Annotated in this window: 45 protein-coding genes, 1 tRNA gene, 3 rRNA genes and 2 pseudogenes (2 of these 51 cut by a window edge); 18 read left to right on the top strand and 33 right to left on the bottom strand. The window is 67.5% G+C overall.

Features of this window, described 5'->3' with window-relative positions:
• Positions 1-1148, bottom strand: the 5' end (the start) of a protein-coding gene (locus PWF70_RS09210; RefSeq protein WP_035750847.1) for a type I polyketide synthase. 8095 nt of this gene lie to the left of the window's left edge; only the first 1148 of its 9243 coding nucleotides appear in the window; the start codon lies at positions 1146-1148; its stop codon lies beyond the left edge, outside the window.
• A gap of 566 nt (positions 1149-1714) precedes the next feature.
• Here PWF70_RS09210 and PWF70_RS09205 point away from each other — a divergent pair.
• Together PWF70_RS09205 and PWF70_RS09200 are read left to right on the top strand one after the other, a co-directional pair.
• Positions 1715-2140, top strand: a complete 426-nt coding sequence (locus PWF70_RS09205) for an HIT family protein (RefSeq protein ID WP_006357344.1) — start codon at positions 1715-1717, stop codon at positions 2138-2140.
• Positions 2137-2913, top strand: coding sequence for an SIR2 family NAD-dependent protein deacylase (locus tag PWF70_RS09200; protein ID WP_006357343.1), 777 nt, complete (start codon positions 2137-2139; stop codon positions 2911-2913). The genes PWF70_RS09205 and PWF70_RS09200 overlap by 4 nt, the downstream gene beginning before the upstream one ends.
• A 26-nt stretch (positions 2914-2939) precedes the next feature.
• Here the strand turns inward: PWF70_RS09200 and PWF70_RS09195 are convergent, their stop codons facing one another.
• From PWF70_RS09195 to PWF70_RS09185, 3 genes are all read right to left on the bottom strand, one after another.
• Complete coding sequence (locus tag PWF70_RS09195) at positions 2940-7094, bottom strand: PDDEXK-like endonuclease domain-containing protein (RefSeq protein ID WP_042377734.1); 4155 nt, start codon at positions 7092-7094, stop codon at positions 2940-2942.
• 128 nt (positions 7095-7222) lie between these two features.
• Positions 7223-7573 carry a rhodanese-like domain-containing protein gene (locus PWF70_RS09190; protein WP_075863112.1) on the bottom strand — a complete coding sequence of 117 codons (351 nt, stop codon included), beginning with the start codon at positions 7571-7573 and terminating at the stop codon, positions 7223-7225.
• 188 nt (positions 7574-7761) lie between these two features.
• Positions 7762-9549 (bottom strand): DEAD/DEAH box helicase, encoded by a 1788-nt coding sequence (locus tag PWF70_RS09185; protein ID WP_006357340.1) that lies wholly within the window; start codon positions 9547-9549, stop codon positions 7762-7764.
• 234 nt (positions 9550-9783) lie between these two features.
• On the opposite strand from PWF70_RS09185, the gene PWF70_RS09180 reads away from it, so the two are divergent.
• The 4 genes from PWF70_RS09180 (at position 9784) to PWF70_RS09165 (ending at position 14947) form a co-directional block, all read left to right on the top strand.
• Complete coding sequence (locus PWF70_RS09180; RefSeq protein WP_006357339.1) at positions 9784-11571, top strand: AMP-dependent synthetase/ligase; 1788 nt, start codon at positions 9784-9786, stop codon at positions 11569-11571.
• Between the two features lie 171 nt (positions 11572-11742).
• Positions 11743-12891, top strand: a complete 1149-nt coding sequence (opgC, locus tag PWF70_RS09175) for an OpgC domain-containing protein (protein ID WP_006357338.1) — start codon at positions 11743-11745, stop codon at positions 12889-12891.
• Positions 12888-14078 (top strand): trans-sulfuration enzyme family protein, encoded by a 1191-nt coding sequence (locus PWF70_RS09170; RefSeq protein WP_006357337.1) that lies wholly within the window; start codon positions 12888-12890, stop codon positions 14076-14078. Before opgC ends, PWF70_RS09170 begins: the two co-directional genes overlap by 4 nt.
• A gap of 53 nt (positions 14079-14131) precedes the next feature.
• Positions 14132-14947: a DUF1206 domain-containing protein gene (locus tag PWF70_RS09165; RefSeq protein WP_006357336.1), complete on the top strand. Its 816-nt coding sequence runs from the start codon at positions 14132-14134 to the stop codon at positions 14945-14947.
• 10 nt (positions 14948-14957) lie between these two features.
• Here the strand turns inward: PWF70_RS09165 and PWF70_RS09160 are convergent.
• Positions 14958-16495, bottom strand: a pseudogene (locus PWF70_RS09160) (DUF7782 domain-containing protein).
• A 50-nt stretch (positions 16496-16545) separates the two neighbouring features.
• Positions 16546-17262, bottom strand: coding sequence for an HNH endonuclease family protein (locus PWF70_RS09155; RefSeq protein WP_035750841.1), 717 nt, complete (start codon positions 17260-17262; stop codon positions 16546-16548).
• A gap of 343 nt (positions 17263-17605) precedes the next feature.
• On the opposite strand from PWF70_RS09155, the gene PWF70_RS09150 reads away from it, so the two are divergent.
• Positions 17606-18193, top strand: a complete 588-nt coding sequence (locus PWF70_RS09150; RefSeq protein ID WP_127963305.1) for a hypothetical protein — start codon at positions 17606-17608, stop codon at positions 18191-18193.
• A gap of 43 nt (positions 18194-18236) precedes the next feature.
• Here PWF70_RS09150 and PWF70_RS09145 read toward each other — a convergent pair.
• A tRNA-Leu gene (locus tag PWF70_RS09145) sits at positions 18237-18318 on the bottom strand.
• 97 nt (positions 18319-18415) lie between these two features.
• On the opposite strand from PWF70_RS09145, the gene PWF70_RS09140 reads away from it, so the two are divergent.
• The gene (locus tag PWF70_RS09140; protein ID WP_035750838.1) at positions 18416-18844 is read left to right on the top strand and encodes a glucitol operon activator; all 429 of its coding nucleotides are present in this window, start codon (positions 18416-18418) and stop codon (positions 18842-18844) included.
• The gene (locus tag PWF70_RS09135) at positions 18841-19191 is read left to right on the top strand and encodes a DUF3817 domain-containing protein (protein ID WP_006357331.1); all 351 of its coding nucleotides are present in this window, start codon (positions 18841-18843) and stop codon (positions 19189-19191) included. Before PWF70_RS09140 ends, PWF70_RS09135 begins: the two co-directional genes overlap by 4 nt.
• Here the strand turns inward: PWF70_RS09135 and rdgB are convergent.
• The 11 genes from rdgB to clpS form a co-directional block, all read right to left on the bottom strand.
• Positions 19181-19801, bottom strand: a complete 621-nt coding sequence (gene rdgB / locus PWF70_RS09130) for an RdgB/HAM1 family non-canonical purine NTP pyrophosphatase (RefSeq protein ID WP_006357330.1) — start codon at positions 19799-19801, stop codon at positions 19181-19183. The two genes, PWF70_RS09135 and rdgB, sit on opposite strands and share 11 nt — an antisense overlap.
• Entirely contained in the window at positions 19801-20556 is a 756-nt protein-coding gene (gene rph / locus PWF70_RS09125; protein WP_006357329.1) for a ribonuclease PH, read from the bottom strand. The genes rdgB and rph overlap by 1 nt, the downstream gene beginning before the upstream one ends.
• 57 nt (positions 20557-20613) lie before the next feature.
• Complete coding sequence (locus PWF70_RS09120; RefSeq protein ID WP_035750833.1) at positions 20614-21378, bottom strand: cyclic nucleotide-degrading phosphodiesterase; 765 nt, start codon at positions 21376-21378, stop codon at positions 20614-20616.
• A gap of 80 nt (positions 21379-21458) precedes the next feature.
• Positions 21459-22271: a glutamate racemase gene (murI, locus tag PWF70_RS09115; RefSeq protein ID WP_035750830.1), complete on the bottom strand. Its 813-nt coding sequence runs from the start codon at positions 22269-22271 to the stop codon at positions 21459-21461.
• A gap of 14 nt (positions 22272-22285) precedes the next feature.
• Positions 22286-22918: a rhomboid family intramembrane serine protease gene (locus tag PWF70_RS09110; RefSeq protein WP_006359574.1), complete on the bottom strand. Its 633-nt coding sequence runs from the start codon at positions 22916-22918 to the stop codon at positions 22286-22288.
• A 55-nt stretch (positions 22919-22973) separates the two neighbouring features.
• Positions 22974-23945 (bottom strand): PLP-dependent cysteine synthase family protein, encoded by a 972-nt coding sequence (locus tag PWF70_RS09105; protein ID WP_035750825.1) that lies wholly within the window; start codon positions 23943-23945, stop codon positions 22974-22976.
• Positions 23946-23947: 2 nt separating this feature from the next.
• The gene (locus tag PWF70_RS09100; protein ID WP_035750822.1) at positions 23948-24238 is read right to left on the bottom strand and encodes a MoaD/ThiS family protein; all 291 of its coding nucleotides are present in this window, start codon (positions 24236-24238) and stop codon (positions 23948-23950) included.
• A 2-nt stretch (positions 24239-24240) separates the two neighbouring features.
• Positions 24241-24648, bottom strand: coding sequence for a M67 family metallopeptidase (locus PWF70_RS09095; protein ID WP_035750819.1), 408 nt, complete (start codon positions 24646-24648; stop codon positions 24241-24243).
• A 157-nt stretch (positions 24649-24805) separates the two neighbouring features.
• The gene (locus tag PWF70_RS09090; protein WP_286352926.1) at positions 24806-25915 is read right to left on the bottom strand and encodes a P1 family peptidase; all 1110 of its coding nucleotides are present in this window, start codon (positions 25913-25915) and stop codon (positions 24806-24808) included.
• Positions 25916-26002: 87 nt separating this feature from the next.
• Positions 26003-26578, bottom strand: coding sequence for an oxidative stress transcriptional regulator AosR (aosR, locus tag PWF70_RS09085; RefSeq protein ID WP_006359579.1), 576 nt, complete (start codon positions 26576-26578; stop codon positions 26003-26005).
• 62 nt (positions 26579-26640) lie between these two features.
• A complete protein-coding gene (gene clpS / locus PWF70_RS09080) occupies positions 26641-26964 on the bottom strand; it encodes an ATP-dependent Clp protease adapter ClpS (RefSeq protein WP_006359580.1) in 324 nt (107 codons plus the stop codon).
• 21 nt (positions 26965-26985) lie between these two features.
• On the opposite strand from clpS, the gene PWF70_RS09075 reads away from it, so the two are divergent.
• The 5 genes from PWF70_RS09075 (at position 26986) to glgB (ending at position 35516) form a co-directional block, all read left to right on the top strand.
• Positions 26986-28293, top strand: a complete 1308-nt coding sequence (locus PWF70_RS09075; protein WP_035750816.1) for a nicotinate phosphoribosyltransferase — start codon at positions 26986-26988, stop codon at positions 28291-28293.
• Between the two features lie 34 nt (positions 28294-28327).
• On the top strand, positions 28328-28939 hold the full coding sequence (locus tag PWF70_RS09070) for an isochorismatase family protein (protein WP_006359582.1): 612 nt from the start codon (positions 28328-28330) through the stop codon (positions 28937-28939).
• 89 nt (positions 28940-29028) lie between these two features.
• Entirely contained in the window at positions 29029-31140 is a 2112-nt protein-coding gene (locus PWF70_RS09065; RefSeq protein ID WP_006359583.1) for an ATP-dependent DNA helicase, read from the top strand.
• 151 nt (positions 31141-31291) lie between these two features.
• Positions 31292-33292 carry a maltotransferase domain-containing protein gene (locus PWF70_RS09060; RefSeq protein ID WP_035750812.1) on the top strand — a complete coding sequence of 667 codons (2001 nt, stop codon included), beginning with the start codon at positions 31292-31294 and terminating at the stop codon, positions 33290-33292.
• A 1-nt stretch (position 33293) separates the two neighbouring features.
• Positions 33294-35516: a 1,4-alpha-glucan branching protein GlgB gene (glgB, locus tag PWF70_RS09055; protein WP_035750809.1), complete on the top strand. Its 2223-nt coding sequence runs from the start codon at positions 33294-33296 to the stop codon at positions 35514-35516.
• A gap of 68 nt (positions 35517-35584) precedes the next feature.
• Here the strand turns inward: glgB and PWF70_RS09050 are convergent, their stop codons facing one another.
• The 5 genes and pseudogenes from PWF70_RS09050 to PWF70_RS09030 all read right to left on the bottom strand — a co-directional run bounded on the left by PWF70_RS09050 (position 35585) and on the right by PWF70_RS09030 (position 39849).
• A complete protein-coding gene (locus PWF70_RS09050; RefSeq protein ID WP_081724776.1) occupies positions 35585-36538 on the bottom strand; it encodes a tetratricopeptide repeat protein in 954 nt (317 codons plus the stop codon).
• Between the two features lie 59 nt (positions 36539-36597).
• Positions 36598-37765, bottom strand: a pseudogene (locus tag PWF70_RS09045) (MFS transporter).
• An 84-nt stretch (positions 37766-37849) separates the two neighbouring features.
• Positions 37850-38164 (bottom strand): thiamine-binding protein, encoded by a 315-nt coding sequence (locus tag PWF70_RS09040; protein ID WP_040004226.1) that lies wholly within the window; start codon positions 38162-38164, stop codon positions 37850-37852.
• Positions 38165-38180: 16 nt separating this feature from the next.
• Entirely contained in the window at positions 38181-38576 is a 396-nt protein-coding gene (locus PWF70_RS09035) for a DUF3817 domain-containing protein (RefSeq protein WP_006359589.1), read from the bottom strand.
• A gap of 70 nt (positions 38577-38646) precedes the next feature.
• A complete protein-coding gene (locus PWF70_RS09030; protein ID WP_006359590.1) occupies positions 38647-39849 on the bottom strand; it encodes an acetyl-CoA C-acetyltransferase in 1203 nt (400 codons plus the stop codon).
• 86 nt (positions 39850-39935) lie between these two features.
• Between PWF70_RS09030 and mce the strand changes: the two genes are divergently transcribed.
• Positions 39936-40418 (top strand): methylmalonyl-CoA epimerase, encoded by a 483-nt coding sequence (mce, locus tag PWF70_RS09025; RefSeq protein ID WP_006359591.1) that lies wholly within the window; start codon positions 39936-39938, stop codon positions 40416-40418.
• A 227-nt stretch (positions 40419-40645) separates the two neighbouring features.
• Entirely contained in the window at positions 40646-41599 is a 954-nt protein-coding gene (locus PWF70_RS09020) for a coiled-coil domain-containing protein (RefSeq protein ID WP_155225205.1), read from the top strand.
• A gap of 34 nt (positions 41600-41633) precedes the next feature.
• Here PWF70_RS09020 and nucS read toward each other — a convergent pair whose 3' ends face one another.
• Positions 41634-42317 (bottom strand): endonuclease NucS, encoded by a 684-nt coding sequence (gene nucS / locus PWF70_RS09015; RefSeq protein WP_006359593.1) that lies wholly within the window; start codon positions 42315-42317, stop codon positions 41634-41636.
• An 80-nt stretch (positions 42318-42397) separates the two neighbouring features.
• Positions 42398-43831, bottom strand: coding sequence for a glutaminase A (gene glsA / locus PWF70_RS09010; protein WP_155225204.1), 1434 nt, complete (start codon positions 43829-43831; stop codon positions 42398-42400).
• Between the two features lie 146 nt (positions 43832-43977).
• Here glsA and PWF70_RS09005 point away from each other — a divergent pair, with 146 nt between their 5' ends.
• A complete protein-coding gene (locus PWF70_RS09005; RefSeq protein WP_006359595.1) occupies positions 43978-44844 on the top strand; it encodes a universal stress protein in 867 nt (288 codons plus the stop codon).
• A 139-nt stretch (positions 44845-44983) separates the two neighbouring features.
• On the opposite strand, the gene rrf is transcribed toward PWF70_RS09005, so the two are convergent.
• The 3 genes from rrf to PWF70_RS08990 form a co-directional block, all read right to left on the bottom strand.
• Positions 44984-45100: ribosomal RNA gene (gene rrf, locus PWF70_RS09000) — 5S ribosomal RNA — on the bottom strand.
• A 111-nt stretch (positions 45101-45211) separates the two neighbouring features.
• A 23S ribosomal RNA gene (locus PWF70_RS08995) occupies positions 45212-48344 on the bottom strand.
• 442 nt (positions 48345-48786) lie between these two features.
• A 16S ribosomal RNA gene (locus tag PWF70_RS08990) occupies positions 48787-50309 on the bottom strand.
• Together the 16S, 23S and 5S rRNA genes form the textbook arrangement of a ribosomal RNA operon.
• A gap of 732 nt (positions 50310-51041) precedes the next feature.
• Between PWF70_RS08990 and mftM the strand changes: the two genes are divergently transcribed.
• Entirely contained in the window at positions 51042-51899 is an 858-nt protein-coding gene (gene mftM, locus PWF70_RS08985; protein ID WP_075862884.1) for a mycofactocin oligosaccharide methyltransferase MftM, read from the top strand.
• A gap of 10 nt (positions 51900-51909) precedes the next feature.
• Here the strand turns inward: mftM and PWF70_RS08980 are convergent, their stop codons facing one another.
• The 5 genes from PWF70_RS08980 to PWF70_RS08960 form a co-directional block, all read right to left on the bottom strand.
• Positions 51910-52596 carry a MadR family response regulator transcription factor gene (locus PWF70_RS08980; protein ID WP_006360537.1) on the bottom strand — a complete coding sequence of 229 codons (687 nt, stop codon included), beginning with the start codon at positions 52594-52596 and terminating at the stop codon, positions 51910-51912.
• Positions 52593-53975, bottom strand: coding sequence for a MadS family sensor histidine kinase (locus PWF70_RS08975; RefSeq protein ID WP_006360536.1), 1383 nt, complete (start codon positions 53973-53975; stop codon positions 52593-52595). The genes PWF70_RS08980 and PWF70_RS08975 overlap by 4 nt, the downstream gene beginning before the upstream one ends.
• The gene (locus tag PWF70_RS08970; RefSeq protein ID WP_006360535.1) at positions 53975-55150 is read right to left on the bottom strand and encodes an iron-containing alcohol dehydrogenase; all 1176 of its coding nucleotides are present in this window, start codon (positions 55148-55150) and stop codon (positions 53975-53977) included. Before PWF70_RS08970 ends, PWF70_RS08975 begins: the two co-directional genes overlap by 1 nt.
• A 70-nt stretch (positions 55151-55220) precedes the next feature.
• Positions 55221-56765 (bottom strand): MadC family VWA domain-containing protein, encoded by a 1545-nt coding sequence (gene madC, locus PWF70_RS08965; protein WP_006360534.1) that lies wholly within the window; start codon positions 56763-56765, stop codon positions 55221-55223.
• On the bottom strand, positions 56762-57671 hold the 3' portion of the coding sequence (locus tag PWF70_RS08960; RefSeq protein ID WP_006360533.1) for a MadB family AAA-type ATPase. The gene runs 194 nt beyond the window's last position; the window shows 910 of its 1104 coding nt (coding positions 195-1104); the start codon falls outside the window, past its right edge; it ends in the stop codon at positions 56762-56764. Before PWF70_RS08960 ends, madC begins: the two co-directional genes overlap by 4 nt.

Genomic DNA, 57671 nt, shown 5'->3' with positions numbered 1-57671 from the left:
AGGTTGCGCTGTCCGACGCGCAGGGCGGCGGGGACGAGGCCGACACCCTGGCCGCGGACGAGCGATGAGGTGAGACGGGTGGCGATGTCGCCCGGACCGAAGTCGAGGATCCACTTGGCACCGCCGGCGACGACCTCGTCGACCGAGGAGACCCAGTCGACGTGTGCGACGAGGATGTCGTGGGCGTGACGGGTGGCGAGCTCACGGTCGATGCCGCAGCGGTCGGCCCAAGCGCCGACGAGTTCGACGGCCTCGGCCATGTTCGGGTGGTGGAAGGCGACCGACACCTGCAGGTGGTCGAACTTCGGGGCGAACGGTGCGCCGCCGGTCAGCTTGCGCTTGCGCTCGTCGGCTTCGGCGGCGGCGATCCGCTCGCAGAGCGCGACGAAACCGGCGAGGTGACGCGGGGCGCCGGAGAGCACGAGTGCGTTGCGGCTGTTCTTGATCGAGACGACGGGCGCGGTGGCCAGGTCGCTCTCTGGCAGGGTCGCGCGGTACTGGGCGAGGACCTCGTCGACGCGTGCCGGGGTGACGTTGTTGACCGCCAGCATCGGCGTGCCGTCGGTGGTGACCCCGAGGCCGCGGCGACGCGCGATGAGCGAACCAGCGGCACCGATGAGGTGGGCGACGGCGAGCAGCAGGCCCTCTCCGGCTTCCGCGGCGTTCCCCTCGGCTCCGACCGCGTCGGTGGCCAGCGAGCCCTGCGAGTGTCCGATGACGGCGCTGGGCGGGATGCTCGCGGTGTCGAGACCCTGCTTGCGTAACGCCTCGATGGCGGCCAGCTGGGTCAGCAGGACCCCGGGACCCGAGAGGGTGAAGTCGGCGAGAGCGGCCTCGGTGGGCACCTCTTCGCCCGCGTCGTGCGCGTGGACCCACGCGAGGGGGTGGAAGCCGTCGGCGCGCGCGACGACGAGGTCGTCGGCGACGGGTGCGACGAGCCGTTCTGCGGCCTCTACGATCCCGCCGATGCGGTGTTCGAGGTCGGCGTCGACGACCAGTTCGGCCAGCGTCGGCAGCCACGCGCCACCCTGACCGCCGAAACTGATCGCGTAGGGCTCGCCCTGGGCGAGCCGGTCAATGAGTGTGGTGGTGGGGCGCTCTGCGTTGGCGGCGCCCTGCGAGCCGGTGCGGAACTGGTCGACGGTCACGAGTACTCCTCTGTGGTGGTCGGTCTCGGTGGTCGGCGGAGTGTCTTGGTGCCGGCGCGCGCGCCGGCGGGTGTCTTGGGTGCAGGCGGGAGCGCCGGCGATTCCTCGTCGGTGAGAACGGGGGGTCGCCCACGACACCGGGGCATCGCAGGCGGAAACGAGAGCGGCAGCCCTGCCTGATTCGAACTACTTGGTACAACTGATGAACACGCCTGCCACACAAGGACATCGGCGCTCCCCGGCTCATGGAGGAGTCGCTTACGACGTGAACGTGACACCCATGATGACACACGAAAGTGAGGGATTCCTCATGTTTCCGGGTGACCTGCCGGTATACCCATCAGTAACCCCGCGGGTAACTTGAAAGACCATGTCAACAACCATCCGAAGGGTTGCAAAACATGCTGGCCAGACAACGTACCCGAGGGTATGTCGGCCGCCGAACGCGCGCTCGGTCAACCGTTATGAAACCGTGATGTGATGCGGACCACTTTCCGGTCCGACGGCGGGTCCGCGGCGTTCGCACGGTGCCCGGACGCGCTCCGCCCGTGCCCTAGAGTCGCCCCATGAGCAGTTGCATCTTCTGCGCCATCATCGCGGGCACGGCTCCGGGCCGGATCGTCTATTCCGACGACGACGTCGTCGGCTTCCTCGACATCCGACCGGTCACCCGCGGGCACACCTTGCTCGTCCCCCGAGTCCACTCATCCGGGCTCGACGACCTCGACCCGACACTCGGGGCGGCCCTCTTCGCCGCCGGACAACGCGTCGGATCGGCGCTGAAGGCCGGGCCGATGTCCGCGGACGGGGTCAACCTCGCCCTCAACGACGGCCGCGCCGCGTTCCAGACCGTCTTCCACACCCATCTGCACGTCGTGCCCCGCCACGCAGGCGACAAGCTCAGTTTCGCCAAGGGTCTGGTCGTGCGTCGCGATCCGGACCCCGACGAGACCGCCGACCTGGTGCGCGCCTCCCTCGAGGCCGCGGGATGACCGGGCCGACCATCCCCGAGGCCGTGATCGACCTCGTCCGAGACGCGGACTGGATCACCGTCTTCAGCGGGGCCGGCGTGTCGGCCGAGAGCGGGATCGCGACCTTCCGCGACGTGCAGACCGGACTGTGGGAGACATTCGATCCCGCCGAACTCGCCACCCCGGAGGCATGGGAACGCGACCCCGCACTGGTCTGGGGCTGGTACCGGTGGCGAGCCCGCGAGGTGCTCGCCGCCGAACCGAACACCGGACACCGAGCACTGGCCGAGCTCGGCGCCTCGCGCACCGTCATGGTCGTCACCCAGAACGTCGACGACCTGCACGAGCGTGCCGGAAGCGACGTGGTCAGCCACCTCCACGGCAGTCTCTTCGCGCCGCGCTGCTCGGTGTGCCACACCCCGTACGACGGTCCGGATGCGCGGCCGTCGGCAACCGATCCGGACACCGAGCACGTGGAGCCCCGGGTCACTCCGCCGACCTGTCCGAGGTGCGGCGGCGACGTCCGCCCCGGCGTCGTCTGGTTCGGGGAGTCGCTGCCGACCGACGACTGGCAGCGGGCCGATCAGGCGTTCCGCGCGAGCGAGGTGGTCATCGTCGTCGGCACCAGCGGAATCGTGTACCCGGCCGCATCACTCCCCGAACGCGCTGTCCGCGAGGGCATTCCGGTGATCGAGTTCAACCCTGCCGAGTCGTCGGTGACCGACTTCGCCACGCACAGCCTGCGGGTGTCGGCCGCCGAGGGCCTACCGGCTCTGCTCCGCGCGCTGGGCTGACGGTCCACTCGCCACTCCCCCGCGCGTCACTCCCCGGCGGTCAGGTCGATCGGCGTCCACGTCGGGGCGACCTCTGCGGCCGGACGTGCCGTGAGCGATCCGGGCTTGCAGCCACGCGCCTCGAGGGCCGCGGCGACCGCATCGATCACCCGATCCGGGTCGAGTTCGAACTCCGACTCCCGGACCCGGGCGAATTCCCAACCGCAGCGCCGCAATTCACGCTCGCGCTCGAGATCCGAGCGGGCCTGGCGTCCGGTCCCGGGGAACGCGTCGGGATCGCATTCGACGGCCATCCGGGCGTCGGCACCGAGGACCACCAGGTCGATGATCCGGTTGTTGACGGTGACCTTCGGGGTCACGTGGTAGCCCAGTGCCGCGAGACGGTTGAACACCCGCTGTTCGAGTAGGTTGTCGAACGGCTCGACGCGGAGGTCGTCGGGCACGTCGGTCGGCATCGGACTGATCGCGAGACCCTCGTTGGCGGTGAAGTAGGACAGCAGCGAGTACCGGATGTCGTTGTGCCGCAAGTCTTCTGGTCCGATCGAATGGAACAGCCAGACCTGGTCCATCGCGCGGGTGGCCGCGACGTTGATCCGTCGCTGCGATTCTGCGCGCGTCAGTGCCGAGATGGCCGTCGGATCGGAGACGACCATGGACAGGAAGATGACGCGGCGCTCGTCGCCCTGGAAGTCCGGCGGGGTGCCCACCCGGATACGACGGGTGCGCCACGCCTCGGCATCGAGCCCGTTGCGTAGGGCCCGTTCCAAGGCCTCCGCCTGTTTGGTGCCCTGCAGCGCGATCACGCCGAAGTCCCGGCCGTCGTAGGCCGGATCGGCCAGACAGTCGCGCAGCGCCCCGAGGATCGCCTCCACCTCGCCGTCGTTCACGAGGCCCGACCCGCTGCCGGTGGCCTCGCCGTCGACCGCAACCGTGCGCAACGGCTCGAGTCGGTCGGAGCCGTACTGCCGCACCGGGATCAGCGGCGCCTTGCCGTAGAACTGCCGCGACGAGAACTCGATGATCTCCGGCATCGACCGGAAGTGCTCGCGCAACCCGACGACGTTGCCGAACCTGCTGCGGAGCAGCGAGAACAGACTCGACCGCGGGGTGAGTCCGTCGCGGAGGTAGGTCGGTAGGTCCGGGAGCGCGGCGTCGAGTTCGGCGAAGGCGTCGTCGAGCGTGGTACCCGCCAGCCCCACTGGCGCACACTGCTTGTCGTCGCCCACGACGATGATCCGGGGCGCGAGCCACAGCAGGAAGGAACTGGTGATGTCCGCCTGTGACGCCTCGTCGACGATGACGACATCGAAGGAGTGCCGGCGCGGCGGGAGCGTCTCGGCGACCTGGTTGATCGACATGATCCAGGCCGGGATCGCGTTCTGCGCCACGGCCATCGCCTCACGCGCGGCACGCCGGAACCGGTTGGCGTGCTTGCCCGACCCCTTGCCGAGGTTGATCATGTGGTCGCGGTAGGACTGCAGCGCCTGGATCTCGCCGGTCGTGGTGCGCCCGAGCAACTCCCGCCAGGCACGCGCCGAGGCGAGACGGGTGGTCAGCTGCGCGACGTCGACCTCGATGGCATCGAGGTCGGCCGAGATCCGGGTTTCGGAATGCACGTCGCTGCGTTCGGACACCCACGTGTGGGCGTACCGCCACGCCCAGGCGGCAGCCATCTCCCGCGCGCGTTCGGACCAGATCGGATCGCGCGGCGTCGCCCAGATCGTCCGGACCAGTTCCGGAGCGCGGCTCTTGAGTCGCAGTTCGAGGAGATCGAGCGCGTTCTCCGCATTCGCCTGCTCCTGGGCCTTGAGGAAGGCTCGGCGGGCCGTGCGGATCCCGGCGGCGTCGGCGGTGCCGAGCGCGGCGAGTAGTGCATCACCTTCGGATGACGGGCCCTTGTCGAGTTCGGCGGCCAGCCCGTAGGTGCAGTCGGCCAGTTCCCGTTCGGCCAGGGCCGCGTCGTTGGCGGCGGCGATCGAACCCGCCTGCCCGGCCACCTCGGCGATCTCCGCGACGCTGCGGGGGCGCGGGCCACCGGGGCTGATCGCCTCGAGTTCGTGGACGAGATGATCGCGCCCGGTGACCAGACGCGAGATCCACGCGAGCTGCGCGTCCAGCCTGACGAGCCGATCGACCTGTGCGGACCGGGATCCGGAGGCATCGATCGGCACGTGGAGGTCGGCCAGGATGCGATGGACCTGGTGGACGGCGTCGACGACCGTCAGGTGGTCGGCCACCCTTCGCAACGACACCTCGTCCGTCGGGACCCGACCGTCGACGGTCGCCCGTACTTGCGACTCCTCGACCGCGCGCTGCTGCGGGGAGCGGCGCAGCCGGCCGCGCCATTGGCCACCCTCCGCCAGATGTTCGGCGGCTGCGTCGAACAGCGCCGCATCGCCCGGGCGGTCCCCCTCGACGAGAACCGTGTGGGCGCCCAGGTCGCGGTCGCGCCGGGCGGCCTCGGCGATCACCGGGGACAGGGTCGTCACGCGGGACCACAGGTGGGACGCGTTGCCGGCCAGCAGCCGATCGGCCATGTCGACCATCGGCGCCGGAAAGGACGCCACCTCGCCCGCGGCCACGCCCAGCTGTTCGCAGATCTCCTTGATGGTGAGAAGTCGTTCGCTGTCGACGCCGTCGAGAGACGGGAGCAGCGCTCCCGTGCCGCCGTGGGTTTCCTTTGGTCGGGCGGCGATCCGCGCGCAGATCGTGTCCATGTCGCCGGGCTCCGGCAGATGATCGGCGAGCTCGGGGAACCGCTGGGTGAGACGGCCGCGGTCGCCGCCGGTCACCTGGAGGAGTTCGACGAGCCGGGCGAACTCCGAGGAATCCAGGGGCGGGACCGCACCCTCGAGTCCCGGCGGCATCCAGTCGAAGCGCTCGGCGTCGCGCTTGACCTGCCGCACGATGTCCGCCGGGGTACCCCGATAGTCCCCCGCCACCCACTCGTGGACCTCGGTCTCGCCGGCGCGCAGATCCCACAGCTCGCGCATGAGCTGGTCGCGCTGGGTCAGGGCGTGGTCGCGGCGGGCCTCGAGGTCGGCGATCTCGGCGTCGGCGACGGACACCGAGAACGCGGCCTTGCGCGCGGCGAGGTTCTCGACCACCGACACGATCGTCTCGGCATGGTCCTGGGAGATGTCGGCGATGGACACCGTGAGTTCGCGCAGCGCGGGCGGGAGCATGTCGCGCAGCACGTGGAGCGCATGCGCCTTCTCGCTGACGACCAGCACGCGCTGCCCCTTGGCGAGCAGCGCGGACGTCACGTTCGCGATGGTGTGCGTCTTGCCCGTACCGGGCGGCCCCTCGACCACGACGCCGCTGTCGTGGCCCAGCCGCACGAGCACGTCGCGTTGCTCGACGTTCGAGGGCAGCGGGAAGAGCGCGTCGGCGATGAGACGTTCGGGTGAGAGCACGGCCGGCGCGTCGAGCGCGCCCAGCCGATCCTCGGCGTCGATCGGTTTGACCAGCTGGGCCAGGCCGACGGGCACGCTCGCATCCTCGTCGCGCAGGTCGTCGATGATCGCGTCGTAGAAGGCGAGCGAGTTCTCGACACCGCGGCGTCGCAGGACGATCGCCGGTCGCATGTCGAGCGAGAGGGTGGCGCGGTCGGCGTCGATCTCGATTTCCCCCAGCCACTCGCCCACGAGATCGGTGACCTTGCCGGCGACGACCGACGGCTGCTCGGCGAGTCGGGTCCGGGTCTTCATCGCGCCGGCGAGTTCGAGTCCGTCGACCGCGGCGAGCAGATGGGTGTCGTGCATGGTCGGCGCGGAGCCCGCGCCGAGGGACACGCGGATGGCGCCCGACTCGTCGCGGTCGGCGACCACTGCCTGTGTGAGGAGATGCTCGCGGACGAGAGGTTCGGAGCCGGCGTCGTCGTGGACGGTGACGAGGGCGTTGGCCAGGACGAGTTCGAGGGTCTCGGGGCTCTCGGTCAGCTCGTCGACGAGGCGGGCGACATCGGCGTGTGCGGTGTCGGCGGGATCGATCTCGACGACGACCTGCCCCGGCGCGGCCGACGCCCGCACCGAGATGGGCGTCGAGGCGCCCACCCAGACGTGGCCTGCGTGTTCGTCGATGTCCCGGACATCACCGGAGCGCGAGCGGACGACGTCCCTCAGGAACGCCATCAGCCGGGTGACCTGGTCTCGCAGTGTCTCGCGAGTGTCATCCTGCATCCGATGGGTTCCTCTCGTCGCCGGCGTTCCTACGCTATCAAGCCGCTGGTCAGGAAAGCGGAACTGCCGCACCGTATGTCAAGGAGACCACGTCGGCCGGTGAGCGGCGTCGCGCTCACGTGATGCGCTCAGGTGGAGGAACGCAGTGCTCGGTAACCACCGTCGACGTAGCGGACGTTGGTGTAGCCGAGGCCCGCGATCTGCTCGGCGATCCGCGGTGCCTCCGAACTCACCGACACCACGGCGATCTCGGTGTCGCGCGCGATCTTCCTGGGCTGCTCGGCGTCGCGGATGACGGGGAAGGTGCCGGTCGGGGTGGGACTCAGGAGGTTCGGTAGCTCACTGGGTTCGACCACGTAGGCGCCCGGAAGGCTGCCCTGGTGGCGCACCACCTGCGGGCGGGCATCCACCATGACCGCGTTTCCGGCGCGGCTGTGGTCGATTGCTTCTGCTGCTGAAATCGCACTCACCAAGGACACTGGTGACTCACCAATCCTGTGCTCACTCGTAATTTTCGTGCCCCTCGGTCGGCGGATACCCGCACGCACGAAATGGACACCTTGAAGACCCCCGTCTCCAAGGTTACGGAATGATCTCGGTTTGACAAGTTCCGTCACCACATTGCGGCACGCACGGCGAGCGAAACCGACTCAGGTCGATACGGCGATCAGGACCGGCGACCGCGTCCGGCGACCCGCGGCGAAGGCCGCTTGCCGCCGAAGTTGTCGCGACGACCGTCGCGGCCACCCTGCGGCCCGCCACGCTTGCCCCCGCGACCCCGCGGCGCACCCATGTCCTTGCGGATGTCGATCGGGTTCTTCCCGATCTTGGTGTGGCGGAGCTGGGACAGCGTCTCGTTGTCGAGATCGTCGGGCAACTCGACGAGGCTGAAGTCGTCGCGGATGCTGATGTTGCCGAAGTCCGCGCGGGTGAGACCGCCCTCGTTGGCGATCGCACCGACGATCGCTCCCGGGGAGACCTTGTGCTTGCGGCCGACCGCGATGCGATAGGTGGCGAAGCTCGCGCCGGGACGACGCGGGGTGCGCTCCCGCTGTTCACGGTTCGCCCGCTTCTCCGACTCCGGCGGATCCGGGGTCAGCAGGAACCCGCCGTCGCGCGTCTCGAGGGCCAGCGCGGCGGCGATGTCGGCCATGGCCACATCGTTGTCGCGGGCGTAGTTCTCGATGAGTCCGCGGAACAGGTCCAGGTTGTCCGAGGACAGGTTCTGGGTGATCGACTCGCCGAACTTCGCGACACGCTGCGCGTTCACGTCGTCGACGCTGGGCAGCCCGATCTCGGTGAGCTCCTGGCGCGTCGCCCGCTCGATCGCCCGTAGCAGGTGGCGCTCACGCGGCGAGACGAACAGCAGCGCGTTGCCCGAACGGCCGGCGCGGCCGGTGCGTCCGATCCGGTGCACGTACGACTCGGTGTCGTGCGGGATGTCGTAGTTGACGACATGCGAGATGCGGTCGACGTCGAGGCCGCGGGCGGCCACGTCGGTTGCCACGAGGATGTCGATCGAGCCGTTCTTGAGCTGGTTGATGGTCCGCTCACGCTGTGCCTGCGCGAGGTCACCGTTGATGGCGACCGCGGAGAGTCCGCGTGAACGGAGCTTCTCCGCGAGTTCCTCGGTCGCCTGCTTGGTACGGACGAACACGATCATCGCGTCGAATTCCTCGACCTCGAGGAATCGGGTCAGCGCGTCGAGTTTGCGCTGGTGGGACACCTGCAGATAGCGCTGTGTGATGTTCTGCGCGGTCGCCGTCTTGGACTTGACCGTGATCTCTTGCGGTGACTTCAGGTAGCGCTGGGCGAGCCGGCGGATCGAGCTGGGCATGGTCGCGGAGAACAGCGCGACCTGCTTGGTGTCCGGAGTCTCGGCGAGGATGCGTTCGACGTCCTCGGCGAAGCCCATCGTGAGCATCTCGTCGGCCTCGTCGAGCACGAGGAACTCGAGTCCGGAGATGTCGAGGGTCTTCTTGTCGAGGTGGTCGATCACTCGACCGGGCGTACCCACGATCACCTGAGCACCGCGGCGCAGACCCGCGAGCTGCACACCGTAGGACTGTCCGCCGTAGATCGGCAGGACCTTGACCTCGGGCATGTGCGCGGAGTAGCGGCCGAAGGCCTCCGACACCTGCAGGGCGAGCTCACGCGTCGGTGCGAGGATCAGCGCCTGCGGTGTGCGCGCAGAGGTGTCGAGCCTGGAGAGGATCGGGATCGCGAAGGCCGCGGTCTTGCCGGTACCGGTCTGCGCGAGGCCGACGACGTCGCGGCCGGCCATCAGCGGCGGGATCGTGGCGGCCTGGATCGGCGAGGGGGTTTCGTAGCCGACGTCGGTGATCGCGGCACGGACTCGTGACTCGATCTCCAGGTCGTCGAAAGAATCGCCGGGGATGTCTTGTGCAGGGGTGTCAGCCGGCGCGCCGTGCTCGCCTTGTTCGGAAGTACTCATGCGCGGGTCTCATTCATCGCACTCAACTGTAATCGCCCGACCCCGGAAAGTAGGCATCGTGCCATGACCGCGTCACAACTGGCAGCTGAACTGGTAATACAGCACTACGATGAGCGCGTGTGATGCATCACACGAATACTGGTACTGTCAGTGCCACTCAAATGGCGTCGTCCCCGGTCACCGGGTAGTCGGCGCCGGATATGTCCAGATCAGCAAGTCCGTCTCAGGAGTGCCATGCAGCAGCAGTACGCCACCCCGTCCGATCTCACGATCGACGACAAGGCGAACCTCGTCGACTCGATCCTCAAGTATCGGACCGAGCGACCCACGATGCCTCTTTTCCGCAAGCGCTCCCACAATCAGTGGATCAACGTCACGGCGAAGCACTTCGCGGACGAGGTCGACGCGGTGGCCAAGGGACTCATCGCCTCGGGCGTGGAGCCCGGGGACCGCGTGGCGATCCTGGCGTCGACGCGGTACGAGTGGACCGTCCTCGACTACGCCATCTGGCGTGCAGGGGCATGCACCGTCGCCATCTACGAGACCTCGGCCCCCGACCAGGTGCAGTGGATCCTCGAGGATTCGGCGGCCAAGCTCCTCATCGTCGAGAACCACGAGCACTACACCAAGCACATCCGGGTGATCGACGAGACGCCGACGCTCAAGGAGACCCTGGTCATCGATGACCACGCATTCCCGACGCTGACCAAGCGCGGCGCGACCGTCGCCGACGACGAGCTCGATCGCCGCCATGCGAACTCGCTGTCCACCGATGCCGCGACCCTGATCTACACCTCGGGAACCACCGGCCGCCCGAAGGGTGTCCTGCTCACCCACGCCAACTTCATGGCCGAGTGTGCCGCCACCCGCGATGCGGTCGGCGCCGGCCTGGCCGAGGGCAAGACCACCCTCCTGTTCCTGCCGCTCGCGCACGTCTTGGCGCGCATCATCGCGGTGGCCAGCGTGGAGAACGGGGTCATCCTGGGTCACACCAACGACATCACGAACCTCGTCAACGACTTCGCGGTGTTCAAGCCGCACTACGTGCTGTCGGTGCCGCGCGTGTTCGAGAAGGTCTACAACTCGGCCAAGCAGAAGGCCTACGACGGCGGCAAGGGCTCGATCTTCGAGAAGGCCACCGATACCGCCATCGAGTACAGCAAGGCCATGGAGAGCGGCAAGGTCGGCCTCGGTCTGAAGCTCCGCCACGCGCTGTTCGACAAGCTGGTCTACGGCAAGCTCCGCGCCGCCCTCGGCGGGCAGTGTGAGGGTGCGATCTCCGGCGGAGCCCCGCTCGGCGCCCGGCTCGGCCACTTCTTCCGCGGTGTCGGCATCCCCGTCTACGAGGGTTACGGCCTGTCGGAGACCACCGCGGCGGTCACCGCCAACAACGAGGAGAACCAGAAGGTCGGTTCGGTCGGACGCCCCGTTCCCGGTGTGACCGTCGCGATCGCCGACGACGGCGAGATCCTGCTCAAGGGACCCGTGGTCTTCAGCGGCTACTGGCGCAACGAGGCCGCGACCGCGGATGCGATCCGCGACGGCTGGTTCCACACCGGTGACATCGGCACCCTCGACGACGGCTACCTCTTCATCACCGGCCGCAAGAAGGAACTGATCGTGACCGCGGGCGGCAAGAACGTCTCCCCCGCTCAGCTCGAGGACTCGATCCGCGCCCATCCGATGGTCAGCCAGTGCCTGGTGGTCGGCGACAACAAGCCGTTCATCGCCGCGCTGATCACCATCGACCCCGAGGCCGTGCCGGGCTGGCTGGAGCGTCACAACCTGCCCGCCGACACCCCGCTCTCGGAGCTGATCGAGAACGAGGATCTCAAGGCCGAGATCGACGCGGCGGTCAAGGAGGCCAACTCGAAGGTCTCCAACGCCGAGGCGATCAAGAAGTTCACCATCCTCGACACCGACTTCTCGATCGAGACCGGTGAGCTGACGCCGACGCTGAAGCTCAAGCGCAACGTCATCCACGACGCGCACAAGCAGGCGATCGCCGACCTCTACACATAGAAGCGCCGCCTCGAGGCGATTCAGGTCACGACTCACCGCGGCCCGGGATGACTCCGGGTCGCGGTGAGTTCTATCTTCAGATCAATGTCTTCACACACAGGGTCTGGGAACCGAGTGTCGGGAAACCGAGATCTCGCCATCGACGCCACGCGAGGAGTGGCGATCTGGAGCATGGTCACCGCACACTTCGCCACCGATTCCCCGTTGGCCTCGCCCACACACGCCTTTCCGTACGTGGACGGGATGTCGGCGTTCGTCATGCTCTCGGGCATCGTGCTGGGCCTCGTGTACCAGCGCTGGGTCACCCGTCACGGGCTGCGGTACGCCTACGTCCGCCTGGCCAAGCGCATCGCGGTCCTCTACGTCTGTCAGCTGACGATCGCGCTCGTCGCCGTCGCGGCCGCGCTCGAGGGCCACCGCTGGCTGACGCTCCTGCTCCCGGTCGACGGCTGGGCCGACGGGATCTGGCTGTCGGTCACGATGCAGTACCTGCCGAGCGGCGGGAACATCCTGCTCCTCTACATGGTGCTGATGATGTCCGCGTTCGCCCTGTTCCCGCTTCTGCAGCGCGGCTGGTGGGCGTGGATCCTCGCCGCGTCGCTGACGTTGTACGCGGTTTCGCTGGTCTGGTCGCCCGACTGGTTCTACCTCAGCGCCTACCAGGCGGCCCCGCACATCCAGAACGTCGCGGGATGGCAGATCATGTTCATCCCGTCGGTGGTCATCGGCTGGAACTGGTCGCGATGGAGTGTCCCCGAGTTCGTCGACCGCTGGCTCGTCGTCATCGTCGCCGTGGCGGTGACGGTCGCACTGTTCTTCCACTACGGCATCGCCGCCGGCCCGTGGGCGCACCTCGAACCCGCCTTCGCCGACAAGCTGGACTTCCGGCCCGCGCGTGCCATCGGCGCCTACCTGGTGATCCCCGCCCTCTACGGGATGTTCCGCTTGTTGCTGCGCTGGTGGCATCACGACTGGCTGCGCCCGCTGGTCATGACCGGCACCCGAAGCCTCGACTCCTACGTCATCCAGGCGATCGCGCTGGTCATCGTCCCGATTCACATCGCGCACCGGCCGTGGGACACGCTCACGATGCAGGCCGTCGCGCTGCTGGTTTTCGGCATCTGCTGGGTGTGGGCGGAGTTCCGGTACTTCACGCACATCGACAAGCTGCACAAGGTCCCTGGACGGGTCGCCCGAGGTGTCCTGCCAGGCCGCGACAACACCGCGCCGGGGTTCGGCGACGGGTCCGCTCTCGACGTCGACGTCGAACCCGGTGTGCCGACCGGCGAGCAGCCGCAACCGATAGGAGCCCGCGCATGACCGGAGAAGTGCAGCCCGGGGAGATGACACGCAGCGTGCACGCCGGGAACGACTCGTCGGGTCCGTCGGTGCGCACGCCCATCACGATGGCGAACTCGTATCACCTGCCGCCCGAGCCGGAACAGATCAGCTGGTCGGGTACCGAGCAGCTCTTCTACACCCGCAACACCGGCGCCAACCAGGTTGCCCTGCAGGACAAGCTCGCCGCGCTCGAGGAGGCCGAGGACGCGGTCGTCCTGGCCTCCGGTGTCGCCGCGCTGCACGCGGTCTTCTTCACCTTCCTCTCCACCGGCGACCACGTCGTCGTCTCGGACACCACCTACGAGGCGACGTGGAAGCTGTGGGCGGAGCTGTTGCCGAAGAAGTACGGAATCGAGGCGACCTTCGTCGACATCACCGACCCCGAGAACGTCCGCGCGGCGCTGCGTCCCGACACGCGACTCGTGGCCGTCGAGACGATCGCGAATCCGACGACCAAGGTCGGGGACATCGCGGCGCTGGCCGACATCGCCCACACCGCCGACGCCCTGCTGCTCGTCGACTCGACCTTCACCCCGCCGCCGCTGTACCGGCCACTCGGCGACGGCGCCGACCTCGTCGTGCATTCGCTGACCAAGTACATCAACGGTCACGGTGACGCGATGGGCGGCGCGGTGCTCGGCCGCTCCGACCTGATCGGCCGCATCAAGGAGCAGGCGATGGTCGACGTCGGCGGCGTGATCTCACCGTTCAACGCGTGGCTGATCGCCCGTGGTGCCATCACCCTGCCGCTGCGGCTCGCCCAGCACCAGCGCACCGCCGAACGCGTCGCCACCTTCCTCGACGGGGATCCGCGTGTCGCCTTCGTGCGCTACCCCGGCCTCGCCTCCCATCCCGAGCACGACTTGGCGGTTCACCAGTTCGGCGGACGCGGGTTCGGCGCGATGATGGCGTTCGCCGTGCGCGGGGACTCGGCGACCCAGAACCGTTTCGTCGGGGCGCTGCAGGTGATCACGTCGGCGGTGTCGCTCGGCCACGACGAGTCGCTGATCGTCCACGTCGGACCCGACGGCCCGCGGGTGGCGGCATATCCGGAACCGTTCCGGCAGTGGGGCCATCTCCGTTTCTCCGTCGGCCTGGAGGACGCCGATGACCTGATCGCCGACATCTCCCGGGCTCTCGACGCAACGTTCCCGGACGGCGACTGAGCGCGCGTATCGTTCGAAACGTCGGCGCTCACCGCCGACGGGAGGCGGCGAGGATGTCAGGCAACCAGGTAACCGGCGCGGTCGATCGCGCCACCGACAGTCCGTGGTTCCAGCGCGGGGCACGCGCCGGGCACGCCGTCAGCGGACTCGTCCACCTGCTCATCGCGTACATCGTCGTTCGGCTCGCCTTCGGCGAGGGCGGAAACGCCGACCAGTCCGGGGCCCTGGGCATCTTCGCCGGGAACACCGGGGGCCGCATCGTGCTCTGGATCGCGGCCGTCGCCTTCGTGGCACTCGCCCTGTGGCGAGTCGCCGAGGCCATCGTCGGCCCGCACGCCACCGAACCCGGCCGGGACAACGACGGCGCAGAGGACTGGCTCGACCGCGGTAAGGCATTGTCGCTGGCCGTCGTCTACGCCGGATTCGCCTGGACGGCAGTGCGATTCGCGATGGGCAGCGGCCAGTCGAGTGGCCAGCAGAATACCGGACTCACCGCTCGTCTGATGGAATCCGGTGCCGGCAAGTTCGTCGTGGTGGTCGCCGGCCTGATCATCATCGGCGTCGGTGTCTACCACGTGTACAAGGGTGCGAGCCGGAACTTCCTCGACGACCTCAAGACCCACGACCGCGCGGCGACCATCGCCGGGGTGGTCGGTTACTGCGGCAAGGGCCTCGTGCTCGTCGGCACCGGCATCCTGGTTCTCGTCGCGGTGGCCACCTCGGACCCGTCGAAGGCGAGCGGGATCGACGGCACGGTCAAGTCCCTGGCCGCCCTCCCCGCGGGGCAGGTGCTGATGATCCTGGCCGCGATAGGTATCGCCGGCTACGGCGTGTATTGCTACTGGCTCACCCGGTACGCACGGATGTGACCGCCGGTCCTCAGTCCGCCTCGTAGAGGATTCCGCGTCCGATGGCCTCCCGGACCACCGGCAGTGCGGCGGTGGCCAACGCCTCGGCGTCGACGCCGTGAAAGTCGGCGAGCAACTCGATCAAGGTCTGCAGGGGAACCTGTCCGCGACATCCGGCGAGTAATGCGCGGGACACCTCGTCGACGCCGAGGACCGCGCCCGGACCTCCGGGGCGGCGCACGGCGGCACCGACCTGTTGCCAGCCGTCCTCGCCGGGTAGCGAATGTTCTTCGAGCATCACCGGCGCGACCGAGAGCCGCTTGTCCAGCAGCTCCGCGTCGGAGGTCTCGCGTAGGTACCGGCGGCGGGCCAGGAAGGCCTGCGCCTCGGGACCGGTGACCTCTTCGCCCGCTCCGGTGATCTCTTCGATGACGACGTCGGGCTCCCGGTCCTCCCCCGCCTCCGGCGCGCGAACGGTGATGGAGCCCATGCCGATCGCGACGATGTCGTTGTCGTCGAACCACTCCAGCCACTGCTCCCCGCGCCGGGCAGCGGCAGCCTCGTCCTCGCCGGCATCGGAGAGCCACAGCGACACATAGCTGATCGGATCAGCCGCCTCCCGCTGGACGACCCAGGCGTCGAGACCCGTCCCGTCCAGCCAGCCGCCCACCCGGTCACGCCAGTCCGCACCGTCGGTGATGATCCAGTTGGCCAGGATCTGGGCGGTGCCGCCCGGGTTCAGGTGAGCAGGCAACTCGCGGATGAGCTGCTCGCACAGCGCATCTCCGACGACACCCGAGTCACGATAGATGTAGTCCTGGCTGCCGGTCCCGACGACGAACGGCGGGTTGGACACGATGAGGTCGAAGCGCTCCCCCGTCACGGGCTCGAACATGCTGCCCGCCCGCAGATCCCACGACATCCCGTTCAGGCGCGCGGTCGCCCGGGCCAGCGCCAGTGCCCGCTCGTTGGTGTCGGTGGCGACGATCTCGTCGCAGTGCGAGTTCAGGTGCAGCGCCTGGATGCCCACCCCGTGCCGATGTCGAGGGCGCGTCGTGCTGGTTCACGAATGATCGCGCGTGCGAGAGACATCGAGGCCCCACCGATTCCGAGTACGTGGTCGCGGGCGACGGGACCCGATCGCATGGCGGCGTCCTGGTCGGCGACGACGAGGAAGTCGTGGGTTTCGTCGGCGTGCGGACGGATGTCGAGGCTCGCGCGGATCGCTCCCTCGTCGATCCGGGTGAGTACTCCCTGGGCGACGAGTGCGTCGACGCCGGCTGTCGGAAACGCCTGCGCGACGAGGTTTTCGGGTTCGTCCGACCCGAGCAGGAAGAGCCTGATGAGGGTGGCGAGTCGCGACTCGCCCTCGTCGCCGTCGCGCTGTTCCTCCGCAGTCGCGGCCGACGCGGGCCACCACACGCCGCGCAGCAGGGCGGCGTGGACCTCGTCACCGAGGAGTTCGGTGACACCGTCGGTCGTATAGGCCGCGGCGCGGAGGTCGGCGCCCAGGGCGTCGACGACGGAATCGTCGGTCAGCGGATGAAGGGTGGAATGTGGCGCCGTCACGCACCTGAGGCTACTCACCGTGACTGGCCGGGATCGCTCCGTCCCTCGCGTCAGCAGTCGGACAGCACTCGGGACATCGCGTCCCGTTCCGCCGCAGTGACCCAGAGACCGTAGGCCTTCTTGACCTCGATCTGACGGCTGACGTAGGTGCATCGATACGCCTTGTTCGGAGGCAGCCAGGTGGCCGCATCGCCGGCGCCCTTGCGCTGGTTCACCGTTCCGTCGACCGCCTGCAGATTCCGCGGGTCGTTGGCGAACTCGAGACGGCGACGCGCATCCCACTGCGCCGCGCCCTTCTGCCAGGCGTCCGACAGCGCGACGACGTGGTCGATCTGAACGAGCGCCGACGTGTCCTGGCCGCGGGTGAACGGCAGGGTCGTGCCGGAGTAGGCGTCGACGAGGGTCCCCGACAGCACGCGACACCCGTCGGCGTGCAGGGTGACGTCGACGAGGTCACGGCGCAGGATGTCCTCCCGGGTCCGACACCCGTTGCGGCCGAACTGCACATCGACGGCGTCGTCCCAGGCCGAGCCGAACTCCGAGCGCGAGTATCCCGTCTTCGGCGCCCGACCCTTCACCGCCAGCGAGTCCAGATCGGCGTGGGCCCGGTTCACCGGCGCCGGCGTCGACGACGGCGTCGAGAACGGAAGCGACGGAACCGAAGCCGCACCCGGGGCGGGCGCTGTCTCCGGAGCCGATTCCGATTGGAGCAGACCGAGTGCACCGAGCACGGCAAGCAGAACGACCACTCCGATTCCCGGCAGCACCGCCCGACGTCTCACCCCGGCATCGTTGCACGCGTCCCCGACACCGAGCCGACGTGCCCGGTGACTGGCGAACCTCGCTTCGACCTGCAGACGTCGGCCGAAGTCTGCAGGTCGAAGCGAGGTTCGCCGGTGGTGGCTCGCGGGTCGTCGGCGTTTCCGGAGCCGAGGCGCCGACACCTAACGATTTCGGAACGACAATCCCGGGGTGGCAACGATTCGGTCCCATTCGGGATGACAACCCTCCGGTTCAGTATGATCACCCCTACGACCGGGTCAAACGTGCCACTTGGGTGCGTCCGGCCGCCCGGAGATCACACTCCCTGACCGGAAGGACGGCAACGCCATGAGCGCACCGGAGAGCAGCGCCGATCGCGAGATCGACGCGGTGGACACGGAGAACGACGCCGTAGATGCCGATCTGCAGGCCGCCGACGAGGACGCGACGGTCGAGGTCGACGCCCTGGAGGACGAGGACGCCGCCGTCGAGATCTCCCCCGACGAGGTCGTCGCCACAGAGGACTCCGCCGAGGAGCCCGCTGTAGAAGACTCCGCCGAGGATGTCGCTGCCGAAGACGTTGCGGTCGAGGAAACCGCCGCCGTCGACGATGCGGCCCCGGTCGAAGAAGCCCCGCTTGACGAGGAAACTCTCGACAAGCCCATAGAGGCCGACACCCACGGAGAACTCGCCGACGCCGCGGACCTCGAAGGTCTGCACGTGTCGTCGCGGGTTCGTGTCACTCTCGAGGACGGCACCACGCGTGAGGGGGAGATCGTCGACGACTTCGCCGACCTCGCTCCCGGCGACCAGACCGTCGAGGCACGGATTGACGAGGATCACATCGCCCGCTTGCGGCGCTGGGCGATCTCGACCGACGATCACGACATCGTCTTCGCCGACGACGATGCCGTCGAGCTCCTGAGCGTTTCGTAGAACAAGTTGTGCGCCACTTGCGCACAATTTCCACGAGATCCGGTGCGCGAGGGGGGACTTGAACCCCCACGTCCGTAGACACTGGAACCTAAATCCAGCGCGTCTGCCAATTCCGCCACTCGCGCTCGGTGCGTTCCCGACGTGGAACCGGGCTCCGCACTGTAACCGCGACCACCCTACCGGCCGCGTTTTGATCATCGCAGGCCAGGTACCTTGAAAGGTATGTCCTCGTCCCCCCGTCGCACACATCGGCCGGCGCTCGTGGTGCTGACCGTGGTCGCCGCGGTGGCGTGCCTGGTCCTCGCCTGGTGGCAGTGGTCGCGCTTCGAGTCGGCCTCCGGCAGCGGCCAGAACCTCGGCTACGCGCTGCAGTGGCCGGCCTTCGCGGTCGCGGTCATCTACGCCTACCGACGCTTCGTCGTCCTCGAGAGCGACCCGGAGGAGGCACGCAAGGCCGCCGCGGACGCCCGCGCCGCGGCCGAGATCCCCGAGGGCATCCTCCCCGAGCGCCCGACGACGCCGAGCGCGGCGTCGTTGATCAACGATCACGACCCGGTCAAGGACGCGGCGCTCATCGAATACAACCGCTACCTGGCCGAGCTCAGATCGGCAGACACCCCCGACGCCCCGTCATCGAAAGGCCCGCAGTGACCGAGACCGCATCCACCGCTTCTGCTCCCACCGCACCGGTGGAGAAGGTCCGCGGGGCCCTGTTGAGGTACCGCGTCCTGGCCTGGATCACCGGTATCTGGCTGCTACTGCTCGTCGCCGAGCTGATCCTGGCGTACGGATTCGACAACAAGGCGCTCGACTTCGTGCCGATCGTCCACGGCTGGGTCTACTTCGTCTACCTGATCATGGCGGTCGACCTGGCGATCAAGGTGCGCTGGCCCGCGGGCAAGACGATCATCACCGCGATCGCCGGCACCATTCCGTTCCTGTCCTTCTGGTTCGAGCACAAGCGCACCCAGGAAGTGAAGGCGCAGTTCAACCTCTAGCGGCGAGCTCCCGCAGCGCCGGCACCAGTTGCGCCAGCGCCTTGCCGCGGTGGCTCAGCGAATCCTTCTCCTCCGGCGTGAGTTCGGCCGACGACCGGCCGGCCGCGAGCTCGTCGTCGGGCGCGAACAGCGGGTCGTAGCCGAAGCCGTTCGGTCCGCGCTCGGCGCGCAGCACCCGTCCGCGCCACTCCCCGCGCACGACCGTCTCGGTCCCGTCCGGCAGCACCAACGCGCACGCCGACACGAATGCCGCGCCGCGTCGTTCGTCGGGGGTGTCCGACAGCTGCGCCAGCAACAGCGTGTTGTTGGCCGGATCGTCGCCGTGAGCACCCGACCAGCGCGCCGACAGCACCCCGGGCATCCCGTTCAGTGCGTCCACCGAGATCCCGGAATCATCCGCGAGACAGGGCAATCCGGTGGCGCGTGCACCCGAGCGCGCCTTGATCAGCGCGTTCTCCTCGAAGGTCGCGCCGTCCTCGGGCTCCTCCGGGTACTCGGGCACGGCGTCGAGGCCGAGGATCTCCAGGCCGGTGATCCCGGCGGCGTCGACGACACGCTGCAGCTCGGCGAGCTTCTTGCGATTGCGGCTCGCGAGCAGGACCTTCGACATCAGGCGTTGCCCGGCAGCTGACCCGGGTACGGCTCGGCGAGCACGGCGCGCTGCGCCTCGAACAGCTTCTGGGTACCGATCGCAGCGACGTCGAGGAGCGCGTCGAGGGTCGACCGTGCGAAGGTCGCGCCCTCGCCGGTGCCCTGCACCTCGACGAGGGTGCCGGCGTCGGTGGCGACGACGTTCATGTCGACCTCGGCCCGCGAGTCCTCTTCGTACGGCAGGTCGAGACGCACCCGGCCGTCGACGACGCCCACGCTCACCGCGGCGATCGCGCACGAAAGCGGTTGCGGGTCGGCCAGTTTGCCGGCGGCACGCAGGTAGGTCACCGCGTCGGCGAGCGCCACGTAGGCGCCGGTGATCGCGGCGGTGCGGGTGCCGCCGTCGGCCTGCAGGACGTCGCAGTCGAGCGCGATGGTGTTCTCCCCCAGGGCGGCGAGGTCGATGCAGGCGCGCAGCGACCGGCCGACGAGCCGGCTGATCTCGTGGGTTCGGCCACCGATCTTGCCCTTGACCGATTCGCGCTTGTTCCGCTCGTGCGTCGCGGCAGGGAGCATCGAGTACTCGGCGGTGAGCCAGCCCAGGCCCGAACCACGACGCCACGGCGGGACGCCCTCGGTGACACTCGCGGTGCACATCACGCGGGTCTGTCCGAACTCCACCAGCACCGATCCCGCGGGATGGCTGGTGAAGCCACGGGTGAAGGAGATGGGACGCAGTTCGTCGTCGGCTCGGCCGTCAGCTCGTGTGGTCACGGCTCCAACTGTAACGACCGTGGTCGGACGGCATGTGACCCGCTCGACCCCGGCCCGCTAGGCGAGATCGATGACCTGTCCCTGACGTACGAGATCGACCGGCCCCGAGAACGTGCTGCGTGCCTCGGCGAGGATCTCCGCCGAATCGGTCCACGGCGCGACGTGGGTGATCGCGAGCGCACGCACGTTGGCCTTGGTCGCGGCCTCCCCCGCCTCGATACCGGACATGTGCAGGTCCGGCGGACGTTCCGACGGGGCGTGGGTCCACGACGCCTCGCACAGGAACAGGTCCGCGTCGGCGGCGAGATCGATGAGTTCGTCGCAGGGGGCGGTGTCGCCGCTGTAGGCGATGACCTGCCCTTGCGGGCCGGTGATGCGCAGCCCGTACGTCTGCGGTGGATGGTTGACCTTCACCGACTTGATCCGCATGCCGCCGAGGGTGACCTCGACCCCGTCCCGCCATTCGTGGACGTCGAAGGTGTCGGAGATGTCGTCGACCTGGCCCGGGAATTCAGACGACCCGTGGCCGATCCGCAGCGCCGTTCCCGGGGGTCCGTAGAGCGGGGCGCGTTCCGTCGCCGACGAGGGCGCATACCGGCGCCACACCAACATCGCGGGCAGATCCAGGCAGTGATCGGCATGGAGATGACTGAGAACCACCGAGACCCCGCAGGGATCGGTGACCCGTTGCAGTTCTCCGAAGACACCCGGTCCGCAATCCACCAGCACCGGCTGTTCGCCGGGGACAGAGAGCAGGTAGCCGGAGCATGCCGCCCCCGGTCCGCCCACACTGCCCGAACATCCGAGGACCGTGAGACGCATAAGCCCTACTGTGCCATGCCCGCGCGAGTCGCTGCCGGGTTACCGGGTCACAAGTGGGCCGCGAAGATTGCCCGAGTCGGCTAAAGGTGCTGCACAGCACCGACGACGGGCCCGAGGAACCGTCTCGAGAGCTTGGCGAACATCTCCGGGTCGCCGGTCGCCTGGAAGACGCGCGACGCCTCCCGACCGGTGTGCGGGTGCAGCAGGTCCTTCTCGGTGAGGACGCGATAGAGGTCCTTGGCCGTCTCCTCCGCGCTGGACACGAGCGTCACCTCGTCGCCCATCGCGAGCTGCAGGACGCCGGTCAGCAACGGGTAGTGCGTGCAGCCGAGCACGACTGTGTCGACGCCGGCCTGCTGCAGTGGTTCGAGGTACCCCTGTGCCAGACCGAGGATCTGGCGGCCGCTGGTGATCCCGCGTTCGACGAAGTCGACGAAGCGCGGGCACGGTACTGCGGTGATCACCGCGTCGCGGGCCGCGGCGAACGAATCCTCGTATGCGCGTGAGGAGATGGTGGCCTCGGTGCCGAGCACGCCGATCCGGCCGTTCTTGGTGGCGACCACCGCTCGACGCACCGCGGGGAGAACGACCTCGACCACCGGGATCGGCGCGTAGCGTTCCCGGGCGTCACGCAGGCAGGCTGCGGACGCGGTGTTGCAGGCGATGACGATCGCCTTGACGCCGCGCTCGGCCAGGTCGTCGCCGATCGCCAGCGCGTGCTTGCGGATCTCGGGGATCGTCAGTGGACCGTACGGGCCGTTCGCGGTGTCGCCGATGTAGACGATGTCCTCGTCGGGCAGCAGGTCCATGATGGCGCGCGCCACGGTCAGTCCGCCGACGCCGGAGTCGAAGATCCCGATGGGTGCCTCGGGATCGGAGGTCCAGACGGGCATGTTGGGTTGCGCGGCTATGACGCCACCCCCGGGGTCGCGGTGCGCTGCTTGCGTTTGCGGTCGCCCGAGGCGAGGAACCAGGCGGCCAGCACGCCGGCGATCGCGCCGAACAGATGCGCCTGCCAGGAGACGACGGGATTGCTCGGCAGCACGCCCCAGAGGATCGAACCGTAGATCAGGAAGAGCACGACGCCGCCGAGGATCTGCCACAGGTCGCGGTTGAACAGACCACGCACGATGAGAAAGGTGAGCCAGCCGAAGATGATGCCCGACGCGCCGACCGTGATCGAGTAGGGCGCGGCGAACAACCACACCCCTACCCCGGAGATCACCCAGATGATGCCGGTGACGATGAGGAACCGCTGCGTCATCAGCACCAGGAAGCAGAGCACCGCCCCGGGCATGAGGTTGGCGAACAGGTGTTCCCAGTCGGCGTGCAGCATCGGCGCCCAGAGGATGCCGTCGAGTCCGTCGACCTGGCGGGGTTCGATGCCGTTCTGGTCGAGGTCATATCGGGTGGCCGCGTCGATCAGCTCGACGACGAACAGCGCCGCGATGATGCACACGGTGGTGATCAGCGAACGCAGCCAGAGCGGGCGCGAGCGCCGCGGCTGTTCCTGCCCGACCGGTGGGGTGTACGACGTCATGGCCAGTTTCTCTTCGGGTCTCGACTCATCTCAGGTGACGTTCCGGCACTGCCGGTCACGCCCAGAGCTGACCTTCGAGTGCCTGCTCCGCGTCGTCCAGGCTACCTTCGTAGACCCCGGTCGAGAGATACTTCCACCCCGCGTCGGGAACCACGAAGCCGATGTCGGCACGGATGCCGTCCTTCATCGCCCGGCGCCCGATGCCGCGTGCGGCCTGCAGGATCGCGCCGGTGGAGATGCCCGCGAAGATGCCTTCGAGGTCGATCAGCTCGCGCACGCGGGCGACCGCGTCGACGCCGGTCACCGAGAACCGGCGGGTGAGCACCGAGTCGTCGTAGAGCTCCGGGATGAAGCCCTCGTCGATGTTGCGCAGGCCGTACACCTCGTCGCCGTAGCGGGGTTCGGCCGCGACGATCTCGATCTCGGGATTGCGTTCGCGCAGAAAACGTCCGACGCCCATGAGCGTCCCAGTGGTGCCCAGGCCCGCGACGAAGTGGGTGATCTCCGGCAGGTCGGCGTAGAGCTCCGGGCCGGTGCCCTCGTAGTGGGCGGCGACATTGGCGGCGTTGCCGTACTGGTAGAGCATCACCCAGTCGGGGTTCTCCGACGCCAGCTTCTTGGCCACGGCCACCGCGGTGTTCGACCCGCCCGCGGCCGGCGAGGAGATCACCTTCGCGCCGAACATCCGCAGCAGCGACCGGCGCTCCTCGGAGGTGTTCTCGGGCATCACGCAGATCAGTTGGTAGCCCTTGAGTTTCGCGGCCATCGCCAGCGAGATCCCGGTGTTGCCGCTGGTGGGTTCGAGGATCGTCGAACCCTCGTGCAGGAGCCCGTCGCGTTCGGCCTGCTCGATCATGCGCAGCGCCGGACGGTCCTTGATGGAGCCCGTCGGGTTGCGGTCCTCGAGCTTGGCCCAGAGCCGAACGTGCGGTCCGTCGGCCGAGTCGTCCCAACGCGGGGAGAGCCTCTGCAGCCCGATCAGCGGGGTGTGGCCGACCGAGTCGATGAGTGAGTCGTAGCGCGCCACGCTCAGCAGCCGCCGGCGACCGCGGGCAGGATGGTCACCTCGTCACCGTCGTCGATGGAGGTGTCGAGACCGCCGGAGAACCGGACGTCCTCGTCGTTGACGTAGACGTTGACGAACCGGTGCAGCTTTGCGGTGCCCTTCTCATCGGGTCCGACCAGGCGCTCCTTGAGTCCGGGGTTGCCCGACTCCAGGTCGTCGATCAGCGCGGCGAGCGTCGCACCGGAACCCTCGACGCGCTTGGCGCCGCCGGTGTGGGTCCGCAGGATCGTCGGGATGGACACGGTGACGGGCATACTCAGCTCCTGATCTCGATCTCTTCTTCGGTGACCGTGCCGTCGACGATGCGATAGCTACGGATCTCGGCGGTCTCCGGGTCCCGGGTGGACACCAGCACATAGTGGGCGCCGGGCTCACCGGCGTAGGAGATGTCGGTGCGGCTCGGGTAGGCCTCGGTCGCGGTGTGCGAGTGGTAGATCACCACCGGCTCCTCGTCGCGACGATCCATGTCGCGCCACACGGACAGCTGCTCGGCGGAGTCGAATCGGTAGAACGTGGGCGACCGTTCGGCGTTGACCATCGGGATGAACCGCTGCGGGTCGTCGGAACCCTCCGGCCCGGCGATCACGCCGCACGCCTCGTCCGGATGATCGGCGCGGGCGTGCGCGACCATCGCGTCGACGAGTTCCTGATCGATCTCGAGCATCGGTGTCCCGTTCTCCTTCGCAGACGCGGGGCCCGTTACGGGCACGTCGGTTCGGCGACCGGTCGTCGCACTTGTCTGATGGGAACGCCGGCCCGTGAACGCCTATTCCGAAACCGGTTATGACCGGCGTCACCGGCGGGTGACCGGTACGAGCAGGTCAGGCGAAAGCCGACGGTGCGGCGTCGGCGTACGTGGGGATCGAGGCCACCGACTCGGCGGCCAGCACGGCGTCGACGATCGCCCGCTGGACGACGTCGGCCGCACATCGGGAGACCTCGGCGATGATCGCCGCGTCCGCGTGCATGCCGGGCGGCGAGGCGGTCGCCGGATCGGTCGACTCCGGCCGGACCGCCCCGGTGGAGACAGCGAAGATGGTGTCGCCGTCGAGCGGCGAGTGGGCCGGGCGGATGGCGCGACCCAGGCCGTCGTGACCGGCCATGGCGATCCGGCGGGTCATCGCCGCATCGAGTGCGGCATCGGTGGCGACGACCCCGATCGTGGTGTTCAGAACGGTGTGTTTCTCCGCGAGTTCGGCCAGGTGCGCGATGTCGGCGGCCTCGGGACGCGTCAGGCCCAGTTCGGCGAGCTCGCTCTCGCCGAGGTCCCACGGCAGCCCGGTGGTCGGGTCGATGACGGCGCCGACCGGGTTGGCGACCATCAGCGCACCGACCGTGACACCGGCCGCCGGACCCGTCTCGATCGTCACCGAGGCGGTGCCCACGCCGCCTTTCAGCGCACCGGCCCGGGCACCGGCTCCCGCTCCCACACTGCCGACCGCGAAGTCGGTCCCGGCCACGCGGACCGCCTCGGCACCGAAGTCGGCGTCGGGCCGGTGATCCCACGCGCCGACCGGCAGATCGAAGATCACCGCCGCCGGCACGATGGGCACCACGTGCCCCCTGGTGTCCAGGGGCAGGCCGACCCCCTCGGCCTCGAGCGCGCGCATCGCACCGTCGGCCGTCGCGAGGCCGTAGGCGCTGCCGCCGCTGAGCACGATGGCATGCGCGGTCTGCACGGTGTTCGACGGATCGAGGAGATCGGTCTCCCGGGTGCCCGGGCCTCCGCCGCGCACGTCGACCGCCGCGATCGCGCCCGGCCCCGAGATCCGGACCACCGTCGTACCGGTGGCCCAGCCGTGGCCGTCGGGCGTCTCAGCGGTGCCGGAGACCTCGGCGTCGGCGTCGACGCGGTGACTGTGCCCGAAAGTGATCCCGACGACGTCGGTGATGCGGTCACCCGGGCGGGCGGGTCGTCCGATGGTCGTCACGTGCACCTCTGCTCTCGTCGATCCCCGACCGGAACTCCGAACTCGGACAAAACTCCCGAAAGGAGCTGCGTCAACGAGGATCGTAGGTCACATCACCGCTTCCACGAGCAGATCCTGCATCACGGTCAGCCAGTGATAGACGTCGAGATGCGCGGCGTGCGGATGGTCGGGCGGCAGCCGATCCGGGGTGTCCTCCGAGATGCCGAGCATCGCCCCGAGCGCGAGACGGACGTCGTTGAGGGCGGTCAGCCATGCGGTCGCCTCGTCGACGGTGAGCGCGAGGTCGCCGCCCCCGTCCGGCAGGGTGTCGAGAAGTGTGTGGGCCGCAGCGAGTTTGGCGTTGATGATCTTCGGCTCGTTGACGCTGCGCAGCGCGGAGTTGAGTCGGCCGTTGACCACCTCCGCGGAAAGTTCCTCGTCCTGATCCGGCCGATGGAAATCCGGCAGCAGGCGGCCGAGGGTGGCGTCGTCCGGCGCGTCGGAGTGACCGATGCGGATGCCGGTGACCTCCGACAGCGCGTCGCTCGGCGCGGTGTCGGCGCGTTCGGCGAGGAGCTCACACATCGAGGAGACCAGCGACGCGAGCAACTCGGCCTCGTGCGAGTCGAGCTGGGAGGTGATCCGGATCGACTCGCCGCGGCCCTTGCGTTTCCAGGTGCGCACGCCTCAGTGTCTCCCCACCGTCGACGACGGTCCGGTCCCCGGCGGCAGCATCTCTGTCCCGGTCATGAATCGCGCTGCATGGTGGCCCACAGGCCGGCCGCGTGCAGTTTGCGCACGTCTGCCTCGACCTTGTCCCGATCGCCGCTGGAGACCACGGCCTTGCCCTCGGTGTGCACCTGCATCATGAGCTGATTGGCATGCGACTCCGAGTAGCCGAAGATCTTCTGGAAGACGAAGGTCACGTACCGCATCAGATTGACGGGGTCGTCCCACACGACGGTCATCCAGGGTTTGTCGAGATCCGCCGCGCCGTCGGCCACCGCGGGTTCGGCAACCGCGGTACCGCCGGGGGTAGCCTCGTGCGCACGAGTTTCGTCAGGCGCCATGAGGACAAGGGTAACGCGATAGTGAGCATCGACAACACTGCGCTGCTGACCGACCAGTACGAACTGACCATGGTCGCAGCGGCTCTCCGGCACCCGGTCGCGCACCGGCCGTGCGTGTTCGAGGTGTTCGCCCGCCGACTCCCCGACGGTCGTCGGTACGGCGTCGTCGCGGGTACCGGACGTGTCCTCGCCGAGCTCGCGGGGTTCCGTTTCGGCGACGAGGAGATCGCCGTCGTGGAGCAGTTCCTCGACGCCGAGACCGTCGCATGGCTGCGCGACTATCGCTTCGCCGGGGACATCGACGGCTACCGCGAGGGCGAGCTCTACTTCCCCGGTTCCCCGATCCTCACGGTTCGGGCACCGTTCGCCGAGGCGGTTCTCCTCGAGACGTTGATCCTGTCGATCCTCAACCACGACAGCGCCATCGCCTCGGCCGCCGCCCGGATGGTCAGCGCGGCCGGTTCCCGCCCGATCATCGAGATGGGCTCCCGACGCACCCACGAGCGGGCCGCCGTCGCGTGTGCCCGCGCCGCCTACCTCGCCGGTGTCGCCGCGACGTCGAACCTCGAGGCGAATCGTCGTTTCGGCGTGCCCAGCGCGGGCACCGCCGCCCATGCCTTCACCCTCGGTTTCACCGGACCCGACGGCCCCGACGAGAAGGCGGCCTTCGCCGCGCAGATCGAGGCCCTCGGAGTCGGCACCACACTGCTCGTCGACACCTACGACATCACCCAGGGCGTCCGCAACGCGATCGAGGTCGCCGGCCCCGCACTCGGTGCGGTGCGCATCGACTCGGGGGATCTCGGTGTGCTCGCGCGTCAGGTGCGCACTCAGCTCGACGACCTCGGGGCGACGAACACCAAGATCGTGGTGTCCGGCGACCTCGACGAGTACGCGATCGCCTCGCTGCGCGCCGAGCCGGTGGACACCTACGGTGTCGGGACCTCGCTGGTCACCGGGAGCGGCGCACCGACCGCGGGTATGGTCTACAAGCTCGTCGAGGTGGACGGTCTGCCCGTCGCCAAGCGGTCGAGCCACAAGGAATCGCGCGGCGGCGCGAAGGCGGCCGTGCGGGCCGCGCGGGGCAGTGGGACGATCGTGGAGGAGATCGTCTACCGAGCCGACGGGCCGCGCCCTGATGCCGACGGTGGTCTCCACCTCCGGGATCTGCAGATCCCGCTGGTCCGCGGCGGGGAGCCGGTGGCATCCCTGCCATCGCTGACCGACGCGCGCGCCCACCTCGCGGCGGGGCTGGTGAGCCTGCCGTGGGAGGGCCTCGGCCTCTCTCACGGAGACCCAGCGGTGCCGACCCGCTACCAGCTCGGCTGACGAGCACACCCTTCGATCCGCCAGGGAGTACCTGATGAGCAGCGAACGCAACGACGGCACCAAGCCGGCCGACGCGTTGGTCGTCGTCGACGTCCAGAACGATTTCTGCGAGGGCGGCTCCCTCGCGGTCAACGGCGGTGCCGCGGTCGCCCGTGCGATCACCAAGATCCTCGGCGAGTACCGGACCGTCGTCGCGACACGCGATCACCACATCGATCCCGGCGCTCACTTCTCCGACGACCCCGACTACGTCGACACCTGGCCGCCGCATTGCGTGGTCGGCACCGACGGCGTCGCGTTCCATCCCGAATTCGATTACGCCGCAGCGCAAGAGGTCTTCTCCAAGGGCGAGTACGACGCCGCGTACTCGGGTTTCGAGGGCATCGCCGACGACGGGACCACGCTCGAGCAGTGGCTGCGCGATCACAAGATCTCGTCGATCGACATCGCGGGCCTGACCACCGATCACTGTGTCCTCGCCACCGCGCTCGACGCGGTGAAGGCGGGCTTCACGACCCGGGTGCTGCTCAACTTCACCGCGGGCGTCGGCGCGGAGACCACGTCCGACGCATTGTCGAGCATGCGTGAGGCCGGGGTCGAACTCGTGGGCGATCTGCTCTACGACGGCTCCTACGGCACGGGTTAGTCCCCGAGGGAACCGCAGAGCCCGCTGATCCGTCTGAAACTCACACACCCCATCTCGCACCATCTCGAACGAGGACCCCGGAACACCACATGCCGAACACTCCCCCGGTGACCGAACTGCTCGACACCGCGGTCTCCGCGCTCGGCGGTCGTCGACGTGACGGTCAGGTCGCCATGGCGTCCGCCGTCGCACACGCGATCGACACCGGCGAACATCTCGCCGTGCAGGCCGGCACCGGCACCGGAAAATCGCTGGCGTACCTCGTACCGGCGATCCGCCACGCGGTGGAGACCGGCCGGACCGTCGTGGTGTCGACGGCGACGATCGCACTGCAGCGGCAGCTGATCGAGCGCGATCTCCCCCGTCTCGCCGGCGCCCTCGCCAAGCCGATCGGCCGCAAGCCGACCTTCGCGATTCTCAAGGGTCGCGGTAACTATCTGTGCCTCAACAAGATCCATTCGGGTACCGCCGACGAGCCGGACACCGAGTTGTTCGATCCGTTCGAGCTGTCCCGCACCGGACGCGATGTCACCCGGTTGCGGGAGTGGAGCAGCGACACCGAGACCGGCGACCGCGACGACCTCGTTCCCGGTGTCGCCGACCGCGCCTGGCGACAGGTCAGCGTGTCCGCGCGCGAATGCCTCGGCGCCGCCAACTGTTCCTACGGCGAGGACTGTTTCGCCGAGCAGGCCCGCCGCCGGTCCGGCAAGGTCGACGTGGTGGTCACCAACCACGCGCTGCTGGCGATCAACGCGACGAGTCCCGCCAACGTGCTCCCCGAGCACGACGTCGTGATCATCGACGAGGCCCACGAGCTCGTCGATCGGATGACCTCGGTGGCCACCGACGAACTGTCCGCGTCGTCGATCGCGCTCGTCTCCCGGCGCGTCGGCAAGCTCGTCGACGAGGAGACCGCCGACGCGCTCCTCGGCGCCGGGGAGCAACTCGGCGAGCTGCTGGAAACCGCCCCGAAGACGCAGTGGAACCAGCTGCCTCCCGACGCGACCTCCGTGCTGGTGATGTTGCGTGACCGGTTGTGGCAGACCCGTACCGCGATCGGCCCGGTGCGCGCTCCCGGCGCAGGCGACGACGGCGCGGCCGCTGCCCGGTCGGCGGCCCTCACCTCGCTCGACGACATGCACGACACGGTCGTGCGCGTCCTCGGCGCCTTCGACGAACCCGACGAGTCCAAACGCCGGGACGTGGTGTGGGTCGGCCTCGACACCTCCCGGCGCGGTGCCGAACCCCGACCGGTGCTGCACATCGCACCGCTGTCGGTCGGGGGCCTGCTGCGGGCGTCGCTGTTCGCCAATTCGACGGTGATCCTCACCTCCGCGACCCTGACGATCGGTGGTTCGTTCGACGCCTTGGCCGCGACGTGGGGTCTGCCCGCGTCCGGACGCGGCACCGATCGTCCGGCCGCCGACGAACCGGGAACCGATGAACCAGGTCCCGACCCGGCGGCCTCGCGCAACATCACGGCCAGCGGCAAAGCGGTGCCCTCGGATTCGGGTTCGGCACGGTGGACGGGCTTGGACGCCGGCTCTCCGTTCGACTATCCGAAGTCGGCGATCCTCTACGTCGCTCGGCACCTTCCCCGGCCCGATCGGTCGGGTATAGCGCCGCGGACGATGGACGAGATCGCGAACCTCGTCGACGCCGCCGGCGGGCGCACCCTGGGACTCTTCTCGTCGATGCGCGCCGCGCGCGAGGCGGCCGAGGCCATCCGCGAACGGTGTGATCATCCGGTGTTGTGCCAGGGCGACGACACCACCTCGACGCTGGTCAAACGCTTTGCCGAAGACCCCGAGACGTGCCTGTTCGGCACGCTGTCGCTCTGGCAGGGCGTCGACGTACCCGGGCCTTCGCTGAGTCTGGTGCTCATCGACCGCATCCCGTTCCCCCGCCCCGACGACCCGCTGCTCACCGCGCGGCAACGCGCGGTCGACGCGCGGGGCGGCAACGGCTTCCTGTCCGTGGCCGCCAACCACGCGGCGCTGCTGCTCGCGCAGGGCGCCGGCCGATTGCTGCGTTCGGTCGACGACCGCGGCGTCGTCGCGGTGCTGGACTCCCGGCTGGCCACAGCCGGTTACGGGGGCTATCTGCTCGCCTCGCTGCCGCCGATGTGGCGGACCACCGACCCCGCGGTCGTCCGCTCTGCGCTCAGCCGGCTCACCGCGGCACCCCGTCCGGTGGGCTGATCGGCCCGCGAGGAGACACCCGACACGAGGACCGCGTACGACAAGACAATCGCGTACGCGGGGCACTAGGTTGGGTAGCGGTGATACCAACGCAGGCGAGACCGACAACGCACCCTGGCCAGTCGCGGGAGCTGACGAGAGGAGGCTTCGAGTGATCGGGCGCATGGGTATCGATGACATCGCACCCCTCGTCTCCGCAGGGCAGCAGCCCGCGAAAGCCGTTGTGGGAGAGTTTTTCCCGATCAGCACCACCGCATGGCGCGAAGGTCACGACGCGATCGGCGTCACCTTGCACATCGAGGCACCGCGACGCGGGGTCCTCGACATCCGCATGACGCCGGCGCCCGAACCGGACACGTTCAACGCGGCGTTCGTCCCCGACACGGTCGGGTTCTGGTCGTACCGCATCGAGGCCTGGAGCGACCCGTACACCACCTGGCGATCGGCGGTCATCAAGAAACTCGACGCCGGTCAGGGCGCCGCCGACCTGGCCAACGACCTCGAGACCGGCGCCCGAATCCTCGAGCGCGCCGCCGAGGGCATCGTCGACGAGAACCGTGAACTCCTGCTCGACGCGGTTCGTCTGCTCCGCGCCCGACGCCGCCGTGTCGAGAACCGGGTGAGTCTGGCGATCTCCGAGGAGGTCGTCGAACTGCTCCACGACAACCCGGTCCGCGAACTCGTCACCAAGAGCCGCACCTACCGCGTGTGGGTCGACCGCACCCGCGCCCTCTTCGGGTCCTGGTACGAGTTCTTTCCCCGGTCCACCGGCGGCTGGGACGGCGAGGGCAACCCGGTGCACGGCACCTTCCTCACCGCAGCCGAGGATCTGCCCCGCGTCGCCGGGATGGGATTCGACGTCGTCTACCTCCCGCCGATCCACCCCATCGGCGAGGTCAACCGCAAGGGACGCAACAACACGCTCGTCGCCGGGCCCGACGACGTCGGCTCGCCGTGGGCCATCGGGTCGAAGGACGGCGGCCACGACGCGATCCACCCGCAGCTGGGTTCCGAGGAGGACTTCGAGTACTTCGTCGGACGGGCGCGGGAGCTGGGTCTCGAAGTCGCCCTCGACCTCGCACTGCAGTGCGCACCCGACCATCCCTGGGCGACCGAACACCCCGACTGGTTCATCATCCAGCCCGACGGCACGATCGCCTACGCGGAGAACCCGCCGAAGAAGTACCAGGACATCTACCCGCTCAACTTCGACGACGACCGCAACGGCATCTACCGAGCCGTGCTGAAGGTGGTCCTGCACTGGGTCGGTCTGGGCGTCGACATCTTTCGCGTCGACAACCCGCACACCAAGCCCCCGAATTTCTGGGAGTGGCTGATCAGCGAGGTCAAGAAACGGAACCCGGACGTGCTGTTCCTGTCCGAGTCCTTCACCCGACCGGCACGTCTCTACGGTCTCGCCCGCCTCGGGTTCACCCAGTCCTACACGTACTTCACCTGGAAAACGGAGAAGTGGGAGCTCGAGCAGTTCGGTCGCGAGCTGGCCGAGCACGCCGACGAGGCGCGCCCCAACCTGTTCGTGAACACCCCGGACATCCTCCACGAGAGCCTGCAGCACGGCGGCCCGGGCATGTTCGCGTTGCGCGCCGCCCTGGCCGCGACCCTCGCCCCGACCTGGGGCGTCTACAGCGGTTACGAACTCTACGAACACGTGGCGGTCGCCGAGGGCAGCGAGGAGTACCTGGACTCCGAGAAGTACGAACTGCGCCCGCGCGACTACAAGGCGGCGACGAGCCGCGGCGAGTCTCTGGAACCGTGGATCACCTCGCTCAACGAGATCCGCCGCCGGCATCCCGCCCTGCAGCAGTTGCGGAACATCCACTTCCACCACGTCGACAACCCGTCGCTCATCGCGTACTCGAAGATCGATCCGGTGACCGGCGACCGTGTCGTGGTGGTCATCAACCTCAACCCGTACGCCGCTGAGGAATCGACCGTGTGGCTCGATCTCCCCGCACTCGGATTCGAGTGGTACGACCACTTCTCGGTCCGCGACGAGGTGTCCGGGGAGGAGTACTGGTGGGGGCAGGACAACTACGTCCGGCTCGAGCCGTGGCGCGCGGTCGCCCACATTCTGGCCCTGCCGCCACTCGACCCCGCTGCCGCAGCGCGACTCGCCTATCGAATCCAGTGAGGTGCCCGTGACCGATCTCGAGTCCCTCCCCGACCCGAAGGCGTCCGATCACGATCTGCGTCGGCTCGACGCGCTGACCCACCCCGAACCGCACGCGTTTCTCGGGGCGCACGACGCTCCGGGAAGTTCCACGATCCTGCGCACCCTGCGACCCGACGCGCTGTCGGTGTCCGCGGTCATCGGCGGCGTCGATCACCCGATGACCCGCCAGACCGACGACCTGTGGGTCGTCACCGTGCCGATCGCCGACCTGATGGACTACCGCTACCGGATCGTCTATCCCGACGGCTCGGGCGGCACCGCCGAGTTCGTCGTCGCCGACGGTTATCGCTTCCTGCCGAGCCTCGGCGACGTCGACATCCACCTGTTCAGCGAAGGCCGGCACGAGACGCTGTGGGAGGCACTCGGAGCCCGCGTCGTCTCGTACACGACGGCCGACGGCGAGGTCGCCGGCACCGCGTTCTCGGTCTGGGCGCCCAACGCGCACGGAGTGGCCGTCATCGGGGACTTCGACCACTGGACCGGCCGCGTGGCTCCCATGCGCAAGGTCGGGGTCAGCGGTGTCTGGGAGGTGTTCGTCCCCGACGTCGGCGACGGCGCGCACTACAAGTTCCGGGTGCACGGCGCCGACGGCGTGATCCGCGACAAGGCAGACCCGATGGCCTACCGGACCACACCCCCGCCGTCGACCGCGTCGGTCGTCACACAGTCGCGGTACGTCTGGTCCGACGACGCCTGGATCGCGCGACGGGAGGCCTCCTCGCCCGAGCGCGAGCCGATGAGCATCTACGAGGTCCACCTGGCGTCGTGGCGTCAGGGTCTGGGCTACCGCGAACTCGCCCACCAGCTCGCCGACTATGTCGTCGAGAAGGGCTTCACACACGTCGAGTTCCTGCCGGTGGCCGAACACCCCTTCGGCGGTTCCTGGGGCTACCAGGTGACGTCGTACTACGCGCCGACGGCCCGCTTCGGCACCCCCGACGACTTCCGGTACCTCGTCGACCATCTGCATTCGCGTGGCATCGCGGTGATCGTCGACTGGGTCCCCGCCCACTTCCCGAAGGACGAGTGGGCCCTGGCCCGCTTCGACGGCACGCCACTCTACGAGCACGCCGACCCGATGCGCGGCGAGCAACTCGACTGGGGCACCTACGTCTTCGACTTCGGACGCCACGAGGTCCGCAACTTCCTGGTCGCCAACGCGCTGTTCTGGTTCAGCGAGTTCCACATCGACGGGCTGCGCGTCGACGCCGTCGCGTCGATGCTGTACCTCGACTACTCACGTCCCGACGGACAGTGGCGACCCAACATCCACGGCGGCCGCGAGAACCTCGAGGCGGTGCAGTTCCTGCAGGAGACCAACGCCACGGTCCACAAGCACTTCCCCGGCGTCATCACCGTCGCCGAGGAGTCCACCGCCTGGCCGGGCGTCACCCGGATGACCGATCTCGGCGGTCTCGGTTTCAGCTTCAAATGGAACATGGGCTGGATGCACGACAGCCTCGACTACCTGTCTCGTGATCAGATCCACCGCAGCTTCCACCACCACGAGATCACCTTCTCGCTGATGTACGCGTGGAGCGAGAACTTCGTGTTGCCGCTCTCGCACGACGAGGTCGTCCACGGCAAGGGCACGCTCTGGACACGGATGCCCGGTGACTCCTTCACCAAGGCCGCCGGTGCGCGCGTCTACCTCGCGTACATGTGGTCGCATCCCGGCAAGCAGTTGCTGTTCATGGGCCAGGAGTTCGGCCAGACAGGCGAGTGGGCCGACAATCGCAGCCTCGACTGGCATCAGCTCGAGGGCTGGGAGGGTGAACTGCATTCCGGGATCTCGGCGCTGGTCACCGACCTGAACCGGATCTACCGGGCTTCCCCTGCCCTCCACACCCAGGACATCACGCCGCTCGGCTACGAGTGGATCGACGCCAACGACACCGCGAACAACGTGATCAGCTTCCTGCGGTTCGGGGAGGACGGATCGGTCGTCGCGTGCGTCTTCAACTTCTCCGGCTCGGATCGCGTCGACTACCAGGTCGGCCTGCCGCAGGGCGGGGTGTGGGAGGAGATCCTCAACACCGACGCCGACGCCTACAGCGGTGCCGGCCGCGGCAACCTGGGCGCGGTGACCGCCGACGGGCCGTCGTATCACGGGCGCCCCACCTCGGCGCGGGTCATGCTGCCGGCGAACTCCGCCATCTGGCTGGCTCCCCGCAGCCCGTAACCCCCCTCGATGCGCAAACCCAGCACCTCGGAGGTGCTGGGTTTGCCGAAAAGTGGAGAATCTGCGGATCAGTAGAGCGCGCTGGCCAGCTTCCGTCGAGCGGACACAACGAACGGTTCGGCCGGATCGAACAGCTCGAACAGCTCGAGCAGCCGGGTCCGGGCGCGGGTGCGTTCCTCGCCGTTGGTCACGCGGACCACGTCGATGATCCGATCGAAGGCCGCCTCGGGCTGCTGCGACAGCAGCAGGACGTCCGCGGCCGCGAGCTGGGCGTCGATGTCGCGCGGTGACGCGGTCTCGACGATGTTCGGGTCGTGCGCCTGCGCGCGCAGGATGAACTCGAGGTTCCGCGCCGCCGACACCGCCTCGACGTTCTCGGGTTCGGCTTCCGCAACGGCGCGGTACGCGGCCAGCGCTCCATCGAAGTCGCCGTCGTTGAGCTTCTCCTCGGCGGCGAGCATGCGCGGATCGGTCTGCTCCGTCTCGGGCGCCGCACCGGCAGGGGCGTCCGGCAGCGCGTCGCCGACCTGCGCGAAGATCTCATCGATCCACGCGGTGATCTCGGCCTCGGACCGGACGCCGTTGAACGCGGTGACGGGCTGTCCCTGCACGATCGCGACGACCATCGGGATCGACTGCACGCGGAAGGCCTGCGAGATACGGGGATTCGCGTCGACGTCGACCTTGGCGAGCACCCAGCGGCCACCGGACTCGGCGGCGAGACGCTCGAGGACCGGCGAGAGCTGCTTGCACGGCCCGCACCACTCGGCCCAGAGGTCGACGACGACGAGCTGCTGCATCGACCGGTTGAGGACCTCGGCCTCGAACGTCTCCTCGGTGACATCGATGACGCTCGCACCGGCCGGAGCCGGGGGCGGGGGCGGGGGCGGCGCGCCGGGCCCGGAAGCCTCGTCGGGTTGCGCCTGGGCGCGCTGGGTGGCCTGGGCCCGCTGCGCATGGGCGCGTTGGGCTTCGGCCCGCTCCTTGATCCCGCCGAGATCGACGGCACCGGTCATGGCCATGGCGGCGGCAGCCTGCTGACGGGCCGCCGCGGCGGCCTGCTGACGATTGGTTGGTCGCGTCACTCCTCTAGTGTGGCACGACCACACGGGCTCGTTGACCTAGGTTCGCCGAGCGCGGACACCGGTTGTTCGCGAGGGCGGACGACCCCGGCGAAGAACACGGCGAGCAACAGCGCGGCCAGTGCCGCGAGAAGTCCGATGTCGAGACTCGTTCGGCTGCTGATGAACCCGACGACGGCGGGACCGGCGAGCATGCCGAGATACCCGCAGCCGACGACGACCGAGATCGTCCGGCCACCCGCGGAGTCGGTGAGGTTGCCCGCGGCGGTGAAGATCTGCGGGATGAGGCCGGCGAGTCCCAGGCCGAAGACCGCCCACCCGGCGACCGCGAGTGCGGGTATCGGCGATCGCGATCGCGATCGCCATACCGGCCATGCCGACGAGCGCGCCGACCCTGAGCACGCGGACCGCACCCACCGCGGCGACCACCGGGTCGATGACGAATCTCGCGACCGTCATGGTCGCGCTGAAGGCACCGAAGGCGATCGCGCCGATCGCCTCGCTGGTCCCGTGGCTCTCGACGATGTGCAGGGCGCTCCAGTCGTAGGCGGTGCCCTCGGCGAGCATCAGTCCGAAGGCGACGACCGCCAGGAGCACGAGCCGGCGCCGGTCGATGCCGTGCCACCACGAGCCGGCGCCGATGTCAGACGATGTGTCCGGCGCCGGGCCCGCCGGCGCCTTGTCGTCTCCGGTGAGTTGGCGCGCGACCGCGGCGAGGACCAGGAAGCCCGCGAAGGCCGCGCAGGCGACGGTCGGCACGACCCCGGCGTCGGCCCACAGCGTCGCCGCGACCACGCCGGACCCGACGAGGCTTCCCGCGGAGAAGAAGCCGTGGAAGGAGGACATGATCGGCCGGCGGTAGGCGCGCTCCACCGCGACGGCCTGGGCGTTCATCGACACATCGAGGCACCCGTTCGCGAAGCCGAAGGCCGCGAGGGCGGCGCCGAGGGTGAGAGTGTCGACGGCCAGCACCGGCGTGATGATGACAGCCGAGAGCAGCGATGCGGCGAAGACGGTGAGCGGCCGGGAACCCCAGCGGTCGATCAGCGGGCCGCACAGTTGCATGCCGACGAAGGCGGAACCACCCAGGAGGAGCAACAGGCCGCCGAGCTCGTCGTGTCCGACGTCGGTGCGGCCGCTGATGACCGGGATGTGCGCCACCCACATGGCGGCGAGGAAGCCGTTGAGAGCAAAGATCGTGGCGACCGCCCGCCGAGAGCGGCGAGGTTCGGTCGCGGGGTGCACCTGCACTCAGGAGCCCGAACCCAGGTGGCGTTCCACCCGCTCGACCTTGCCGGTCAGTTCGCCGGTGTGCCCGGGACGGATGTCGGCCTTGAGCACGAGTCCCACGCGTGGCGCATGGGCGGCGACGGCATCGGTGGCGGCCTTGACGACCGCTATCACCTCGTCCCAGTCGCCCTCGAGGTAGGTGAACATCGACGTGGTCTGATGCGGGAGCCCGGAGGCACGTACCACCTCGACGGCGGCCGCGACCGCCGCACTCATCCCGCCGTCGGCGTCGACGGCGGTTCCGCCCGAGGGCGTGAGGCTGAATGCGACGATCAGGGGACCACCTCCGGGATCAGGCGGTGGCCTGCTGCGGCGACTGTTCGGCCGACAACTCGGCGAGGTGGCCGTTGCGCTTGGCCCACCACTCGAAGACGATCGTGCCGAACGGCGGAACGCTCGACGCGAGCGCCAGCAGGGTGACGATCGGGATGCCGATGCGTCGCCCGCCGAGCGGGATCTCCCACTTCACGGAATTCCACTTGAGCTGGAACGCGGTGATCAGGGCGACGATCACGAAGATCACGAAGACGGCACCGTGGGTGGCGCCGGGAAGCGCGATGGCCTCGGGGTCGTCGTTGACGCGCTTGAGGATCATCCCGACGATCAGCCACGCCCAGGTGATCGCCTCCGCCACGGCGACGAGGCGGAAGCGCTTGGCGGGCGTGGTCAGGTCGAAGAAAGACAGCATGTTCACCATTCTGCCTGCCGGCGGAGACTTCTACGACAAAGTGTCGTAGAAGTCTCCTTCAGCGGGTGTGTCAGGCCTTCGGGACGCGGACGATCAGGGCATCGCCCTGGCCGCCGGCACCGCACAGCGCGGCCGCGCCGACGCCACCGCCACGGCGCTGCAGCTCGAGGGCGAGGTGCAGGGTGATTCGGGCGCCGGAGGTACCGATCGGGTGGCCGACGGCGATCGCTCCACCGTTGACGTTGATCTTGCCCTCGTCGACACCGAGCTGTTGCGCCGAGGCCAGGCCGACCGCGGCGAAGGCCTCGTTGATCTCGATGAGGTCGAGGTCGGCCGGGGCGATGCCCTCACGGGCGCAGGCCTTGGCGATCGCGTTGGCCGGCTGCGCCTGCAGGCTGGAGTCCGGACCTGCGACGACGCCGTGGGCGCCGATCTCGGCGAGCCAGGTCACGCCCAGCTCCTCCGCCTTGGCCTTGGACATCACGACGACCGCGGCCGCACCGTCGGAGATCTGGGAGGAGTTGCCCGCGGTGATGGTGCCGTCCTTGCGGAAGGCCGGACGCAGGCCCGAGAGCGACTCGGCGGTGGTGTTGGCGCGGATGCCCTCGTCCTCGGCGAACTGGATCGGGTCACCCTTGCGCTGCGGGATCGACACCGGCACGACCTCGTCGTCGAACACGCCGTTCTTCCACGCGGCGGCGGCGAGCTGATGACTGCGGGCGGCGAACTCGTCCTGCTGTTCGCGGGTGAAGCCGTCCTTGTCGTTGCCCTGCTCGGTCAGCGCACCCATCGGCTGATCGGTGAAGGCGTCGTGCAGACCGTCGAAGGCCATGTGGTCGACGAGCTCGGTGTTGCCGTACTTGAAGCCACCGCGGCTGTTGGGCAGCAGGTGCGGGGCCTGGGTCATCGACTCCTGGCCGCCGGCGACGACGACGTCGAACTCACCGGCGCGGATGAGCTGGTCGGCGAGCGCGATGGCGTCGATGCCCGAGAGGCACATCTTGTTGATGGTCAGGGTCGGGACGTCCCAACCGATGCCGGCCTTGATCGCGGCCTGACGAGCCGGCATCTGACCTGCCCCCGCGGTCAGAACCTGGCCCATGATCACGTACTGGACCTCCGAAGCCGGGACACCGGACTTCTCGAGTGCGCCCTTGATGGCCACCGCACCCAGGTCGACGCCGCTGAAGTCCTTCAGCGAACCGAGGAGACGGCCGAAAGGCGTGCGTGCACCGGCGACGATGACCGTCGTGTTGTCAGCAGTCGAGGACATGGAAAGGAACCTCCGGGGGTGGGTCGTGCGGGGGGCTACCGAGCGCCCGCTCTGTGCGCTCTGACCCTCAACGCTACCGTTGTGACATGAGCACCTCTGCATCTGACCCCAGCACTTCTGCCGGCGCGACCGCCCTGATCTCCGACCTGGTCGTCGCGATCGACCACGTCGGTATCGCCGTTCCGGACCTGGACGCCGCCAAAGAGTGGTATGCGACACATCTCGGCTTCGAGACGCTCCATCAGGAGACCAATGCCGAGCAGGGTGTCGAGGAGGCCATGGTCGGCCCCGCCGGCGGTGGCGCCGTCATCCAGCTTCTCGCGCCACTGAACGAGGAGTCGACGATCGCGAAGTTCATCGGTCGCAACGGCCCCGGACTGCAGCAGCTCGCGGTACGCGTGACCGACGTCGACGCCGTCATGACCCGCCTCACCGAGGCCGGCGTCCGCGTCCTCTACCCCGCCGCGAAACGAGGCACCGCGAACTCGCGCATCAACTTCGTCCATCCCAAGGATGCGGGTGGCGTCCTCCTCGAGCTCGTCGAGCCTGCCGCCGACGCAGCGCACTGACCGATTCGACACGCCACCCGAACCCAAAACCGTTCGGCCGCTTGATGAATCCTTCCGCATCACACCCGGCCGGCACTCCGGTGCGAACGCCGGTGCCGGCGCGTGGACACCCGAGTGGTCGCCCACGCGCCGCCGCCGGGGGCCTCGTCGCCGATAACGCCGACACCGCGGTCCTACGTCGCTCGACCGAGCTTCGACCTCCGAACGTCTCCGATACACTGGCCCGCATGCCAGGTCCCGCACGGCAATTGCCCTTCGCGATCGTGATGCGCGGTTATGACCGTGAGCAGGTCGCCGACCATCTCCAGCGACTCGATGCCGAGTTGCGGGTTCTCGCCGCCGATCGCGACGCCGCCACCGCCAACGCCCACGAGCTCGCCTCTCATCTCGAAGAGGCGCGCGACGAGATCGCCGAACTCCGCCGCGAGATCGACAAGCTCTCGGTGCCGCCCACCACCGCTCAAGGAATGAGCGAGCGCCTCTCGCGGATGCTCCAGCTCGCGTCCGACGAGGCGTCGGAGATGCGTGCCGAGGCCTCCGCCGAAGCCGCCGAGACTCTCTCCATCGCACGCCAGGAAGCCGCCGACATGCGCTCCGAGGCGGCCGCCGAGGCCGAGCGGATCCGCAGCGAGGCGCAGACGGCGGCGAAGAAGCTCGTCGACGAGGCGTCGGCCCGCGCCCGTCAGGTCAAGGAGACCGCCGCGGCCAACGAGTCCGAGTCGGCACGTCTCATCGCCGAACGCACCGCGGCGATGGAGGCCGAGCACACCAAGACGATGAAGGCGGCCAACGACGAGGCCCGTCGCATCGTCGACAAGGCGAAGGCGGAGGTCGCCGAGCTCGAGGCGGTCAGCGCCCGCGAACGCGCCGCCGAACGCGAACGTCAGGACGCCGAACTCGCCGACCAGCGCGAGCGTGCCCTCGACGAGGCGAGCCACATCCGGCAGACCGCGCTCGACATCGCCGGCGAACGTCTCAACCGGTCCCGTGAGATGGCTCAGGCTGCCGATCGCGCGCGTCAGGAGATCGCGGCCAACCTGGGTCAGCTCCGCGACAAGCTCGCCGAACTGCCCGAGTTGCTGGCGCAGCCGGAGGACTCCGAGTACGACGTGCTCTCCGACACCGACGATCTCGAGCTGCTCAATCGCAAGTTGTCGCCGGAGGCCCGCGCCAACGCCTGAGCGGCGTTCTACGGGTCAGGACTCGGCGTCCGGCTCAGAAGAGCCGGAACTCCGTGCTCTCCGCACCACGCAGCGCTTCGTAATCCAGCACCACGCAACGGATTCCACGGTCTTCGGCGAGGGTCCGGGCCTGCGGCTTGATCTGCTGCGCGGCGAAGACGCCTGCCACCGGGGCCAGTGTGGTGTCGCGGTTGAGCAGTTCCAGGTAGCGCGTGAGCTGCTCGACTCCGTCGATCTCCCCGCGCCGTTTGATCTCCACGGCGACGGTGGCGCCCGTGGCGTCGCGGCAGAGCAGGTCGACCGGCCCGATCGCCGTCATGTACTCGCGGCGGATGAGGGTGTGGCCGGGCCCGAGGGTCTCCACGTGTTCGGCGAGCAGTTCCTGCAGATGCGCCTCGACACCGTCCTTGACCAGACCTGGGTCGATGCCGAGTTCATGCTGCGAGTCGTGCTCGATCGAGGCGATGGTGATGCGCAGTTCCTCGCCGGCCTTGTTGGTGACGACCCAGTAGGCCTCCGCCTCGGTGCCCTCGGGCACGGCGGCTTCGGTGAGCCAGCACGGCGGGCTCATCCAGTTCAGAGGCTTGTAGGCGCGGTCGTCGGCATGCACGCTCACCGAGCCGTCCGACTTGACCAGGAGCAGTCGCTTGGCCATGGGCAGATGGGCGGTCAGCCGCCCGACGTAATCGACCTGACACTCCGCGATGACGAGACGCACGAGCCCACCCTAGGGCATCGGCTGCACCGTTCTCACGCCCCCGCGCCGGGGCTCGTGTGATCCCTGAGGAGCGTCCGGACTCACTGGTCGTAGTAGTGCTTGAGCATGAACGTCTCCGCGTCGATGACGGCATCCTCCATCGTGGCGTGCACGTGCGGCAGCGCCGGATCGAAGCCCTTGAGGTCTGCCGGCGCGTCGAGATCGGGCGCGGTACCGTCGGCTCGATGGCGGATCACACTGGCCCGCACCACACCATCAGGATCGACGAGTGCTGCCCGGCGTCCGCTGTCGTCGAGCAACCGCTTGATGCTGAGAACCATTGTCCGGGCGACCGCGTCGATGACACCGATACGCGATATCTCGACGATGACCACCGTGTAGTCGTCGAGGTCGGCCTCGAGGCGTCGTTGCACGCTCTCGGCTCCGGCGAACGTCAGATCGCCCTGGAGCTCGTAGACACGGATTTTGTCGCGGCAGGTCCGGAGATAGCTGCGCTCACGTTCACTCCATTCGGCACTCACCGGGGTGTCGGCGAGGTCGTGGACCGCGCGGATCGTCACCCGACTCTCGCGGGTCACGTTGAACATGTGTAGCCCGAGGTCCTTCGACAGGTGCCGGCAGGTCTCGACGCCGCGAACGCTGTTGCCGTGTTCGTCGAGTCGCGGCGAGTAGACGCCGATGCCCAGCTGTCCGGGGAGGACGGCGAGGATTCCGCCGCCGACGCCGCTCTTGGCCGGCAGTCCGACCGAGGTGACCCAGTCCCCCGCCCCGTCGTACATCCCGCAGGTGGTCATCACGCTGAGCAGACGCTGCGCGATCTCGGAGGAGAAGACCACGCGGCCCGTGCGTGGGTTCAGGCCGCCGTTGGCGATGGTCGCACCGATACCGGCCAGGTCGTCGGTCGTCACCCGGATCGAACACTGGCGGTAGTACAGGTCGATCGCGGCGTCCGGATCGGTGTCGAATGCGCCGAAGCTGTCGAGCATGTAGGCAATCGCCCGGTTGCGCGATCCGGTCGCGGATTCGGAGGCGTACACCTCCTCGTCCATGGTGAGGCGCCCGCCCGCACAACCCGAATAGAACTCGACGATCTCGGCGAAGGCCGCGTCGACGTCGTCGCGACTCACGTCGCGCGAGGCGGGCAGGAGCATGGACGCCGCGAAGATGGCACCGGCGTTGATCATGGGGTTCTTCGGACGACGCCGGTCGTCGACGCTGATCTCGTTGAACGCCTCACCGGACGGTTCGACGCCGATCCTGGCGTCGACCGCGGCCACACCGTGCTTGCGCAGTGCCATCGCGTAGGTCAGCGGCTTGGACACGGACTGGATGGTGAAGGTCTCGGTGGAGTGCCCATGCGAGTACATGTATCCGTCGTGGACGCACAGCGACAATCCGAAGCCCTCGGGATCGACGACGGCCAGTTCCGGGATGTAGTCGGCGACGTCGCCCGACCGGTCGCCCCGGACTTCGTCCATGATGTGGCGCAGGTAGCCGTCGACAAGGGATTCCATGGGGCAATCTAAGCGTGTCCAGCGGTGATCGGGTAGCCGACGCGGCGGGTGACGCGACGGGGCACACAACAGCCGTGGATCCGGCACAGACGTGACTAGGCTGGTGCCTGAGTGTGTTCGCCCCGAGGAGAAGGTTGGGAGCACTGATGAAGCTGCTCGTCGCATACATCGCCACTTCCGGGGGCGAGGACGCGGTGGCCCTGGGTGCGTGCCTGGCACGCACCTTCGACGCCGAGCTCGAGATCTGCATCGTCATCCCACCCGAGCCGGCCGGGGCCGACGACGCGGTGGAGAGACTCTCCGATGCCCTCGACAGCGCCGCTCGTCGCTGGCTCGACGAGGCGGCCGCCCGCCTGCCCGACGACATCGAGACCACGACGACGATCGCCGAACACGCCAACCCCGCCGAGGGGCTGATCATCGAGGCCCGACGCACCGATTCCGACATCCTCGTCATCGGCGGAGCCGGCGGTGGCATCCGCGGCCGGCACACTCTGGGGACCGTCGTGAACGACATCCTGCACTCATCACCGATCCCGGTGGCCCTCGCGCCGCCCGGCTTCGCACATCTCGGCGCCGACGAGGTACGCGAGATCACGGTGACCATCGGCGACCGTCCGGGTGCGCCACTGTTGTTCGAAACCGCGATCCGCAGTGGCATCCGCGCACATCGGCCTATCCGGCTGGTGTCGATTCTCGCAATCGACGACATGCAGCCCTGGCGGAACGTCCCTGAGGACACCGCTGTCGAATCTGCCCGAGCACACGCCCAGCGGGCCCTTGATGAGGCGAGAACCCAACTGCCGGAGGACTTCCCGGTGACGTCGACGGTCGCACAGGGCTCCACCATCGAGGAAGCGGTGGAGTCACTCGAGTGGCACGACGGCGATCTGGTGATGGTCGGTTCGAGCCGGCTGGCCGCCCCGAACACGTTGTTCCTGGGGACCACCGCCGCGAAGATACTCCGAGCTGTTTCGGTCCCGATCATCGTGGTGCCGAAGAGCACCCACTGATTCTGCCGCCGGCACCGGGATGGTGTGGGAGTGGTACGGGTTGTCGGCGTAGTGTTTCTACCGCTGGTGGGCCGGGATAGGTGTGGAATGCATTGTGGCCCTACACGATTACTCGTGTAGGGCCACAATGGGATGTTGTGTTCGGCGGTGTCCTACTCTCCCACACTGATTAAGGTGCAGTACCATTGGCGCTGGAGGGCTTAGCTTCCGGGTTCGGAATGGGGCCGGGCGTTTCCCCTCCGCTATGGCCGCCGTAACTTTATGAAACAATCCACAACGGTTTGTTTGTTTGTTGTGTGTTGTCTCAGAAGATGCATAGTGGATGCGAACACACCAAAACATGTTGTTTGGTGATGTTGTGGGTGTTGTTGGTAAGTCCTCGGCCGATTAGTACCAGTCACCTGAACACATTGCTGTGCGTACAGTTCTGGCCTATCAACCCCATGGTCTGTAGGGGGCCTTAACCCCGCAAAAGGGGGTGAGAAACCTCATCTTGGAACAGGCTTCCCGCTTAGATGCTTTCAGCGGTTATCCCTTCCGAACGTAGCTAACCAGCAGTGCCCCTGGCGGGACAACTGGCACACCAGAGGTTCGTCCGTCCCGGTCCTCTCGTACTAGGGACAGGTTTCCTCAAGTTTCTTACGCGCGCGGCGGATAGAGACCGAACTGTCTCACGACGTTCTAAACCCAGCTCGCGTGCCGCTTTAATGGGCGAACAGCCCAACCCTTGGGACCTACTCCAGCCCCAGGATGCGACGAGCCGACATCGAGGTGCCAAACCATCCCGTCGATATGGACTCTTGGGGAAGATCAGCCTGTTATCCCCGGGGTACCTTTTATCCGTTGAGCGACACCGCTTCCACTTGCCGGTGCCGGATCACTAGTCCCGACTTTCGTCCCTGCTCGACATGTACGTCTCACAGTCAAGCTCCCTTGTGCACTTACACTCAACACCTGATTGCCAACCAGGCTGAGGGAACCTTTGGGCGCCTCCGTTACTTTTTAGGAGGCAACCGCCCCAGTTAAACTACCCACCAGGCACTGTCCCTGAACCCGATCAGGGTCCGAGGTTAGAAGTCCAATACGATCAGAGTGGTATTTCAACAACGACTCCATGAACACTGGCGTGCCCACTTCACAGTCTCCCACCTATCCTACACAAACCGAACCGAACACCAATACCAAGCTATAGTGAAGGTCCCGGGGTCTTTTCGTCCTGCCGCGCGTAACGAGCATCTTTACTCGTACTGCAATTTCGCCGAGTCTGTGGTTGAGACAGCAGAGAAGTCGTTACGCCATTCGTGCAGGTCGGAACTTACCCGACAAGGAATTTCGCTACCTTAGGATGGTTATAGTTACCACCGCCGTTTACTGGGGCTTAAATTCTCAGCTTCGCCACCCAAAGGTGACTAACCGGTCCTCTTAACCTTCCAGCACCGGGCAGGCGTCAGTCCGTATACATCGTCTTACGACTTCGCACGGACCTGTGTTTTTAGTAAACAGTCGCTTCTCTCTGGTCTCTGCGACCCACACCCGCTCAGAGAGTAAATCTCGTCACCGGTCTGGGTCCCCCTTCTCCCGAAGTTACGGGGGCATTTTGCCGAGTTCCTTAACCACAGTTCTCTCGATCGCCTTAGTATTCTCTACCTGACCACCTGTGTTGGTTTGGGGTACGGGCCGTGTACCAACTCACTAGAGGCTTTTCTCGGCAGCATAGGATCATGGAATTCGCCGCAACGGCTACGCATCACCTCTCAGGCTATATGTGTTCCGGATTTGCCTAGAACACGCCCTACAGGCTTACACCAGTACAACCACTGACTGGCCCCACTACCTTCCTGCGTCACCCCATCGCTTGCCTACTACCAGCCAAGGTCCCATGCATCACCCCACCCGGCACCCGAAGGTGCTCCTGGGGGATCTGGATGGTTAGTACAACTGATTCAGCATGGGCGCGGATACACGGGTACGGGAATATCAACCCGTTGTCCATCGACTACGCCTGTCGGCCTCGCCTTAGGTCCCGACTCACCCTGGGCGGATTAGCCTGGCCCAGGAACCCTTGGTCATTCGGCGGAAGAGTTTCTCACTCTTCTTTCGCTACTCATGCCTGCATTCTCACTCCCACACCCTCCACCACTAGATCACTCTGTGGCTTCCACGGATGCAGGACGCTCCCCTACCCACCCACACACCTGGTTGACACTCCGTAGAACATCAACGGGCTAACGTGTGAGTGCCGCGGCTTCGGCGGTGTACTTGAGCCCCGCTACATTGTCGGCGCAGGATCACTTGACCAGTGAGCTATTACGCACTCTTTCAAGGGTGGCTGCTTCTAAGCCAACCTCCTGGTTGTCTTCGCGACCCCACATCCTTTTCCACTTAGTACACGCTTAGGGGCCTTAGCCGGCGATCTGGGCTGTTTCCCTCTCGACTACGAACCTTATCGCCCGCAGTCTCACTGCCACACTCTCACTTACCGGCATTCGGAGTTTGGCTGACGTCAGTAACCCTGTGGGGCCCATCGGCCATCCAGTAGCTCTACCTCCGGTAAGAAACATGTGACGCTGCACCTAAATGCATTTCGGGGAGAACCAGCTATCACGGAGTTTGATTGGCCTTTCACCCCTACCCACAACTCATCCCCTCCATTTTCAACTGAAGTGGGTTCGGGCCTCCACGACGTCTTACCGTCGCTTCACCCTGGCCATGGGTAGATCACTCCGCTTCGGGTCTAGACCCGGCGACTCAAACGCCCTATTCAGACTCGCTTTCGCTACGGCTACCCCACACGGGTTAACCTCGCCACCGAGCACTAACTCGCAGGCTCATTCTTCAAAAGGCACGCCATCACCCACCCTCCGAAGAGGCACAGGCTTTGACGGATTGTAAGCGTCCGGTTTCAGGTACTATTTCACTCCCCTCCCGGGGTACTTTTCACCTTTCCCTCACGGTACTTGTCCGCTATCGGTCACCAGGAAGTATTCAGGCTTACCGGGTGGTCCCGGCAGATTCACAGCAGATTCCACGAGCCCGCTGCTACTTGGGCACCCATCACGCAAGACCATGTGTTTTCAGCTACCGGACTCTCACCGTCTACGGCAGACCATTCCAGGCCACTTCACCTAACACACGATTTTCTGACTCACGCTTCCACAGGTAGATGGAAGAAGATGAACCCCACAACACCACACACAACCCCTACCCGGTATCACATGCGCATGGTTTAGCCTCATCCGCTTTCGCTCGCCACTACTCACGGAATCACTTTTGTTTTCTCTTCCTATGGGTACTGAGATGTTTCACTTCCCCACGTTCCCTCCACACCCCCTATACATTCAGAGGTGGGTAACACGACATCACTCGTGCTGGGTTTCCCCATTCGGACACCCTCGGATCACAGCTCGTTTGACAACTCCCCGAGGACTATCGCGGCCTACCACGTCCTTCATCGGCTCCTGGTACCAAGGCATCCACCGAACGCCCTTACACACTTACAACAACACCTACAAACCACCCCCACCCCAAAAGAACGAGGATCGAATGTAGACATCACAAAACAAACAAATTTCTGCTAAATCACAGACCAACGTCAACGTTGATTTGAAATAAAGATGCTCGCATCCACTATGCACTTCTCAAACAACACACACCGTCTGACCGCCCACACCTCCGCGCCCCATCACAGGACACCTCACCAGCATGATTGACCGAACAGCTAGGTCAGAGACAACCCGACACACACCCGAAGGCATGCCGCGTGTTCTCTCAGAACCCCGATAGTGTGACGTGAACCCACCGGCCTCACAGCCAAAGCGGTACCCCCAACATTCCGTCCTGTGACAGAACATCGAACAGGGCTGTCTGATGTTTCACCCTCGAACACACACCCACCGCACAGACATACGCCGGCAGAAATGGGTGATGTTGTGTGCTCCTTAGAAAGGAGGTGATCCAGCCGCACCTTCCGGTACGGCTACCTTGTTACGACTTCGTCCCAATCGCCGATCCCACCTTCGACAGCTCCCTCCCACAAGGGGTTAGGCCACCGGCTTCGGGTGTTACCGACTTTCATGACGTGACGGGCGGTGTGTACAAGGCCCGGGAACGTATTCACCGCAGCGTTGCTGATCTGCGATTACTAGCGACTCCGACTTCATGGGGTCGAGTTGCAGACCCCAATCCGAACTGAGACTGGCTTTAAGGGATTCGCTCCACCTCACGGTATCGCAGCCCTCTGTACCAGCCATTGTAGCATGTGTGAAGCCCTGGACATAAGGGGCATGATGACTTGACGTCATCCCCACCTTCCTCCGAGTTGACCCCGGCAGTCTCCTGCAAGTCCCCGGCATAACCCGCTGGCAATACAGGACAAGGGTTGCGCTCGTTGCGGGACTTAACCCAACATCTCACGACACGAGCTGACGACAGCCATGCACCACCTGTACACCAACCACAAGGGAACATGTATCTCTACATGCGTCTGGTGTATGTCAAACCCAGGTAAGGTTCTTCGCGTTGCATCGAATTAATCCACATGCTCCGCCGCTTGTGCGGGCCCCCGTCAATTCCTTTGAGTTTTAGCCTTGCGGCCGTACTCCCCAGGCGGGGTACTTAATGCGTTAGCTACGGCACGGAACTCGTGAAATGAGCCCCACACCTAGTACCCACCGTTTACGGCGCGGACTACCAGGGTATCTAATCCTGTTCGCTACCCACGCTTTCGCTCCTCAGCGTCAGTTACTACCCAGAGACCCGCCTTCGCCACCGGTGTTCCTCCTGATATCTGCGCATTTCACCGCTACACCAGGAATTCCAGTCTCCCCTGTAGTACTCAAGTCTGCCCGTATCGCCTGCACGCCTACAATTGAGTTGCAGAATTTCACAGACGACGCGACAAACCGCCTACGAGCTCTTTACGCCCAGTAATTCCGGACAACGCTCGCACCCTACGTATTACCGCGGCTGCTGGCACGTAGTTGGCCGGTGCTTCTTCTCCAGGTACCGTCACTTGCGCTTCGTCCCTGGTGAAAGAGGTTTACAACCCGAAGGCCGTCATCCCTCACGCGGCGTCGCTGCATCAGGCTTGCGCCCATTGTGCAATATTCCCCACTGCTGCCTCCCGTAGGAGTCTGGGCCGTGTCTCAGTCCCAGTGTGGCCGATCACCCTCTCAGGTCGGCTACCCGTCGTCGCCTTGGTAGGCCATTACCCCACCAACAAGCTGATAGGCCGCGGGCCCATCCTGAACCGCAAAAGCTTTCCACCCCAGAGCATGCACTCCAAGGTCATATCCGGTATTAGACCCAGTTTCCCAGGCTTATCCCAAAGTTCAGGGCAGATCACCCACGTGTTACTCACCCGTTCGCCACTCGAGTACCCAGCAAGCTGGGCCTTTCCGTTCGACTTGCATGTGTTAAGCACGCCGCCAGCGTTCGTCCTGAGCCAGGATCAAACTCTCCATGAAAAAATAGCGAAACAAAACCAACACCCACAAGGCGCCAGCGTTTCAACACAATCAGGAAAGCAAAACCTGACCAATCCAAAACTAGCAAAACATGTGACACCCAGACAAAGCCGAGCGCCACACAAAAAAACAAACATCAACATCCATAAAGAATGCACGATGCCAAAATGGCATCAGACAATTCATCATCACACTATCGAGTTCTCAAAGAACACACACCCACCAGCCACTCACCCCCACAAGGGCTTTCACCAGCGGACTTCGTTCTGACGTTCACCGCCACCCCGTCTCCGGGGCAACTCTTCCAGCCTACCAGAACCAAACTCCGTGCTGCAAACCCGAGGATTTGCGACTCACAGGGATCTGGCAACCCCGCACATCGTCTGCGAGACATCAGGTCTCACAGTCGACGTTCGGGGGCGGTCTGCGCGAGGCCCGGTCTCCACTCCCCGTCTCGAGACCCTCTCAGGTCTCCCGGGGCGGCGCCGTGGCGCGCTGACTCGAAGAAAGTTACGCAACCGTCTCGCCTGGGTCAAATCGCCAGGTGGCGACCTGCCGGGTCGGACATCGCCGCAGGTCACGGTCCACAGAGGAGCGCCGAAACCGTCTGCCCTGCGTACATTTTCGACAAACCTGCCGGTGTGACGTGCGCCGCAGAACCATCCTTTCGGACAGGCGCCCGTCCCCGCTCGGTCAGTTATGCGCAGGTCAGGATGTTCCTACGGTCGATACATGACCACCATCGATCAGTCGACGACCGTCCGGGCTGCGCTTCTCGACTCATCTGACGTTCGCGACCGCGGGCCGCAGGTCCTTCGATCTGCGCTTGTCCCCAGGGGTTTCGCCCGCTGCGGCCTCCTGTCGTGGCGCCGGGTGGCCGGCATCCTCCAGATCGCGCATCCCTTCGACGAGGAGACGATCTCCGACTCTGTTGTCGTCGACGGGCTGGTGTCACTGGTCGACCCCGGTGTCCTGTCGGGACAAGAGCAGTTCGAATCCGCTGCGGTGGGCATCATCCGGACAACGGCGGGAACCTCCGCAGATGCGTGGTCGGCGTTCTACGACAACTCGCTCCGTGAACTCCGCTACGGCACTTCGGCGTTCGCACCGGTACACCGGCGGGCACACTCACTCCTCACCGGTTCGTCGGTGCTCGAGGTCGGTTCGTGCTTCGGATTCTTCGCGCTGGCCTGCGCGATGGACGGGTTCGACGTGTCGGCCTGCGACATCTCGCCCGGCGCGGTCTCTCTGCTCTCGTGCGCATCGCGGCGACTCGGACTGCCGGTCCACTCGGCCGTCGGCGACGCGACCGCTCTCCCCTACGACGACGACTCCGTGGACACGGTCTCGCTCATCCATCTTCTGGAGCATCTCGACGCCCCCGGCGTGGAGGCGGCGCTGTCGGAGGCCCTGCGGGTGGCGAGGCGACGCGTGATCGTGGCGGTCCCCTTCGAGGAGGAGCCCAGCCCACACTTCGGGCATCGTCTCCGGCTGACCGAGACGGACCTGCACATCTGGGCCGGCAGCGTCGCGCACTCCGGGGCCCACGTGTTCGTCGACCACGGCGGTTGGCTGATCCTCACCCCCTGAGGGCCGCCGGTCAGATGAGACCGCGCTTGCTGGCGATGTAGACCGCATCGGTGCGCTTGCTGACACCGAGCTTGCGGATGATGTTGCGGATGTGGAACTTCACGGTCGACTCGGAGATGTAGAGCGTCTCCCCGATCCGCTTGTTGGACATGCCATCCGCGAGCAACCGCAAGACCTCGCGCTCCCGGTCGCTGAGCGTCTCGGTGGTCTCCGCCTCCCCCGACACCGTTCGCAACACCACCGCGGCACTGCGCGGATCAAATGCGCTGCCACCGGTGGACACCGCCTGGATCGCGCGCACGAGTTCGGTGGTGTCGACGTCCTTGACCACGTACCCCCGGGCACCGGCGCGGACCGCGCGAACGACCAGGTCGTCGTCGAGGAACGTCGTGAGCACGAGTGCCGCGACCTCCGGGTGACGCTGGGAGATGTCCTTGATCAGGCGCAGCCCCTCGTACTCGGTGCCCGCGGACAGCTTGAGGTCCACGACCACGACGTCCGGGCGGCATGCGTTCACCTCGGCGAGCGCGGCGTCGTGCGAACCGGCCTCCCCGACCACCTCGACGACGTCCTCCCGCTCGAGGAGCGAGCGCATCCCTTCCCGGAGCAGGGCGTGATCGTCGACGAGCAGGGTCCGGATGGGCCTGACCTGCTTTCCCCTGCTCGTCGCATCCCCGGTCGTCTTGTCGGTGCTCACGAGAACTCCCTGGTCGTGTTTCCGGGATCGGATGCTGTTGCCGGCCCCGCAGCCGTCGGCAGGATCGCGGTCAGCCGGATGCCACCCGCTCGTGACCGGCGAATCCGGATCTCCCCGTCGAGCTCGGCCGCGCGCGAGGCCATGTTCGCCAGACCGCGATGACGTCCGGCGGCGAGGTCGCCGAGCGAGGCGGTCCGCAGGACGCGCCGGAGGTGGTCGGGGTCGCCGACCCCGTCGTCGTCGACCGACAGCGATACCTGGTCCGGCGCGTAGGTGAGCGTCACCGTGACCTCGGTGGCGCGCGCGTGGATCGCCGCGTTGAACAACGCTTCCCCCGCGATCCGGAGCAACGCATGCTGGACGTCGTCGGACAGTTCGCGGGAGCGGCCCCGGATGCGGACCGCGGTGGTGAGGTCCGGCGGCATGTGCATGGAGCACAGTTCGGTGAGGACCTCGTGGACGCTCGGTGACGGCACGCTCGCGGCGTTGTTGAGCGTGTAGATGAACGTCCGCAGCTGCTCGACCGCTTCTTTCGTGAGCCGGCCGGCCATCTGCAAGCGCTCGAGTGCGGCGCCGTCGACCAGGTCGCGACACAGCTCGATCTGCACGCCTGCGGACAGCACCGACTGGGTCACCGAATCGTGCAGCTCGCGGGCGATCCGTGACCGCTCCTCGTTGAGGACCGTGGCGCGCATCGCGGCGGACAGTTCACGTTGCGTGCGTTCGAGCTCGTCGTTCCGTTCGGCCAGTTCCGCTGCGTGGCGGTGTGTCTCGGAGAACAGTTCGGCGTTGAGCAGGGCGACGATCGCCTGACTGGCCAGAATCCGGAGGACAACGACGTCGGTCGGGTCGACGACCCGGCCGGACGGCGCCCACGCGGACAGGCCGCCGACGACGTTGCCGTCGAGCTCGACCGGCACGTGCACGTGGTCCTCGGACAGGATCGGACCGTGCAGCAGCGGTTCGTGGCCGCGCAGGATGTCGTTGAGCCGGTTGAGCACCTCGTCGGGCAGACCGTCGGGCGGCGAGGCCGTCGCCGATCCTTCGAAGGCGTAGAGCCGGCCGCTGCCCGAGCTGATCAGGTGGCGTGGCGCGGATCGCTCGAGCCGACCGTCGGCGAGGCCGAAGACCACCCACTCGGCGCCCAGATGATCGCGCGCCGCCTCGACCACCGCGATCACCAGCGCCTCGGGTCCTTCGGCGGTGCGCACCAGCGCCCGCGAGATCCGTTCCAGCGCACCGACCACCCGACTCAGCCGGGCCTCGACCCCGCGGTATTGGGCGTAGTGGCTGCCCTTGACGCTGCGAAGGCCGACGAGGCTTTCGAGGTCGGATCGGGCGGGTTCCCGCTCGGGGTCGGGCCGCGCGGCGCCGGCCATCACAGGGCCGCCGCATACAGATCGCGGATCCCAGGCGCCTGTGGTCGGCGCGGGTTCGTGGTCATGCACGAGTCCGCGAGAGCGTGCGTGGTGAGACGGTCGAGATCTCCGGCCCGAACCCCCAACGGCTCCAACGACTCCGGCATCCCGACCCGGGACCCCAGTCGCGCGACGGCGTCCGCCAGGCGATCGGCGACCATGCGTGCGTTCCCGTCCGTGGGCAGTCCGATCGCCTCGGCGAGGTCGACGAAGCCGTCGGCGCACACCTCCGCGTTGTACCGGATGACGTGCGGCAACAGCACCGCGTTGATCGCTCCGTGGGGCGCATCGCAGTGCCCGCCGACCGGGTGGCTCATCGCATGGGTCGCGCCGAGGATCGCGTTGGTGAACGCCATCCCCGCCCGCAGCGACGCCAGCGACATCTCCTCGGCCGCGACCTTGTCGAGCGGATCGTCGACGAGTCGTTCGAGGTGCGTCCAGACGCCGCGGATGGATTCCAGCGCAAGCGAATCGGTCATGTGCCCGTGCGCGAGCGAGACGTACGCCTCGACACAGTGGGTCAGCACATCCATACCGACCTGTGCGGTGACCTCGGCCGGCACCGTGGTGAGCAGTTCCGGATCGCTCACCGACAGGTCGGGCACCAGCGACCGGCCGATGATGGTGACCTTGGTGCGGCGTTCCGCGTCGTTGATGATGCAGAACTGCGAGACGTCGGCGCCGCTGCCCGCGGTCGTCGGGACCGCGACGAGCGGGGGCAACGGCCGGTGGGCGCGATCGATCCCCTCGTACTCCAGGATGTGGCCGCCGTTGGAGGCGAGCACCGCGACCCCTTTGGCGGCGTCGATGACCGATCCGCCGCCGAGCGCCACGAGCCCGTCCGCGTCGTGCGAGTTGTACGCGAGGAACGCGGCGGTGACCTCACCGGCGCGCGGGTTGGGCGACACGTCGACGAAGGCGGTCGCGTGAAGTCCGGCGTCGGCCAGCCCCGACATCAGCCGTGCGTACCAGGGGGTGCCTTCCAGACCGCGGTCGCTCACCACCAGCGGACGGCGCATCCCGAGGCCCGACGTCGCGAGCGGTACCTCGCCGAATGCGCCCGGTCCGAGCACGATCTCGGGGGCGTGGAACTTGGCGACATGACCGGCGCTGCGTCGGCGCGTGCCACCCTGCATCCGTTGTCCTCCGATCACCGCGGGCCGATGATGTGGTTGTGCGCCACCGGCACATTCGACGCTACTCACGTCACCTCAGCGCTGCACCAAGTTCATCACAGCGCGCAAGCATCTCGGCGCCGTCCCGCACGCTGACCACGCCGCTGCAGTGTTCGGCGTAGTCGGCCATCGCGCAGCCCGTCTGGGACCAGTAGCGCGACGGTTCCGGGGTCACCCAGGCAAGGCGGTGCGCGCGTCGACCGATCTCGGCGACGAGGTCGGTGCGCGCGTCGAATCCGTTGCTGCGCGCGTCGCCGACGACGAGCACCGAGGTACGCGGCGTGACGAGGTCGCCGAACTCGCCCAGCAACCCGGCGAACATCTGTCCGTAGTCACTCGTCGCGGCCAGGTCGAGGCCGTCGGCGGCGAGCACCGCGGCCAGTGCGGCATCGGCGGACGCCGCCCGGAGCGCCGTGGTGACGCGTACGGGACGATCGACGAAGGCGACGACCTCGCAACGGTCGCCGAAACCGTGCAGGGTCTGGGCGAGCCGCAGGATGAAACCGGTGACCGGCCGGACCGACAGCGAGACGTCGACCAGGACCAGGAGGCGCACCGGACCGCGCCGCGGACGCCGGCGCCACAGTTCGGCCGGCACCCCGTCGGTCGCCACCGCGGCGCGCATCGTGGCGCGGATGTCGAGGGTCCCGCGGTCACCGGGACGGATCACCCGACGCGGTGCACCGCGCATGCGCTGGACGAGCCGGTGGCACGCGCGGTCGATGTCGGCCTGCTCGGTGCGCACCGGTGCGGACTGACCGAGTGCGTCGCCCACGACGATCCCGGCCGCCTCGAGGCGTGCGGTGAACGCATCGACGAACGCCGCCAGCGCCCGCTCGAGTTCGACGCGGCGCGCGTCGTCGAGATCGGCGTTCCCGTCGGTGCCGTACGCGCTGCGCGGGTCGTAGGCGTCGAGCGCGGCCAGGATCGCGGCGGCGCCGGTCAGACCCAGCGGGGTGGACTCCACCCGGGCGGCGGCACCGACGAGTTCACCCACGGTCGCCGAATCGGCGGAGTCGATCTCGACGGTGTACGTCACTCCCCCGCTCACCGAACCGCTGTCCGGGTCGACGCCCAGTTGCTCGGCGCCCGCCGAGACGGTGAAGTCGTTCTCCTCGCGATGTGCACTCTCCCCGTGCCGCTCACCGGCGCCGGGATCGGGGGCCATCAGATCACCGATCTCCTCGGTGTGCTCGTCGGCGCCGATGCGGCGGGCCGCCCCTTCGAACTCCTCGTCCCAGACGACGTCGTCGGGCAGGTCCGCGGCGGCACCACGCGGCCGGGGCAGATCCGCCTCCCGACCTGGCCCGGACCCGGCGTCGAGGAAGAAGACATCGAAGGCGTGCTCGAAACCCTCTGTCTCGTAACCGTATTTGACCGAGACGCTGCGCAGGGCCGCGCGCAGCACGTCGAGGTCGCCGGCCCCGACGATGGCCAGCGTCCGGCGGATCTCGATCACCTCCGCGGGCGACGCCGCGACCCCGGCACCGCGGAGCGCCTGCCCGAACAGGACCGCGAGCAGGTCGAGGATCTCGTCGCGGCGCACGTTCTCCTTCGGCGGCGTGAGCACGGTCATCGGCCCGCGTGTACCCCGGCGCTGCGTGCCCGCCCCGCACCGAACGCCCGCGCCGTGACCGAGCCCTGCGGCGTGGTGCCCCGGGCCTCCCCAACCTCCCCGGTCCTCGCCGCGGCGGTATCGGCGGCGGCCGGTGACAGCACACGACGGGCGAGGTCGAGGTCGGTGCCGAACTTGACCAGCAACGAGAGCAACGCGGCGTCGGCCGGAGCGGGTTCGGAACCGACCTGCGGGCGGTTTCCGGTGGTCTTGAGGTACGACGCCGCCCGCGCGGCGTCGATGACCTCGGCGATCGAGGGGCTCTTGCGCAGCGGCAGATCGCGGAGTCGGCGGGCGAGGTCCACGACCTCGCCGATGACTTCCTCCTCGATGTCGGGCGCGCGCACCGCCACGATGGCGCGCTCGGTCTCCGGGTCCGGATAGCCGACCTGGAAGTGCAGGCACCTGCGCTTGAGGGCCGGGGAGAGTTCCCGGGTGTCGTTGGAGGTCAGGATCACCCACGGCGACGACCGCGCGGTGAACGTGCCGAGTTCGGGGACCGACACCTGGCGTTCGGCGAGCACCTCGAGCATGACCGCCTCCATCGCCTCGTCCGTGCGATCGATCTCGTCGACGAGGAGCACGGTGGGGGTGGTCGAGGTGATCGCGGCCAGCAGCGGCCGGGCCACCAGGAAGTCCTCGGTGTACACGCCGACCTCCGTCCGCGCCAGGGCTGCCGATGCCGCCGAAAGGCTTGTCTCCGCGGCCAACTCGGCGCTGATGCGATCGCGCAGCATCTGCACGTGGAGCAGCTGGCGGGCGTAGTCCCACTCGTAGAGGGCGCGCGAGTCGTCGAGTCCCTCGTAGCACTGCAGACGGATGAGCTCGCGCCCCGAGGCCGCGGCCAGCGCCTTGGCGAGTTCGGTC

This window comes from Gordonia sp. Swx-4, assembly GCF_030316175.1.
GTDB lineage: Bacteria > Actinomycetota > Actinomycetes > Mycobacteriales > Mycobacteriaceae > Gordonia > Gordonia alkanivorans.
The sequence above is the reverse complement of the archived record's forward strand: the minus strand, read 5'-3'. Positions and strand labels throughout refer to the sequence as shown.

Bases quoted from the DNA above. Each gene is read 5' to 3' on its own strand.
- PWF70_RS09205 (WP_006357344.1), top strand. From the start codon at position 1,715: ATGAGCAGTTGCATCTTCTGCGCCATCATCGCGGGCACGGCTCCGGGC.
- PWF70_RS09200 (WP_006357343.1), top strand. From the start codon at position 2,137: ATGACCGGGCCGACCATCCCCGAGGCCGTGATCGACCTCGTCCGAGAC.
- PWF70_RS09195 (WP_042377734.1), bottom strand. From the start codon at position 7,094: ATGCAGGATGACACTCGCGAGACACTGCGAGACCAGGTCACCCGGCTG.
- PWF70_RS09185 (WP_006357340.1), bottom strand. From the start codon at position 9,549: ATGAGTACTTCCGAACAAGGCGAGCACGGCGCGCCGGCTGACACCCCT.
- PWF70_RS09180 (WP_006357339.1), top strand. From the start codon at position 9,784: ATGCAGCAGCAGTACGCCACCCCGTCCGATCTCACGATCGACGACAAG.
- opgC (WP_006357338.1), top strand. From the start codon at position 11,743: ATGGTCACCGCACACTTCGCCACCGATTCCCCGTTGGCCTCGCCCACA.
- PWF70_RS09170 (WP_006357337.1), top strand. From the start codon at position 12,888: ATGACCGGAGAAGTGCAGCCCGGGGAGATGACACGCAGCGTGCACGCC.
- PWF70_RS09165 (WP_006357336.1), top strand. From the start codon at position 14,132: ATGTCAGGCAACCAGGTAACCGGCGCGGTCGATCGCGCCACCGACAGT.
- PWF70_RS09150 (WP_127963305.1), top strand. From the start codon at position 17,606: ATGAGCGCACCGGAGAGCAGCGCCGATCGCGAGATCGACGCGGTGGAC.
- PWF70_RS09140 (WP_035750838.1), top strand. From the start codon at position 18,416: ATGTCCTCGTCCCCCCGTCGCACACATCGGCCGGCGCTCGTGGTGCTG.
- rdgB (WP_006357330.1), bottom strand. From the start codon at position 19,801: ATGTCGAAGGTCCTGCTCGCGAGCCGCAATCGCAAGAAGCTCGCCGAG.
- PWF70_RS09120 (WP_035750833.1), bottom strand. From the start codon at position 21,378: ATGCGTCTCACGGTCCTCGGATGTTCGGGCAGTGTGGGCGGACCGGGG.
- murI (WP_035750830.1), bottom strand. From the start codon at position 22,271: ATGCCCGTCTGGACCTCCGATCCCGAGGCACCCATCGGGATCTTCGAC.
- PWF70_RS09110 (WP_006359574.1), bottom strand. From the start codon at position 22,918: ATGACGTCGTACACCCCACCGGTCGGGCAGGAACAGCCGCGGCGCTCG.
- PWF70_RS09100 (WP_035750822.1), bottom strand. From the start codon at position 24,238: ATGCCCGTCACCGTGTCCATCCCGACGATCCTGCGGACCCACACCGGC.
- PWF70_RS09095 (WP_035750819.1), bottom strand. From the start codon at position 24,648: ATGCTCGAGATCGATCAGGAACTCGTCGACGCGATGGTCGCGCACGCC.
- clpS (WP_006359580.1), bottom strand. From the start codon at position 26,964: ATGGCGCCTGACGAAACTCGTGCGCACGAGGCTACCCCCGGCGGTACC.
- PWF70_RS09070 (WP_006359582.1), top strand. From the start codon at position 28,328: ATGAGCAGCGAACGCAACGACGGCACCAAGCCGGCCGACGCGTTGGTC.
- PWF70_RS09065 (WP_006359583.1), top strand. From the start codon at position 29,029: ATGCCGAACACTCCCCCGGTGACCGAACTGCTCGACACCGCGGTCTCC.
- PWF70_RS09050 (WP_081724776.1), bottom strand. From the start codon at position 36,538: ATGGCCATGACCGGTGCCGTCGATCTCGGCGGGATCAAGGAGCGGGCC.
- PWF70_RS09035 (WP_006359589.1), bottom strand. From the start codon at position 38,576: ATGCTGTCTTTCTTCGACCTGACCACGCCCGCCAAGCGCTTCCGCCTC.
- PWF70_RS09030 (WP_006359590.1), bottom strand. From the start codon at position 39,849: ATGTCCTCGACTGCTGACAACACGACGGTCATCGTCGCCGGTGCACGC.
- mce (WP_006359591.1), top strand. From the start codon at position 39,936: ATGAGCACCTCTGCATCTGACCCCAGCACTTCTGCCGGCGCGACCGCC.
- PWF70_RS09020 (WP_155225205.1), top strand. From the start codon at position 40,646: ATGCCAGGTCCCGCACGGCAATTGCCCTTCGCGATCGTGATGCGCGGT.
- glsA (WP_155225204.1), bottom strand. From the start codon at position 43,831: ATGGAATCCCTTGTCGACGGCTACCTGCGCCACATCATGGACGAAGTC.
- PWF70_RS09005 (WP_006359595.1), top strand. From the start codon at position 43,978: ATGAAGCTGCTCGTCGCATACATCGCCACTTCCGGGGGCGAGGACGCG.
- mftM (WP_075862884.1), top strand. From the start codon at position 51,042: ATGACCACCATCGATCAGTCGACGACCGTCCGGGCTGCGCTTCTCGAC.
- PWF70_RS08975 (WP_006360536.1), bottom strand. From the start codon at position 53,975: ATGGCCGGCGCCGCGCGGCCCGACCCCGAGCGGGAACCCGCCCGATCC.
- PWF70_RS08970 (WP_006360535.1), bottom strand. From the start codon at position 55,150: ATGCAGGGTGGCACGCGCCGACGCAGCGCCGGTCATGTCGCCAAGTTC.
- madC (WP_006360534.1), bottom strand. From the start codon at position 56,765: ATGACCGTGCTCACGCCGCCGAAGGAGAACGTGCGCCGCGACGAGATC.